Raw genomic sequence first — 57,671 nt, 5'->3', positions numbered from 1 at the left:
GCTAGGGCTAAGTGCAGGTTTTGCTCGCCATGATGTTTTGAGGTGAGCTCTAGTTGTTTACTCCAGCTGTAAACGAGTGCACAAATAAAGCAAAATATAACCACCAACGACACCGCTAATTTTTGATACAAAGATAGGTTCATAATAAGGTTCTTAAGTAAGTTGGCTTGGGTTTAGTTTGTAGCCAACGCCCCAAACGGTTTCGATAATAGGCGCTTGATGATGTAGCTCAAGTTTGGCGCGTAACCTATTTATATGTGAGTTAACGGTATGCTCGTACCCGCTGTGCTGATACCCCCATACTTTGTCGAGCAATTGCTGGCGGCTAAAAACATGGTTTGGGTGGCGAGCAAAATATACCAGTAAATCAAATTCAGTGGCGGTGAGGTTAAGTGCTTGCTCGTCTAAATAAACTTGATGTGAGCTAAATTCAATATTGAGTGAGCCTATATTTAGCGTTTGTTCGTTGCTCGGGCTGTCGCTTTCGTTATTTTGAATCGCTAGAAGTTGTGAGCGGTGGCGTAGTTGTGTTTTAACGCGGGCTTGTAATTCGCGAGCAAAAAAGGGTTTACAAATATAGTCATCTGCACCCATTTCAAGGCCAATTACACGGTCCATATCGCTACTGAGCGCGGTAAGTAAAATAACGGAAATGGTAGGGTAGTGCTCTTTAATTTTACGGCATAAACTCAAGCCATCCTTTTGTGGCAGGTTTATATCCAGTAATATAAGCCCGTAAGGTTGTTTTGCTATTTTTTTTAGTGCGAGCTCAGCGCTTACAACATGGTCAACATGCAAATTTAACGCAGCAAGTTGAGTTGTTATTAATTGCCCTATTTCTCTGTCGTCTTCTACTACCAGTATTTTTTCGTGCCGCATGGTTAACCTCGTAAAAAAGGGACATCCGTGTCGCCTCACATCCCCATTACAAGCTGTTTTACTGTGTACGAGTGATCACGATTTTTGATACTGGGTTATCAAACTTATGTTCAGCACCTAGTGCAGAGGTTGATAAGCCATCTTGATTAGACACAACACCTGGGTGCATTGTGATTATATCGGCAATATCGTCGCGTATTTCGTTAAACCCTTCGCCGCCAGCAGCGGGACCAGGCACAGTGTCAGCTGTTTCTGTATTTGCTTCCGTACCTGCATCGTAAACGGGCGTCGTTCGTGATATTGAACTGCCTACTTCCAATGTTGATACATCTACAGAACTAAGACCGGTAAAAGCGTCATTTGTATTCCCAAGCATGGCAGCAAAAGATAAATTAAGAACATCTTGTGCATCAACTAAAAGGGTTACAGAGGTTGTTTCGCCAGGGCCAATGCCGCCTTCAGCCGAGGCTGAAGCAAGTGCATTTTCATCGCTAAGGTACTCTTCATTAGCGCCGCTTTCTGCAATCATTTCTAAATCGACAGAAGCCGTCTCACCAAATTTCCATGGTGGGGTTTTATCAAATGCAATGACCGAGAGTGGTGATAGTGGTTGTCCAGCCGTTAAGTTACTAAAAGTGATAGTAAACTCATAAACAACAGGTTCGGGCTCTACAACAACCACAGGTTCTTGATCTTCAATAGAGTCGTTATTATCGTTATCGCCACATGCGGCTATTGAGCTGGCTAACAGTAAAATAAGCGCACTTTTTTTAAAATTAGAAAGAGATGACATAATTAACTCTCCTATTTAACCGTCACAGTTAATTTTGCAACGGGGTTTAACCATCTGTGTACAGTGTTATTCAAATCACTGTTTCCACCTTCTAGGTCATCATCGCCAAGGGCACCCGGGTGAATGTGCACCATCGTATTTGTATCGCCAGTTGTAATACCTGTACCGTTAGTGCCTGCTTGGCCGCCCGGCGCAGCAGGAATACCTAATACACCAGGTGCACCCGAGCCTTCTACTACAAGTTCGTTATTTGCTTCTGTACCTGCATCATAACCATTGAGGTAAACAGTAAAGGTGCCTGCTTCTGTTGGAACTTTCCAGCTATCTAGACCTACAAAGCCATCATTGGTTGGCAGTAACATAGCCGCTACAGATAGGTATTCGTTACCATCGGTAGTTGTGAGCTCTGCTGTTGCAGATGCCGCGGGTGCTAAAAGGCCTGCCGCTGGGTTTTCTGCAATATCGCTACTCGATGCTGACGCTTGAGTAACAAGTGCTGATATATCGCCGCCTTCAGCCATTGCTTGCAGTGCAGCAGAGGCTTCGGTTGCAACTTCAAAAAGTTGATCTTCGCTATCGTGTGCTGTTATTAGTACCGGTGTAAAATAAAGGCCTTTAGTAAGGTTAGTAATTTCTACTTCTAGCTCTGCTGCCAATGTTGATTGGCTAGCTACTGCTAAAAGGGTTGCAACTGTAAATGCTGAAGCTTTCATTATTATTTCCTGTAAGTGATGATTCAGGCTAAGTATTGAATAACCACCTCAAGAAACTCTCACAAAGTTATCACTTTTTTATCACAGCGGGTTAGGGCGTGTTATTTAACAATATAGCTGCCTCTATATAGACACCTGCTCAATAAAAAGGCAGTATGTATTAACTAATAAGGAGAGCGTAATGGAAGAAAATCAACAGCTTGAGCCGTTATCAAAAGACGAAAAAACATGGGCTATGCTTTGCCATTTAAGCGCTGTAGCCGGTTTTGTTATTCCGTTTGGCTCTGTACTTGGGCCATTAGTGGTATGGCTTATTAAAAAAGATGAAATGCCAATTGTCGATTTACACGGTAAAAAATCGCTTAATTTTCAAATTACTATGGCTATAGCTTACTTTGTATGTTTTTTACTGGTATTTGCCGTAATCGGCCTCGTTTTGCTGCCTTTAGTGGCTATTTTTTCTTTTATCATGGTGGTTTTAGCCAGTATTAAAGCCAACGAAGGGAAAGAGTTTAATTACCCACTGAGTCTAAATTTGATAAAATAAATGACGACCCTTTAATAAACCCAGCTGTATGCTGGGTTTTTACTTTAAGTACTTAATGCTTTATATCACCTTATTTTTTAGTGCGTTTGTGTCCGCTACTTTATTACCAAGTTCTTCAGAAGTAGTACTTGTTACCATGATAAGCCAAGCAAAAGCTAATCTGTGGCTGCTGTGGTTAGCCGCTACTTCAGGTAATGTGCTAGGAAGTTGTGTTAATTATTGGTTGGGAACTCATGTGCTGCGTTTTAAGCACAAAAAATGGTTTCCGGTATCGGCCAAGGGGCTTGAAAAAGCACAATCTCAATTTAAAAAATATGGGGTATATAGCTTACTGTTTGCTTGGCTGCCGATTGTGGGCGACCCACTAACGGTAATTGGCGGCATATTTAAAGTGCGTTTTAGTCTGTTTTTATTATTAGTGAGCATTGGCAAAGGCGCGCGGTATTTAGCCGTTATTGCCCTTGCCAGTGGTGCACAAGCGGTTTTGTAAAGTTACTTTGACCAATCAAGCGTGAGCGAAACTGAGTCGGCAAAGCGCAGTGCATGCGGTTTATCTACTCTGGCTTTTGCGTAATGCACGCTTGGATGTGTATGGCATACTGCAAGTATTTCGGCAACCAGCTTTTCAAGCAACAAAAAGTGCCCTTGCTCTACTAGGTTTATCACCTCTTTGGTGATCACTTTATAGTTAAGCGCTTGGTCCACTTCATCTGTTTTACAGGCGTCATCAGCAGGGTAGTGAATTTCTAAATTAATCACTACATCTTGCTTTTTTTCCCGTTCTTCTGGGTTAAAACCAATAAATGTACGTAAGCGTAAGTTGGTTACGTTAATAATTGCGTTGGCCATAATTAACCCTTAATAAGCTGTAAAAACTCGTTACGCGTTTTAGAGTCACTTCTAAAGTTACCTAGCATTACAGAGGTACGCATGCTTGAATTTTGCTTCTCTACACCGCGCATCATCATACACATGTGTTTAGCTTCAACAATAACGCCCACGCCTTTTGCGCCGGTTACTTCTTCAACGGCTTTAGCAATTTGATGAGTAAGTTGCTCTTGTATCTGAAAGCGACGAGCAAACATATCAACAATACGCGCAAACTTAGATAAACCTAGTACTTTGCCATCGGGAATGTAAGCAATATGGCAACGACCAATAAATGGCAATAAATGATGCTCACACATAGAGTAAAGCTCTATATCTTGTACAAGTACCATATCGTCAGCGTCTGAGCTAAATACCGCATTATTGGTAATTTCATCAAGCGTTTGACGATACCCTTTGGTTAAATACTCCATGGCTTTTGCTGCACGTTTTGGTGTATCGAGAAGACCTTCTCGGCCTGCATCTTCACCCACAGCGGTAATAATATTTTGGTAGCTTTGCTTTAAATCGTCATGCATAAATTTCTCAGTTTAATGTGTGTTCTACTTTAAATGGCGGCCGCCATCAACAGGCAAAGCGCGGCCTGTGATGTAGTGGCTGCGCAGTAATAAATCAATACTATTAATAATTTCTTGGCAACCTGGCTCTATACCCATAAGAGATTTTTTAAGGGTTTTAGCACGGTAAGCCTCGTCATCGTGCTGATTAAAAATAATCAACGATGGCGCAACCGAATTCACCTTTATGTTTGGTGCGTACTTAGCGCTAAACGACTTGGTTAAGTTATCAAGTGCAGCCTTACTTGCGGCATAGGCAATGTGCTTTGGGCTACCTGTTTCAACAACGTAATCGGTAAGATGAATAATGTCAGCCGGTGTGCAAGCATCAGCTTGGTATGCCATTAATAGCTTTGCACAGGCATTATTAATTAAATACGGTGTTTTGGCATGAATGCGCATCATGTTATCAAACAAACTCGAAAAGTCAGGGTTACTGGCTTCGCAGTCCCAGCTTGAGGCATTGTGCACAATGGCACGTAAAGAGTGAGTTTGCTGTTTGAGTGTTTCAATAAAGCTAGCTATACCGGCATCGCTGCTAAAATCGGCGTGTATACATAAGGCGCCTTGTTGTTCTAAGTCGTCGACTGCATCGTGGCGCGTACGATAGGTAATAATAATAGCTTGGCCTTGCGATAAAAAGTGCTTAGCAAGCGCAAGGCCAATACGTTGACCAGCGCCTGTTATTAAAATAGGAGATGTCATGTAATGCAGTTTTCTCTTTGGCAGGCGTTAAAATTAACTATAAATCAATTTTTTGTTTTACGTAACATTACGGCGAATAGATCAGCTAGTGCATATGCAGCACTAGCTGTTTAGCCGTTATAAATCATCGTAAATAGTCGGAATGGGTTGGCGCTTATGCTGAGTGCGAACATAAATATCAGTTAGCTTTTGCTCAACCTCTGCAGCCACCGGCTTGCCTTCTAAAAAGTCGTCAATTTGGTCATAGCTCAGTCCTAATGCTTCTTCATCGGTGAGGCCTGGGCGGTCACTTTCTAAATCAGCTGTTGGGGCTTTTGTTACTAATAGTTCAGGCGCACCTAAGGCAGTTGCAAGTGCGCGAACTTGACGTTTTGATAAGCCAAATAATGGGGCTAAATCGCATGCGCCATCACCAAATTTGGTGTAAAAACCAGTAATGTTTTCAGCGCTGTGATCGGTACCTACAACGAGGCCTTGGCAAAAACCAGCTATTTCGTATTGCGCTACCATGCGTTGGCGTGCTTTTACATTACCTTTTACAAAGTCAATTTTAGCTTGCTCAGGTAGCTCTTCACCACTGCCTACTACCGCCGCCATAGCTTGCTCGTGTAATGCATCGGCAGCAGGTTTTACGTTGACGGTCATGCGTTTACTTGGCTTGATAAAATCAACGGCCATTTGCGCTTCGTCTTCATCTGCTTGTACACCGTATGGCAAACGAACCGCAATAAATTGGTACTTATTAGTGTTTTGCTCTGCGTTTAGTTCATCTACGGCTAATTGACACAAGCGCCCGCAGGTCGATGAGTCAACACCGCCGCTAATTCCAAGCACTAGCGATACACTATGGGCTGCCACTAAACGTGCTTTTATAAAGTTAACTCGACGGGTAATCTCGGCGTTTACATCAATAGTTGGCTGAACTTTCATTTCAGCCATAATTTCGGCGCGCATGGCCAGCTCCTCGTTATTTAATAAGTTGTTTTTAAATAGGCTTACATTATCTGGTTTAGTGGTTATTAATTAAAGTCCTAAATGTGCTTTTATACGGCTAAGCTCGGCTTTTAATTCCTCAATTTCTGCAAGTAACTCGTTAATTTCATCGTTTTTAACTTCTGCGACTTCTGTAGCTGGCACTGGGCTTGGCGCTACTGCTGGGTCAGCAAAAAGGTGCATGTAGCGGCTTTCTCGTTTGCCAGGCTCGCGCTCAAGCTTTGTTACGTAGTCATCTTTTGCTAACGCGCTCAGGGCGGTTTCTACTTCGCTAACGTTTGTAAAGTCAGCTAGGCGAGCGCTGCGCGTTCTTAGCTCACCGGGTGTTTGTGCGCCGCGTAACAGCAGTAAACATATAATTGCCCGTTGCTGCGTGCTCAACTGTAAGCTGCTAAATTCTGTATTACAAAAACGGTGATCGTATTTATTAACTCGTCCCGAAAGCCCTTCGTCTAGCGTTACAAGGCGCTGACTTATAAGCTCATCAAGTGTTTGTTGCACCTCACTTTCGCTCAAGTTTACAACCGGGTCTCGATTTGATTTTTGGTTACACGCATTCGTCAGTGCGTTCAACGACAGTGGATAATGCTCGGGTGTAGTGCTTTGTTTTTCTAAAAGGCAGCCAATAACGCGCTGCTGATTTGCTGATAAATGCATGGCTTTTCTTTATTAGTAAACAGTATTTTTAGCTTACACCTTTATTGTGTACCAAGCCATTGTTGTAATTTAGGCTCTAGTGCTGCGGAATCTAAAGGTTTGGTTAAATAATCGTTCATTCCTGCATCAAGGCACTTCTCTTTGTCGCCCTGCATTGCGTTTGCCGTTAACGCAATGATTGTAATATGTTTATTATGCTTGCCCGCTTTTCCTTCGCGTATAGCTTGCGTGGCTTGGTAGCCATCCATCACGGGCATTTGGCAGTCCATTAAAACTAACTGGTATTTTTTGTCTTGGCTGCTGTTTAGCTTATCTAGTGCATCTTGGCCGTTTTGTGCAATATCAAAGGTAAGCCCAACTTGTTTTAACAACGCTGAGGCCACCACCTGATTTACTTTGTTATCTTCTACTAAAAGCACTTGCGCGTGCGCTGATATTTCTTTGGGCTTTTCGGTTAACTCATTTTGCAGTTGTGCTTGGCGCTGTTGTTGCTCAATGTATTTATCGTTAGTGAGTGAATCAAATAAATCTGACGGAGTAAGCGGTTTAAATATCAGGCAGTCTATATTTATGCCAATGTTGTTATGCTCTTGCGAATAACTCATCGGTGCCATAACAACCAGTTTGCTTTGCTTGGTGGTTACTCGGTTTTTTAATGTATTTATTTGTGGGTGCGCAGCTTGCTCAAAAAAATGATAATCGACTAGTAATGCATCTGGTTGGGTATCGCAGTTATCAAAATAATTAATGATGCCGCTATAGTCATTTAAAATATTAACGTGCGCGCCCCAAACGCGTAATTGTTTGGCGGCAATATTGGCGTTAAGTGTGCAGGCATCAATAATTAAAATATGTTTGTCATTAATTAAGTGGCTGGGTAAATCTTGTGCTTTAGTTAAACGGGGCTGTATTTTTATAGAAAACGAAAAAGTGCTGCCTTCATTTAGCATGCTGGTTACGCTTACTTCGCCTTCCATTAGTTCACAAAGCTGCTTAACAATAGCTAGGCCAAGGCCTGTGCCGCCAAACTGGCGGGTGGTTGAGGCATCGGCCTGAGTGAATGAGTCGAATAAAGTTTTTTGTTTTTCTGCGTCTATTCCTATGCCGGTATCAATAATAGAGCAATGTAAAAAACTGCCATCGGTGGTTTCATCTATCTGCGCGGTCACCAGAATTTGCCCATCAATAGTAAATTTAACGGCATTGCCAATCAGGTTATTTAAAATTTGACGCAACCTATTCGGATCGCTAATTATTTCGCTGATAGTAATTTGGGTGGCATCTAAAATGAGATTGGTATTATTTTGCTCCACTTTAAGCGCAAACGACTCAACAACTTCACCAAGTAATTTAGGTAAGTTAAATTGCACATTCTCTATATCGAGTTTGCCAGCTTCAATTTTAGAAAAGTCTAAAATGTCGTTAATTATATTTAACAGCGACTGAGCTGAAGATTGTGCAAGCTCAATATGATGCTCTTGCTGTTGGTTGAGCTGGGTGCGCTTGATAATATTTAGCATGCCCAGTACGCCGTTCATGGGGGTTCTTATTTCGTGGCTCATACTGGCTAAAAATTCACTTTTAGCCATTACTGCTTGCTCTGCAGCTTCTTTGGCGGTGACTAGCTGTTGCTCTGTTTCAATACGTTGCTGACTTGAATGCAAGCTGCCCACTAGGGCGGCTACAGCAATTAAAAAGCTTTCTTCGTTACGTGACCACGGGCGCATTGAAGCACATTGCTCAGCGCATACTATGCCAATGGAGCCACTTCCCGCCGGTATGATTGCGCACAGCATGGCATTAATATTGAGCGGCGCAAAGTAATGCGCTTTAAGGGGTTTTAGTAGAGGGTGATTTTGGGCATCACTGGTGCTAAACACAGCGTGTTTTTCTATGGCTTCAAAAAAATCAGGCGCCTCTTTTTTAAGCCATACCGCATTATTATTACCCATTCTGTTTTCAATATTATGGGCTGCTATAGGACTCAATGAGGTTTTTGAGCTATTAAAAAACCAAATACTGGCTTGCTCAATGTTTAAAGCATGGCAAATAGATTCAGTAATAACTTGTTTAGATTGGCTTAATTGGCCACTTAAAATAAGGTCGTTGGCAGTAAGCGACGCTAAAATTTCGTTATGTAGAGCAATTTTGCTGTTTTCAAGCTCAATGCGCTTACGGGTATCAATATTTTGCAATGAGCCAAATATTCTTACACAGCGCTCGTTTTTGCGCTCAGCTTCACCATGAATAAGCACCCACATTTCGCGTCCTTCAGAGTCAATAACTTCAAGTTCGGCTTCGTAACTTTTGCCTTCTTTAATTGCAGATTCAACCAGTTGAGTGATACGTTCTCTGCTTTCACCGGCTTTAAAGTAATTTAAGTTTATAGGCCAGGTCGGCTCTTTATTTAGCGGGAATTTAAAGATTTTTTTGGTCATATCTGACCAATACACTTGTTTGGTTTCTAGATTAAATGACCATGCCCCAATTTGTGCTAGGTCGCTCATTGCCTCCAGCATTTTTTCGTTTTGTTGCTGGCGGTTTAGCATTTTTAAAAAGAATAAGAACGCCCATATTAGTAATCCGAAAATAATTATAATGGCGATTCTCAGCGGCCATATAGTTGAAAGCGCTGGGCTCCAACCTTCTTTAGGGGCTACGTATAATTGCCAGCTTCCCCCTTGAAAATTAAGCGTAAAATCAAGCGGCTCTTGTGAGGTTATATTGTTATTACCATAAAAAAACTCGCCTTTTTTGCCTAAACCATGACGCCCTTGAATAGCAATGTTGTAGTTTTTTTCAAGCTCTTTTATGCCTGAGTTTTTGTATACTTTTTCAATGTCGAGCACTACCGATAATAACCCCCAAAAGCGGTTTTCGGGCGGAATATAAACAGGCACTCTGGCAATGAGGGCAATGTCGCCTTGCACTAGTTTAAGTGGCCCTGCCATAACAATAGTATTGGTATCACGGGCTCTAATGGCATCTAGGCGTTGGTTTTTGTTTTCTAAAAAGTTTAAGCCAATGGCTTTTTCGTTACCTTTTAGTGGGTAAGACATACGAATTATCATGTCGGGCGCACCACCAATATGGCGCAGCTCACTGGAGGTTTTAAACAAAGGCGCTGCAATTTGCTCAAACCGTGCTTGTTGTAACTCAGGTTCAGCTGATACAGCAACCGCTAATCCACGAACAAGCTGAATGTTTGATACCAAGGTGGCTTCGAGTTGTGCACGGTATGTACTTACTTGAGATAAAATTTGTAGGCGGTGGGCGTCTTTTGCGCGATTGTAGTTAATTCTATCTAATACAATGCTCACTAGTATTATTAGCGTAAGCGATAACCAAAAGGTCAGCTTATAGTTGCTGGTAGTGTTTTTTTTGTTGTTATTTTTTGGCGGCATTGGCTAAGTCATGCTGTTATTTTAGGCAATTTAACTATAGCTAATTTATTGTATAAATAAAAACGGCGCTGATAAATTAGCGCCGTTTTATTTTTATAATTAGTAGTTTAACTATTAAGCGTCGGTTACTTCACGTGCCCAATGGTTTTGCTTAGCGACATGTAACTTACGGTAACCATCAAGTAGTGCTGCATGCTTTTTAAAGCCTTCAAGCGATAAACCAGGGAAGGTTAAACCATTAAATAATTTACGGCCTTCTGCTATTTCAATAGCCAGCGTTACGTTATCGCTGCCAAACATTAAACCCAGTGCATCTTGGTAGTCGGCGTAGTCGCGCTCGTCATCGTATTTAATTTCAAGGATGGCTTTTAAACAACGGAAGTGGCGCATTGCATCTTCGTTTACTTGGCCTGTGTGTAGTATCCAGTCCACCCAATCAATGGCTTCTTCGTTGCCTGCGGCTAAACATAAGTGCGCTTTAAGCTCACCAATACGCAGTGTATGCCATGGTGTATCGGCATCGGTGGCAAGGCCAATAAATTCAGCAGCACGAATAATATCGCTGTGGCCTGCTTCTTCTAGGCTGTCGTAAATGTCCATCCACTGCTGCGCATCGTACTGATCAAGCGATAGGAATGCTTCACGGAATTTAGCGCCTTCGTTGTTGTTACGCCAAATTAGTTCATCTACTGGGTAAATGTCTGACATGCCTGGTACTAAAATACGACATGCATACACGTTTAAGTGTGTGTAATCCATAATGTAAATGTCGTGGCCCATGCTGTGAATTAAGTCAGTACAGAAGTTGTATTCTTGCTCTGTTGTACCGCTAAAGTCCCAATGAACAAAGTCAAAGTCAGCGTCAGCACGGAAAAAGTCATGCGAGATTAAACCGCTTGAGTCGATAAAGTGCAGCTCAATGTTTTCAGGCGTTGCAACTTCATCGTTATCAAAAGTAGCTGGTTGGAACACATCAAGTTGATCAAGGCGACGACCTTGTAGTAGCTCGGTAACGGTACGCTCAAGGGCAACTTCAAATGATGGGTGAGCACCAAATGAGGCAAACACAGAGCCATCAACAGGGTTAATAAGCGTTACGCTCATTACAGGGTATTTACCGCCTAGTGATGCATCGGCAATACGTAAATGAAAACCATGGCTGCGTAGCTCTTCACACGCCTCGTGAATTTTAGGGTATTGCTTTACAACCTTTTCAGGGACGATAGGTAAACAAATACCTTCTGCGATAATACGGTTTTTAATGGCGCGCTCAAATACTTCTGATAGCCCTTGTACACGTGCTTCAAACTTAGTATTACCTGCGCTCATGCCGTTAGAAACAAAAATATTACCAATTACATTTACCGGAATGTATACGTCTTGGTTATCGCGTTGGCGTGTGTATGGCAACGTACAAATGCCGCGCTCGTTATTACCTGAGTTAAAGTCAAAAAGGTGTGAGGCATTAAGCTCACGCTCTGGGTCAAAGTAATCCCAAAGGCTTTCGTCCATTATGCCCTCTGGCACTTCATTGCCTTCAACTTTAAACCATTTCTCATTCGGATAATGAGTAAAGTCGCTGTTTGCAAATTCTTCACCTAAGTAAAAGTCGGCAAAAAAGTAATTACAGCTTAATCGTTCAAAGTATTCACCTAACGCAGAGGCGATAGATGCTTTATCGGTTGCGCCTTTACCATTGGTAAACATAACACCGCAGTCGCTGTCTTTTATATGAACTGAATAACAGTTAGCCACAGGGTTAAGCCAAAGTGCTTCTTCAACATTGATGTTTAGCGCTTTTAGCTTGTTTTGCATGGTAGAGATAGACGATTCTAGGTCGCGGTCTTTACCTTTGATAAATGTTTTTTCAGTCATATGAGTCTCAACTAGATCTGCACAAAATGTGGAATGGCTATTATCGTGGATTTTGATGTTTATTTCACCCTTTGCGAGTAAGAACATTATTATTTAATAAAACTATGGTTATTATATGTGCAACAAATGGTGCAAAGGACAAATTAATGTTTAAAGTAATCAAATGGTTAGTATTACTCGTTGTGGTTTTAGGGTTCGCTGGTACAGCGCTTGTGTATGGCGTATTAAGTTTAAGTATGCCCACACTTGATGGTAAAGGCCAAAGTACAGCAATTAATAAGCCGGTTACTATTTCGCGTGATGCACTAGGGCAGGCGGTTATAAAGGCCGAAAACCGCAATAGCGCGGCATATGGGCTAGGCTATGCGCATGGGCAAGACCGTTTTTTTCAAATGGATTTATTAAGACGTAACGCCGCAGGTGAGCTTAGTGAGTTATTTGGTAAAGCGGCCCTTGGGCTTGATAAAAAAATGCGCTTTCATCAATTGCGAAAACGCAGCCGCGCTATATTACACACCTTACCCGAAAGCGATAAACAACTATTAAACAGCTACACCCAAGGTGTAAACGAAGGGCTGGCACAAGTTGGCTTTGCAAGCTTTGAGTATTTACTTACAGGCGGAGCGCAAAAACTATGGCAAAGTGAAGATAGCCTATTAGTTATATTTAGCATGTACCTTGATTTGCAAAGTGCCACCTTTGAGCGAGATGAAGCTCTCATACATATTGAGCAAGCATACGGACAACACATGGTTGATTTTTTAACACAACCTAGCCAATACCAAGCGGCGCTTGATGGCAGTAAGCTTGCCCCGTTTACAGGCACCATTCCTCAACTTCCAGAGCAAGTACAGCACACGGTTAAAAATATTCAGGCAAACCAAGAGCGCGGTAGCAATAACTGGGCAGTAACCGGTGCGCATACCCAAACGGGAGCAGCCATGCTCTCTGACGATATGCATTTATCTATGGCGGTGCCGGTTATTTGGTACAGGGCGCAGCTTAATTACACACAAAATGGCGAGCAAGCTCAGGTAACTGGCGTATCGCTACCCGGCGCCCCTGCTATTGTGGTGGGTACAAATAATAAAATTGCCTGGGGCTTTACTAACGGCTACATAGACACAGCCGATTGGGTTACTTTAAGTAAAGATAATAAAACATGGCAAGTCAATGAGCCTATCGCACTGCCTAATGGCGAGGTGGACAATTACTCATTAACCATGAGCGAATACGGCCCAGTAAAATATATAAATAAACAGCCTTATGCACTTAGCTGGGCTGCACACCAACTTTATGCTGTAAACATGGATCTGCTCAAACTTGAGCAAGCCACTAGCGTAGATGATGCGCTAGATGTGGCAAGCGATGTGGGTATTCCGGTACAAAATTTAATGGTGGTAGATAGCCAAGGCAGTGCTGCATGGCAACATATTGGGGCTATACCTGCGCGTAAAGCACCGAGTGAGCTAAGTGTTAATGCAAACGAATACTCACCCGCTTGGCAGCAAAATGAGCATCAGCGCCCTTATATTAAAAACCCGCAAAATGGACGATTATGGACAGGTAATTCCCGCGTGGTGTCGGCCACTGATAATGCACGCTTTGGTAATGGCGGGTACGCGCTAGGGGCACGTTCAAGCCAAATTCGTGATAGGTTATTTGAAAAACAAAGCTTTGCTGAGAGCGACTTTTACGCGCTACAGCTTGATAATCAAGCCCGCTTTTTAATGCCTTGGCATACATTGCTACTTAATCAGCTTAAAAAAGACAAAGCCAAAAACGCACAGTACATAAGTGCACTTGAAAACTGGCAGCAATGCGCATGTGCAAGCTCGGTAGGTTACACCTTAGTTAAACACTACCGCAGCACATTAATTAATACTGTATTTGCAAGCATGGAGAACAAACTTAATGAGCAAGACGCCACGCTTAGATATGTAAAACGCGATCTAGAACCAGCTATATGGCAGCTTATTAAAGATAGGCCGGGCTCATGGGTAAACCCTGAGTATAAAAATTGGGACGAGCAGTTATTAGGTGCATTCAGCCAAACAGTGACAGTACTTGGGGCTGAGTATGGGGATAACTTGCAAAATTGGCAGTGGGGTAAAGTTAATGCGCTTAATATTGAGCACCCGTTTGCTAAACAAATGCCCATACTGGCTAAGCTTTTAAATATGCCTATAGCGCCAGCTTTTGGCGATAGCTACATGCCCGCTGTACAGGGCAAAAGCTTTGGTGCATCGCAGCGCTTTATTGCCCAACCAGGGCATTTAGAAAACGCCATTATGGCAGTGCCCGGTGGGCAGTCGGGGCATCCGCTATCCGCGTTTTATCGTGCAGGCTTTAGTGACTACATTGAAGGTAAGCACACGCCTTTATTGCCACAAACGCTTATACATCAAATAGTGATAGAGCCAGCACGATGAACTAAATTACAGTTAATCACGTTCTATATAATCATTAATAAATCAACAGAGAACTAAAATGAAAAAAATACTACCCGCATTAATAACAGGCTTATTACTTAGCAGTGCAACACATGCAGATGAAAATCCGGTAACGGCAGAAAAACTAAGCGACAGTGTGTATGTACTGTTTGGCCAAGGCGGTAACATTGCCGCAAGTGTAGGGGAAGATGGCATTTACATTATTGATGACCAATTTGCCAAGCTTTCAAACGACATTAAAAAAACCATTAGCGATTTAAAACCCGGTAGTGCAGAGTTTGTAATTAATACGCATCATCATGGCGACCACACTGGCGGCAACGAAAACTTTGCCAAAGCCGGTGCGCATGTCATTGCGCACGACAACGTACATAAGCGATTAGAAGAAAAACACGGTGCAAACTCAGATTACCTGCCACGCATTAGTTTTGGGCACGATTTAAAACTGCATTTTAATAACGAACACGCCCATGTAGTGCACTACGCCCATGCACATACCGACGGTGATTCGGTGATATTTTTTAATAACGATAACATAGTGCATATGGGCGATATTTACTTTAACTTTGGCAGCTTGCCGTTTGTAGATGTAGATAGCGGCGGCAGTGTTGATGGAATACTAGCAGCCGTAAATGACGTTATTAAGCAAATAGATGAGCGCACCATAGTGATACCCGGGCATGGGCCGGTAAGTGACCGTTCAGGACTGGAAACGTATGCTAAGCTTGTTAAAAAAGCCAAAGATTTAATGCTAAAAGCAATGCAAAATAACGCAAGCTTAGAGCAAGTACTAAAAGCCGATCCGCTGGCTGCGCTTAATCTTAAGTACGCAGGCTGGTTGCCAAAAGAGAAAGTGACTACACTTTTTTATCGCAGCTTAAAGTAGTACGCGTAACGTAAAAAACATGATACAAAGCTGAGTGTACTTTAGCGTACATTCGGCTTTTATTTTATTATGCCCAAAGGAGTTGTGTATGTCGGCAGAAAAAACCCACCTAGAAATTTGTAACTTAACAAAAGAGCAGTATCCGCAAATTAAAACCTTAATGGATCAGGCTTATCCTGATTTAGGTGGCGCGTGGCCAAGCCATACTATTTTTAGATTGATAGATCAGTTCCCTGAAGGGCAAATAGGCATTGTAGATGATGGCGTGCTGGTGGGTTTAGCACTAAGCGTGCAAGTAGACTATGCGCGTTTTTCAAATCCTCACACTTACGAAGACATAGCCGATGGGCACGACCGTGTATTTAGTGACTCCGACGGCGATGCGCTATACGGTTTAGATGTAGCAATTAGCGAAACCCACCGAGGCATGCGCTTAGGGCGCAGATTATACGATGCCCGTAAGGAGTTGTGCCGCCAATATAACTTACGCGCTATTTTAGCCGGTGGCCGTATTCCGCGTTATTACAATCACAGCAGTGAAATGACGCCAATGGAATACATTGAAAAGGTTGACCAAAAAGAGCTTTACGACCCAATTTTAAGTTTTCAGCTTTCTAACGACTTTCAGGTAAAACGGTTACTTAAAAAGTACCTGCCGGAGGATCAAGAGTCTGTAGGTTACGCCACCTTGCTTGAGTGGAATAACATAATGTACGAGCCAACCGACACCGTACTCGAATCAACTAAATCGATAGTGCGTATAGGTGCGGTGCAATGGCAAATGCGCTGTGTAGAGTCGGTTGACGAAATGCTCAAGCAGGTAGAATACTTTGTAGATACGGTATCTGACTACAAAAGCGATTTTATATTATTTCCGGAATTTTTTAACGCGCCACTTATGGGCTTAGGCGATCAGAATAATCAAACCGAAGCAATCCGCTATTTAGCCGAATATACCGAAACATTTAAAAACGCGATGTCGCGTATGGCAATAGAGTATAACGCCAATATTATTACCGGCTCTATGCCACTTGCCGAAGACGATAAAATTTATAACGTAAGTTACTTATGCCACCGTAGCGGTAAAATAGACGAGCAGCGAAAAATACACATAACCCCGCATGAACAAAATGATTGGGTGATTCAAGGCGGCGACAAAATTGCCGTGTTTGACACCGATGCTGGGCGTGTAGGTATTCAAATTTGTTACGATGTTGAGTTCCCAGAACTTTCGCGCATATTAGCCAAGCAGGGGCTTGATATACTCTTTGTGCCGTTTTGGACCGATACTAAAAATAGTTATTTACGGGTTCGCCATTGTGCGCAAGCGCGCGCAATCGAAAACGAATGTTATGTGGTTATTGCAGGTTCAGTGGGTAACTTACCTGAGGTAGAAAGCCTAGACGTACAGTACTCGCAATCGGCAGTGTTGACCCCGTCTGACTTTTCTTTTCCGCACGATGCAACATTAAATGAAGCCACACCTAATACCGAAATGTTACTATTCAGCGACCTTGATATGGATAAGCTAAAAATTCTTCATAGCGAAGGTACGGTGCGCAATTTAAAAGATCGCCGCGAAGATTTATACGACGTAATTTTGAAAAAGAGAGATGTTTAATGGCATGGGTTTATTTAGTCATTGCCGGCTTGCTTGAAATAGGCTGGCCAATTGGTTTAAAAATTTCACAAAATCCCGACACACGCTGGCAGGGTATAGTAATGGCAATTGCATTTTTAACAGCCAGTGGTTTTATGTTGTGGCTTGCACAAAAGCAAATATCAATGGGGACGTCCTACGCCGTATGGACCGGAATAGGTGCTGCGGGTACGTTTTTAGTGGGTATATTACTTTACGGTGATGCAGCCACGTTTGGCCGTATTGCTGGTGTACTCATGATCATTTGCGGTGTGATAACGCTAAAAATTAGCTCTTAAAAAGAGCGCTTAATACTCGCTTTAAAAGTTATAAGCAGCTTATAGTAGCGCAGGTTTAAAAGCCTGCGCTTTTTTATGTTCTCAATTTGGCAGTATCACCAAAATAGCGGCAATGGCTATAAGTATTAAGCCCGCGGTATCTTGCTTTTTAAGTGGCTGTTTGAGCCAAAGTACAGCAATTAGCATGGTAAAAAATACCTCTACCTGACCAAGCGTTTTAACATACGCTACGTGCTGTAAACTCATCGCGCTAAACCAGCCAATAGAGCCTACACAGCTAAAAGTACTAATTGCGGCAGTGGTGCCTTTATATTGCCAAAGTTTGCCAACAGTGTGTGGCTCTTTTAGTAATAAATAGCCAAGTAATATAAGCGTTTGTAGGCTTATTACAAACAGTAAAACCCATGCAGCTGAGTGTGGAAACAATAACCCTGAATTTAAGCTCGCTTCACGCACCCACAGTGATGTAAGGGCAAAGCTGGTACCACAGGCAAGGCCAAGTAACGCTGTTTTGCCATCAAAGTGTTTTACGCTGGTTATACCGCTAAGTAAAAGCACCGCAATAGCACCTAAAAATACACCCAGCCAACCAAGAAGGCTAAGCGCAGAACCAAAAAACAATACCCCTAAAATAGCCGCTACTAACGCCTCACTTTTAGCAAGCCCTGCACCTATGGCGTAATTATTCATTTTAAACAGCTTTACCATTAAGCCGGTGGCGAGTATTTGCATAACACTTGCGCCAATAACAAACCCCCAAAAGGCATTATTAAAGGTAGGTATGGCGGTATCTTCATATTGATAAAGACCATACAAATACACTGCAGCAATGGGGCCGGCTAAAATAAAGCGCGAGAGGGTTACGCCAGCTACACTTGCATGTGCGCTTAATTTACTTTGTAGGGCATTTCGCCATGCTTGCATAAAGGCGGCTAAAAAAGTGAAAAAGATCCAGGTCATGGGGGTCGTCGGTAAAAAAATAAGGTCTATAAGTTAACAATCTTTAGTTATTAATGCGATGCATTAAGGGTGATAGTGAATATTCATCACCTGCGACATTATGCCGCACTGCTTTATAGGTAAACTTAGCTATAGTAAGTATGATGTTATTGTTTAGCCGCCTGCGTATGTCATAAAACGTGTTGGCGGCTTTTTTGTGTATGTGTGTTATATGTATTGGTTAAATAACTAGGTTTTAAAATAAGAGAATAAATTATGACAACATTAGTAGTATGCGCATTACTTGCTGTATTAATGCCTTATTTTGCAAAAATACCAGTGGCCATTGCGATGGCAAAGCTTGGCCAATACGACAATAAACACCCGCGCTCTCAACAAGCAAAATTAACGGGCTTTGGTGAGCGTGCGCTCGCTGCTCATCAAAATTGTTTTGAATCACTAGCAGTGTTTGCCGTTGCTATTGCGGTGGTACTGGGAACTAACTCGGTAAATGCAGTAACCGAAACCTTGGCGGTTACTCATATAGTTTCGCGCACTTTGTATTGCATTTTTTATTGGTTGAACTTAGATATTATACGTTCGCTTGTATGGTTTATTGGCTTAGGCACTGCCATTGCCATGATTGTAGTGAGTATTTAATTTTATTGTTAAAACCACAAAGCAAGCGGCCTAAAAGGGCGCTTGCTTTGTGCTCTTGCATCACTCATTAGCCTTAATGCGATACTTTAATTCGCTCTATTAAATCGGTATTAGCAACCTCGCTGTTTATGGCAAAATCGAGCTGTACAAGTACATCATTAAAGCCTGACTCAGAGATTTTATACTCCCACTTTGCCAGCGCTTCTTTAGCCGATTTATCAAAAACGTCTGACGGCTTAGATTGAATGACACTAATGTTTTTTGTTCTGCCATTGGCGGCTATATCGTACTTTAATACAACCGAGCCGCTAATGCCTTGCTTAGCGGCTTGGGCTGGGTAGACAGGTTCAATGCGTATTGTTGGTGAAATATGATCCTCTTTCGTTATTTCAGTTTGGGGCTGTTTTGCTATGGCTAAACCGCTAAGCATGCTTGTTGCTATTAGCAGTAAGCCACCTTTGGCAAGGCGAGAGTGATTGCCACTGTGCTTTATATTGGTAAGTCGTTGTAACATGGTTTTTTTATCTCCGTAGTGTGAATAAGCCATTAGGCCTGCGGGCGTTGCTGCCGCGCAGTTAACTAAGGCTTTGCTGTATAAAATGTGTTGGTGTGTGGTTTTATTGGCAAGTACCCGCTGATCACAAGTTAGCTCCTGCAAGCGTCTAAAGCTTGCGTAAGCCATCCACGCGAGAGGGTTAAACCACATTAAAATAGTAGTCAGTAACAGCAGGGCATTTATTAGGTTATCTTTGCGTTTTATGTGCACAGCCTCATGCTCTAAAATAAGTGCCAAAGTGGCTTTATCAAACTGGGTTTTGTAATTACTAGGCAGTATGAGCTTACTTTGCAAAATACCTACCACCATTGGCGATGCAATATGGTTACTGGTATAGGTTTTAATGTGTGAGGTTAGAGTGTGTTCGCTATTAATTAAATAATTGAGCTGCAGGTTTTTTATAAAGCGAATATGCACAACAAACGCTACGTTAAACAGCACTAGGCTAACCACTACATAAAGCACGGCCCAATTTAGGCCTAAGTTATTAATAAGGGGCTGGTTCGGCGTTATTAAATAATGGCTAATGGCGCTGTTTTGTAGTGGCTTAATGTTACTTGGTAAGTTTGCAACCAGTAACGATACGGGGATTAGGCATACTAATTTATACACAAAGCCTGGGCCAAGCAGCCTTAAACTAAAACGCTCACATATAATAAACCCGCCAAGCATTATGCTGAGTAATAATTGCTGCTCTAGTAACCAGTTAAACAGGGTTTGAATATCCATAGCCACTCCTTACTTTTGGTTTTTTTCCCAGTCATCAATGACCTTTTTTAGCTCGTTTATATCTTGCTGCGAAAGCTGCTCTGATTTAGCAAACCCGCTTACCAGCGGCGCTATACGGCCACTAAAAAAACGCTCAATAAAGTTTTTGCTTTCTTTTAATGTGTAGTCGGCGCGCTCCATGCAGGGGGTATAAATATATTGGCGGCCGTCTTTTTCAAAGGTCAGTGCGCCTTTTTTAACTAATCGACCCAGTAGGGTTTTAATGGTTTTTTCGTGCCATTGTTTGTCATCGCTTAAGCGCTCAATAATTTGGCTGGCGGTTGCTGGGTAATTAATCCAAAGCGCATCAAGCACGTCGAATTCTGCTTTTGATAACTCAATCATTTTATTGCCTACAAATGTAATCTTTAAGTTAAGACTACGCCTGTAATCTATTTTTGCAAGGTTATTTTTTAACTTTTTTGTGCGCTATTTAAACGAAGGTTAGGTTTTTGAAATATCTGTTTTATTAATTTGTATATAGTGGTTTTCAGGGAGGTTTAGTTTTGAAAGAGCAAGTTCGCTAAATTGTGCCCGATATAAATCAATTACTTTAAAGCCGCAGTACTGCGCCATTTTACGTATTTGTCTGTTAAGCCCTTGCTTTAAAATAATACTAAACTGGTTGTCAGCTATTTTTGTTACTTCACACGGTAAGGTTACTTGTTTATCTACGGGGATTCCTGCGGCCATTTTTTCGCAAAACGCATTATTAATAGGTTTATCTACCGTGACTAAATAACGTTTGGGCTGGTGGAAGTCAGGGTGAATAAGTTGATTACAAAAATCTCCGTCGTTGGTCAAAATAAGCAAGCCACGAGAGTCTTTATCTAATCGGCCAATGGGGTAAACCCGAGTGAGGGTAGGTAAATGGTGAATAAGGCTCGTAGGGTCATTTTCATTTAATTTGCAGTCAATACCTACAGGCTTGTGGTACGCAAAATAAACCAAATCGGCAGCCCCTTTTACTGCTTGGCCATTAACTATTACGTCGTCTTGCTCATTAACGTGATCAATATGATTAGCAGGGCGATTATTTACCGTTACTACCCCTTCATCAATTAAACGCGATGCCTGTTTTCGTGAGCACACACCAGCGTGAGCAATGTATTTAGCGAGTCGAATTTTATTGCTCATAAGCTTAAAAGGCAGTGATGTAATAATTTGATCGCGATTATAGCAAAGGTGCGTATCTATAAAGTTACTTTTTATTAAAAGGCGATTGTTATGGGTATGAAATTTTCTGAGTTAAAAAAGCACGAACCATTACAAAAAGTGGTCGCGCACTCCCTTGAAATGGCGCTCTATCAAGTGTCTGTCATTATAAATAACGTAGAGTATTACGTTACTGAAGAAAATGGCGAGTTTGTTAAAGCGCTCAGCCCGCTGCATATTCAAAAACGTTTTGAAAAAATAGCCTACGCCGAAATGGTACTGCGCCATACTAGCGCTTACGATGAAATGTGCGGCCAACCCGAAAAAACAAGCAGCAATTTGCTAGAAGTACCTTATGGAAAAAATAACCTTTTTTAATTAAGTTTGTTTGCTAGTATCTGCTTCTTTAAGGGCGGTACATGTATCAATTAAAAGCAGATAATACCGATGCGTTAAACTCAGCGCTTCGCACTAAAATAGTTGAATTTAACGCACAGCACTTTGATGCGCAAAGAGTGCCATTAGGCTATAAATTTGTTGATGAGCAAGGTGAGCTTGTTGCAGGTATTAGTGGGTGTGTGTTTGGAAATTGGCTGATGATTAGTTGGCTTTGGTGTAGCGATACCGCGCGGGGCAAGGGGTTAGCAGGCAAGCTTATAAATGCGCTTGAGCTTGCTGCTATTGAGCGCGGCGCTAATACCGCACAGCTCGATACGCTTGATTTTCAGGCCAAGCCTTTTTATGAAAAGCGCGGATACGTGGTTAAGTATCAGCTTAACAACTATCCGCGTTCTGGTACGCGTTACTTTATGGAAAAAACGCTTTAACTTTTGCTGTCTATTTTGCTTTTAGCGGCTCGCCTTCAAAGGTAACACCCAAAAATGGCGTTGCCTCTGGCGCTAACATAAACGTGCGAATGTTCATGTGATCATCGCCCTTAGGGTTTTGTAGTACGTCTTCGCGGTAAAACTTACCAAAGCAATCCAATGTATTTTGTTTACTTAAATCGTTTAATTTAGCAAACGCAAAAATTTTACATGAGCCGTTGTTCTCGCTTGCAGAGCTAAGTAAGCCGTGGTTATTAAATCCACACGCGGTAAAATCGTAATTAGCTTCTATTACCGCCATGGTATCGCTAAATTGTATGCTTTTAGGGTTGTCTGCAAGTTGCTGTAAAAAATCGTTTAGGGTCATGTTTTTTCCTTAAATTTAAATTATTTAGCACTCAACTCTAACTCATCTGTTTGTTGATTTATATTAAATTTAAATCTAGATAAAAAGTTCATTCCTAACAAACCTTGGCCGCGGGTGTTTTCAATACTGAGCACTTCAAAACCGTAAATAGTTTGCATCCCTACTTTAAACGACTCAATTTGGTAGCGTTTTACTCTAATTTGCCCATTCGCCGTGTTTACGGTTACATCGCCTAAATACAGGGGTCTGGGTGAAAGTTGGTTAAGCACGTCACTCGAAAGAGAAGTAATACTTGCGCCGGTATCTATCATTAGCTCTGTTTGGATTGAGCTATTTAGCTCGGTGCTAATTAAGTAATGTGCGCCGTAGGGGGTAAGCGCAATAAAGTCATCTTGCGATTGAGCTTTCTCTATCATTGCGTGTAAGGCAGTTACTTCGGCTTGTAGTGGGTGATTTGATGGCATGCGCTCAATAGTTGTTAAGGCGCTAATAAAGTCCTCTAGTTGATAATAAGCATGAGCGAGTGCGTATAAAAAATGGCTATTGTCGTTTTGATAGTCGAGCCAAATTTGAGTTTGTTCAATAATTGTTTGCCAATTTTGCTGCTCACTCAAACTATGCAGTTCGTTTGTCGTTAAATGCACAAGGCGCCTATCTACAGGGCCTTGTTGGTGCTTATTTAATAATGGGTAGAGCTCAAATAGCGCAATAATTGCGTTTTGCCGTTGCCCGCTTTTTACTAGGTAATCAACGTGTAAAGTGAGTAACTCGGTATTGTAAGGGTCTTTATTTAAAAGTGCATTTAACAATGACTGGCTAAGTGGTAGGTTTGTGTTTAGCCATTGCTTTAGTTGTGCTACCCACGAAGCGTATAAAGTATGTGCTTTTTTTGGAGCGTTTAGATTTAGTTGTTGATACGTATTTAGAGCATCATCAAATTTGTGTTGTGTAAATTGCTGTTGAGCTTGGCTGAGCAGGTTACTTTTTGGCGCTTTGATGCTCTTGCCGCTGTGGGTTTTTTGTGTGCCAACTACAGGCTGTTTTTGTGGCCACAATAAGTAAGCGTTTAGGCTAAGCGAGCCTATTAATAGCAAGGTAATTAGCTTGGTATAATGGCTCATTGCAACCTCTTCGTTCTATTTAGGCTATTTGATAAAGTGCGCTAAGGCATGAATATTCGCAATTTCAACATCGGCAAGGCCTTTGTAGTGATAAGCCGCGCCTTGGTCGTTTAACCAAACCGATTGGCAGCCTGCATTATTAGCGCCTTGTACGTCGGTATCTAGGCTATCGCCAATATGTAAAATTTCACTTTTAGCCACGTTTAAGTGCACGGCGGCTTTATCAAACAGTGTACCGTGGGGTTTGGCTTTACCGTGCATACCAGCTTGCAATACTAGCGCAAATTTATCGCGTAAGTTAAAGCGCTCAATTTCAACATTGCCATTGGTTATTGCAACCAGCGTAAAGTGCTGGGCTAAGTTATCTAGCAGCTTTAGTACGTCGTCGGTTACCACTATTTTACTGCGCGCATCGGCAAAGGCGTTATAGGCAGCATCGGCATGATGCTCTACCTCTTGCTCATTAAAATCTAGCTTTGAAAGGGCTAAGCGTAGCGTATGTTGGCGCCATTTAGTTACATTATCAGCAAGCTCTGGTAACTGTAATACAGCCTCGTTGCGGCATTGTTGCCAGTATTTTGGGCCTTGTTGTAAGTAGCTGGGTAGCGCGTTTAAATAATCTTGCTGGGCTTTAACCGCGGCTTTTATTATGGGGTGGTTGTTATACAGTGTGTCGTCTAAATCAAAGCTCATAACTGAAAAAGGGCGAGGAGCACGATTAAATCGGATCATAATTACATTCCTAATCGGTTTGTTTTTTAGCGCGCGGATGAGTGTTGTCGTACACTTTTGCTAAATGCTGAAAATCTAAATGCGTATATACTTGCGTAGCCGATAAACTACTGTGCCCTAATAATTCTTGCACAGCGCGTAAATCGCCAGATGATTCTAAAATATGAGAGGCAAACGAGTGGCGAAGTTTATGCGGGTGCACTTGTGAGCTAATGCCTTGTTTTATTCCCCACTCTTGCATGCGTAAGCGAACTTGGCGAACCGAAATACGATTTTTTTTACTGCTTAAAAACACCGCCATTTCGTCAGGCTTTGCAAATTGCCCCCGTATGTTGAGCCAGTTTTTTAACGCTGTGAGCGCTTTGCGACCCACGGGAATGAGGCGCTCTTTGTTACCTTTACCTTTGACTAATATTTCGCCGCTTGCGGTGTTTATATCGCGTAAGTTGGTGCCAACTAACTCGCTAATGCGCAGTCCAGATGAATACATAAGCTCCATCATAGCTTTGTCTCGTATGGCTAATGGGTCGTCATCGTTAATCTCTAGTAGGCTTGCCATCTGATCTACATCGAGATTTTTAGGCAAAGGCTTAGAAAATTTAGGCCCTTTAATGCCTTGTGCTGGATTATGATAATGCGCATGCTGAGCAATGTTTTTGGCTTTTAAAAATTTATACAAACTACGAATGCAGCTTAATTTTAAACTAATAGTGCGCCCACTTAATTGCTTTGAACGAAGCGCCATGCTGTAGCGGCGAATATGCTCGCCTTGTACGCCAAACCAGTCATCACATAATTTACTAAAATACAGGGCGGCAAAGTTTAGTTGGCTAACATACTGATTTACAGTGTGCTCTGAGTACTGTCTTTCGTACTTTAAATAGTCACTAAATAAATGAATGGGTGTACGCCAATGCTCACTTAATTGCTCAGTGTTAGGCGTCTCGTCGCTCATGCCAATTCCAACAGCCTAAGTTGCAATGCATGAACAAAATCAAGCACGAATAGATTATCTTGTGCGGGTTCAAAATGGTTTTCATCATGGCTGCCAAAGGCCAATATAGCGACGGGTTTTTCAGCGCAACCAATAAGATAAATAGCAGAAGACTGCGTGTTTTCGCAAAATAATAGCTCACGCTCTTGCTGATTAACGCGTCCTAAGTAGTGCCCAAATTGGCTAAGGCGGTGCTCAATAAGCCCATCTAAAGTGTTGTTGTATTTAACCAACCTACACTCGCTAATGTGTGGGCTGGTACAAATAATATTGCGCAAATTTGCGGCAAGCGTATTAAAGTCGTAGTTTGTCCACAGTTGGCGGTGGCATTGGCTAAACAAGCGATACACTAGCTCATTTTGCGTAGCGTGTTCGCTCATACTGTGTATTTGATTTTTTAACTGAGTATTGTGCTCGCGCAATTGGCGCTGTTGTATGTGCACAAGCGAGGTGGCGCCTTGCGTTTTGTGATGTAACTCAAGTTGTGCAAGCAGCTCTGGCTGCTCTATTAAAAAATCAGGGTGGCGCGCTAAATACTCAGCGACTTGCTCTTTTGTTAGCTCGCTCATAAGGCAACTTGCCCATCAAATACATGCTCGGCTGGGCCGGTCATGCGGACAGGGTGGCCTTCGCCGCTCCAACGTACTTGTAAAGTGCCGCCGGGTAAATCAACTTGTACCGTGGTGTTAAGTTTGCTTTGAATGTGGCCAATTACCATTGCTGCGCAGGCACCCGTGCCACACGCTAGGGTTTCACTAACGCCGCGCTCCCATACCCTAAGTTTAATATGATCTTGCGATACCACCTGCATAAAGCCAATATTGGCACGATTTGGAAAACGTTCGTGGTTTTCAAGCAGCGGACCAAGCACCTCAACTTGTGCGGTAGCTATATCGTCAACTTCTAACACGCAATGCGGATTACCCATAGACACAGCGCCACTAAATACAGTGTGCTCTTGGGCTCTTATTATATAAGTTAGTTCTCGCTTGCTGGCTTTAAGCGGGATTTTAGCAGGCTCAAAATTAGGATGGCCCATGTTTACCGTCACTTGCCCGTCTTTTTCTATGTATAGCGTGAGGTTGCCCGACTTAGTCGAGACACTAATTTTGTGCTTGTTAGTTAAGCCTTTCATGCGCACAAAGCGGGCAAAACAGCGTGCGCCATTTCCGCATTGTTCTACTTCATTGCCATCGGCATTAAATATACGGTAATGGAAGTCGAGATCAGGGGAGTAAGGGGCTTCAACCATAAGTAATTGGTCAAAGCCAATACCAAAGTGGCGATCAGCCAGTTTTTTGATTTGATCGCGAGACAAAAATACATTTTGTGTAATGTTATCAATTACAACAAAGTCGTTGCCTAAGCCGTGCATTTTGGAAAAATTAACTAACATAGCGCTCTAATTCGGGTTTGCTCTGCGCTAATCATGCCACAGAGCAGCGCCTTAACAAAAACGTTTATGGTAAAATTTTCTCACCTTGATAAAGGCTCTCGATGGTTTCGCGTTGGCGAATAAGGTGGTGTTGCTCACCATCTACCATTATTTCGGCCACGCGTGGGCGAGAGTTGTAGTTTGAACTCATTGTAAAACCATAGGCACCAGCACTTCGCTGCGCCAATAAGTCGCCTTGCTTAAGCGCTAGCTCGCGGTCTTTTCCTAAAAAGTCGCCGGTTTCGCACACTGGGCCCACAATATCAAAGTTATGTGTTGGAGTGTCGTCATCACGCACCGATACAGGAATGATTTTTTGCCATGCCTGATAAAGCGAAGGGCGAAGCATGTCGTTCATACCCGCATCGACAATGGCAAAAAATTTATCTTGGTTTTGCTTAATAAATTCAACCTGCGTAACTAAAATTCCAGCATTAGCGGCTATAGCGCGCCCTGGCTCAAAAATAAGTTCAAGGTGTTTGTAATTGGCTAAGCGCTCGGTAACTTGCGCAGCATATTCACTTGGGTGAGGTGGCTGTTCATCATTGTAAGGAACGCCTAACCCGCCGCCAATATCTAAATGAGTAAGCTCAATACCATTTGCTTTAAGCTCATCTATTAATGCCATTAGCTTATCAAGCGCTTCTAAAAAAGGTTTAACCTCAGTTAATTGCGAGCCTATGTGGCAATCTACACCAGTGACTTTTAGACCAGGTAAAGACGCCGCATGCTGATAAACGCTCACAGCCGTTTGAATATCGATACCAAATTTGTTTTCTTTTAAACCGGTAGAAATATACGGGTGTGTTTTGGCATCTATATCAGGGTTTACACGAATAGAAATAGGGGCTTCTAAATTTAACTCGCACGCTACCTCAGAAATACGCTCAAGCTCTGAGGCCGATTCAACGTTAAAACATTTAATACCTAACTTTAGTGCATAAGCAATTTCGTCGGCGGTTTTAGCCACACCTGAAAACACCACTTTACTGGCATCACCGCCGGCTTTTATTACACGCGCCAGCTCACCTTTAGACACTATGTCAAACCCTGAGCCTAAACGCGCTAATATATTTAATACTGCAATATTAGAATTAGCTTTAACTGCGTAGCACACCAAGCTTTTATGATTTTTAGTGGCATTTGCAAAGGCTAAATAATGGCGCTCAAAAGTAGCACGCGAGTACACATAACACGGCGTACCATAGTGCTGAGCAATTGTGGCAATACTGACATCTTCGGCAAATAATTGATTGTTTTGATAGTTAAAATAATCCATTTATTGCTCCTGCACTTGCTCTGTGTTGGTTTTTTTTACGGGCGTTGGCTGTGCCGTATTAGGGGGTGTGTTTTGCTCAGCCTGTTGTTCTGGTAAATACAAAGGCCCGCTTTGGCCGCAGCCAGCTAATGCACTTAGCAGTAAAGTACTTATATATAGTCGTTTTAATTGTAAGGTATGTGTCGCTTTCATTAGATTAATACGGTTGCTGGCTTTATAATCGCAGAGTAACAGAATATCTAAAAAATGCAGCTATTCGCGGATGATTTTATTCCTGTTACACTAGCTGTATATAAACCGTATCCAATATTAGGCAGCTCGCCTGCAAAGGAAAATTACAATGACTGAACACGAATATCACCAATTAGCCGAAGCTCTTATGTTCACAATTGAAGAGCAAGTTGATGATTGCGAAGCAGATTTAGACTACGAATCGGCAGAGGGTATTTTAGAAATAATTTTCCCTGATAAAAGTAAAATTGTAATTAACAAACAAGCGCCTTTGCATCAAGTGTGGGTTGCGACTAAATTTAATGGCCACCATTTTGAAATGCGTGACGGCCAGTGGATTGATAACCGCTCGGGCGCAGAGTTTTGGGAGTTTATGAACCAAGCGTCTACTCGCCAAGCTGGCCAAGAAATTAAGTGGCAATCAAGCTTATGAGTTTAGAGTTTGCACAATACCCAGCGCAAGGTGAGCACAAAGCCACTGTTATTTGGTTACATGGTTTAGGCGACTCTGGCGATGGCTTTGCTCCGGTTGCACCGCAACTTAACTTACCCAGTGAGCTTGGTATACGATTTATTTTTCCGCATGCGCCTATTCAACCGGTCACCATAAATGGTGGCATGGAAATGCGCTCGTGGTACGACATTAAATCTATAGAATTAGACAAACGTGCCGATGAACAAGGCGTGAGAGATTCAGCCGAAAAAGTGCAAGCCCTGATCAATCAAGAAATTGAAAATGGTATACCTGCCGATAAAATTATTTTGGCGGGCTTTTCGCAAGGGGGCGTGGTGTCTTTACATTTAGCGCCGCGATTTGAGCACAAACTTGCAGGTGTTATGGCGCTGTCTACTTATATGTGCGTGCCTGAAAAGCTAGCGCAAGAAGCAAAGCATACTGATTTAAATGTATTTATGGCTCATGGTAGCCAAGATAATGTAGTGCCGCATAGCGCGGGTAGAAGTGCGTTTGAAGTATTAACAGCACATAACATGGATGTAAGCTGGCAAGAATACCCTATGGCTCATCAGGTTTGCGCAGAAGAACTGCAAGCTATTCGCCAATGGTTAATTGCCCGTTTAAGCTAATTTGGAGCCGCTGAGGTCAATATGAGTCAAAAAATAGTTATTAAAGCAAATGTAAAACGCGAACCACAAAATAGTGTACCTAATGTAAGCTACGAGTGGCATTGGCGTCGTATTGCGAGTGTTTCTATGTTGGTAGCAATGACCTCTGCAGCGGTTGTGTATGGCTTAACTAGCTCGGTAAATGCCGAGCAGGGCGAGCAATCTAATGAGCAATCGCCGTATTCACCTTTAAGCGACAACACAGCAGATAATGTTGAGCCCACGGTGAGTATAAATGACGAGCAAACGCGCCCAAATGAGCTTATAAATGATATAGCAGATGTTGCGCCAGCGGTGCTTGAGGATGAAAGCGTTAATAATACTTCGTTAGCGCAAAGCAATAATGAGCAAACGGATATAGAACCAATTGCTAGCGTTCAAAGCAATCAAGTTTCTGTTATTGAGCAATCAGATACTGAACTCGCTGAGCCTATCGCTAATCAGCCGCTTACAAGCACGCAGTTAAGCGCATCACCCAATGAACAGTTCACAGATATTGAAAACGACGACGGCTCGCTAACTAGCAGTGAAGGTTTTTCATCTAATGCGCACATTGCCAGTGTTGCGTTAGGCGCACAAATTGATACAGGTAAAATTAGCCGTGCAGTGCTTACTCGCAAAGTAAGTAAGCGCGAGCCCACGAATGTATTTGCTGCAGATATCCGCTTAAATCAGTTTGAAGAGGCACTTTCGTTTTTTAGTGAGCTTAAAAACCTACAAGGCCAACAAGTAAAGCATGTATGGTCTTATGAGGGTGAAACTATGGCTGAGATTTCGCTTAATGTTACCTCGCCGCGCTACAGAACGTACTCAACCAAAAATATTATGAATACACAAACAGGCCATTGGCGTGTAGATGTTGTTGATGAGCAAGGTAATTTAATTGCTCAAAAAGAATTTAGAATTTTAGCTAATTAAGCTTGGCTATTAGCTGTAACTATTTGGATACCCCTATGACAGAAAAAACAAAGTTAGTACGCATTGCAACCCGTAAAAGTGCTTTAGCGCTTTGGCAGGCTGAATTTGTAAAAGCACAGCTTGAGCATTTTCATGCTGATGTGCGCGTAGAATTAGTCCCTATGTCTACTCAAGGGGATATTATTTTAGATACACCGCTTGCTAAAATTGGTGGTAAAGGCTTGTTTGTTAAAGAGCTTGAGCAGGCAATGTTAGATGGTCGCGCGGATATAGCAGTGCATTCAATGAAAGATGTACCCGTAGAATTTCCAGAAGGCTTAGCACTGCACACAATTTGTGAGCGTGAAGACCCGCGCGACGCGTTTGTATCAAATAACTTTGCCAATTTAAGCGAATTACCACAAGGCGCTGTAGTCGGTACTTCTAGCCTTCGTCGTCAGTGCCAAATTAGAGCTTTGCGCCCTGATTTAGTCATTAAAGACTTACGTGGTAATGTTAATACTCGTTTAGCTAAGCTAGATGATGGCCAGTACGATGCGATTATTTTAGCCGCAGCCGGACTGCTACGTTTAAAAATGGACGAGCGTATTGCTGATTATATCGAGCCTGAGGTATCTCTACCTGCTAACGGACAAGGTGCAGTCGGCATTGAATGTCGCATTGATGATGAAGTAACAAAAGCCTTATTGGCCCCACTTGAGCATACCCAAACACGCATTCGTGTAAATGCAGAGCGTGCTATGAATCGTCATTTAGAAGGTGGCTGCCAAGTACCAATTGGTGCCTACGCATTAGTTGATGGCGAGCAAGTGCATTTACGCGGCTTAGTGGGTGCGGTAGATGGTAGTGAAATTTTACATGACGAAGTAACCGGTCATATAAATGATGCAGAAGCTATCGGTGTGCAGCTTGCTAAAAAATTATTAGCGCAAGGCGCCGACAAAATATTAGCAGAAGTATATAGAGACGCATAAATGACACATATCCTGATAACTCGGCCCGAAGGAAAAGGCGCAGCCCTTGCTCAGCAACTTGAGCAAGCGGGTTATCAGGCGTCATTATTTCCTGTTTTAAAAATATCCTACCTTACGCCTTCTACTACCGAGCTAAGCCCGCTAATTAATGCCGATAAAATTATTTTTATCTCTCAAGATGCCGTTACTGCCCTTGCGCAATTAAAGCCAACAATAAATACCAAAGCGCAATTTTACGCAGTAGGGCAGCAAACTGCAGATACTATTTATGCGTTATTTGGCGTGCGAGCAGCAGTGCCTAAGCTACATGATTCTGAAGGGTTATTGGCGCTAAACTCGTTAGCTGAGGTTGATGGTAGCAATATTGTATTAGTAAAAGGCCAAGCGGGGCGCCCTGATATTGCCAAAACCTTAAAGGCGCGTGGGGCATTTTTAAATAACTGTGTGGTATACAAGCGCGAGCCAATAAGCGCTGAAAAAACCAACTGGACAGACCACTGGCAAAGCCTGAAAGTACAAGGTATAGTCATAACCAGTAATGCAGCAGTTGATGCAATATTTAATAACCTGACTGAACAACAGTTACAGTGGTTACAACAGTGCCGATTTTATGTTGCTAGCGAGCGTATAGCCGCTTATTTACAACAGCAACAGGTAAGCTCGGCTAATATACACATTGCCGCAGGGGCAAGCGATACCGCTATGTTTTCCTGCATAAAACAGCAAGGTAGCAAGATGAGCGAACAGTCAAAGCCAGTAACGGCAGATAATACACCAACCACTAAGGCAGCGGCCTCTGCACAAAAAAAAGAGGCAGCTAAAGCACACAGTAAACCACATAACGATAAGCAAAAAATAAGTAAATTAGCGGTATTAGCGCTGATCATTTCGCTTATTGTTGCCTGTGGTGTGGGGTATGAGTTTTACCAAAAACTCAATGCAGGTAAAGCCCAAAATGTAGCTGTTAATGAACTAAAAGAAGAAAACGCGTTATTGTCACAAGAGTTACAGGCGCTCAAGTCGGCGCAATCTAATCTTCAGCAAGCATTGTTCAATAGTGAGCAAAAAGTGGCAGCTGCGCTTAATGAAAGTGCAGAGAGTAACCAGCAACAATTAAAAGCAGCATTGCAACAAGCTCAGCAGCAAGGCGCTTCACTAAACCCGCAAGAAGTAACCAGCTTACAACGTATGGCTGAGTTTAAACTGTGGGCTGAAAAAGATTACCAAGGTGCCAGCGCTGTACTTAAACGCTTAGATGCCTTATTGAGTGAACACCCAGGTACTGTTGCAGTTCGTCAAGCAATAACACAAGACATTCAAACACTAGATAGCTTAAAACCTATCCCAACAGAAGCCATTTACTTAAAACTTAATAGTGTGTTATCAAACATAGATAAGCTTGCATTTAATGTCGTTAACATACCGCAAGAAGCAGCAGAAATTGAAAAAAATGCCTTGAGTGAAGATGTAAGCGATTGGCAGCAAAACCTAAGTAATAGCTGGAATAAGCTAGTTGATAGCTTTATTACTATTCGCCAGCACGAAGGGGTTGCTATAGAGCCACTGCTAACCGATCAGGAGCGCCACTTAATTAATCAACGTATTAAATTAAATGTGACGCAAGCTCAAGATGCATTAATGAGCAAACAAGCGAGCATTTATTTTAGTGCCATAAGTGAGGCAAAGCGTCTTGTTAATGAGTACTTTAAACAAGATGACGAGGCGACAAAAGTGGTTATAAATGCACTAACTAGCCTAGAAAAAGAGCCATTAAACTTTAACCCTGAAGTAAACTTACAAAGTACACAGCAGGTTAAGGAGTGGGCGCAATGATAGGGCTTATAGTATTAATTGTTGCGATTGTTTTAGTTTTAGCGATTACGCCATTTGTACTGGATGAAAAAGGCTATGTGCTGATCTCGTTTAACAACACCACGATTGAAGGCACGATTGTATCGTTTTGTATTATGGCGGTAATTAGTGCAACTATTTTGTTTTTAACTTACAAATTAGTGCGCTATTTATTGTCGATTTATCATAATACTAAACATGGTTTCTTTGCGCGTAGCGAAGAGCGAAAGCAAGCAGCTATAGAGCAAGCCTTATGGAGTGCAATAAACGATGATTACGAGCTTGTTGAGCAAACGTTATCAGGTAATAGTGTACCCAGTAAGTTTGAAGATATACGCTTAGCGCTATTAGCAAAAGCAGCGCTTGCTAATAACCAAACCGACAAAGCTCTAGAGCGTTTATTTGAAATTAGCCCAGAGCAGCAACTTAACGTTGCTAAACTTTGGATAGCCAGTGGCGATAGCAGTGCAATAGAATCGCAAATGCGTGCTAACAGCGATTCAAAAAAAGCGACACCACTTGAGCTTAAGCTATACGCCGAAATACTTGTACAGCAACAGCACTTTAGTGCACTTGAAGACTTTTTACCGCGTTTACTTCGTAAAAAAGTCCTTAACGATGCGCAGTGGACACAGCTGTTTAATGCCTATTTTAATGCACAAGCTAGCGATAAAATCACTGAAAAATATAAACAACTTCCTAAAAAGCTACAAGCTCATGCTAATACAGCTTACTTAATGCAAATGGCTAAAGTGGGCCAGTTAAGTGCGATTGAAAGTGACTTAATTAAAATGGTGAAGCACGACGAGCAACATGCTCAGCTGGCCAATATATTAAGTAACGCCACCTCGGCAGAGGCTGTAAAGCTTCAAAGTAGTATTCAAGAGCGCCTGAAAAAAGATGATGCAAACAACGCATTATTACTCTCGCTTGCGTGTTTAGCTAATGCTCAAGGCGATTATGAGTTAGCCGCAAAGGTTTTTGATAAAGCCTTGAATATCGAAAACAAAAAGCAATTTGCTCAGCAAGCAGCGCTTAGCTATAAAAATACCGCACAAGCCGATAAAGCACTCGTTTTGTATCAATAAAGGCTACACTTATACTTTTGCAGCTTTGATATTCGGGAGCATTGGGTTGAAACACTTTTTCATTGTCACTGTAAGTTTAGCGTGCGCTTACTTTTTTACCGGATATTTTAGTAATTTACTATTAGCGATAGATGGCTACGCAGTGGCTGTGTGGCCGCCTTCGGGAATTGCGCTTGCTGGCTTTTTAATTTGGGGCAGAAAGAGCTTACTAGGTATTGTTTTAGGGGCTTTTTTTACTAACCTCATTCATTTAGAAAGCGCCTCAGCGATATTTCAGTTAAGTGTATTTATGCATGCTGCGGCTGTTACCTTTGCTGCTACTTTACAAGCATGGGTAGGTAGCCAATTGGTCACTAAAGTGATTAAAGCACCACTCGATTTATCTTCTTTAAAACACTGTATTCAAAGCCTCGTTGTTGCCGGCCCATTGTGCTGTGTTATAGCTGCAGGTGTAGGCACCAGCTTATTAATTTTTAATGGCGTTATTGTGTCTCAAGCCGGTTGGGATACGTTTATAGCGTGGTGGATAGGCGACAGTATTGGAGTGCTTGTTTTTACTCCGCTTATGCTGGCGGCATTTAATTATTCACAGGTAAATTATCGCCTACAAGTTATACTGCCCTCACTGTTAATTTATATGGTTATAAGTATTAGCTTTTATGGCGCGGCCAGTGTAAAAAAAGAAAAAAACATTCAAAAAGAAGAGCTGAAAATATTAGCCACTCAAGATGCTATCAACAATAAAATTAACGAAATAACAGCACATCTCGCCTTACTGGCGACCTTTTTTTCTAGTAGTGACGATGTGAGCTTTACTGAATTTAAGCAGTTTACTTCTAAGCAGCTTAGTTACAGCGAAGAAATTTTAGCATTTGAGTGGGTGCCCTACTTACCAAGTGAAAACCTAGCTCAGTATATAGAGGCTAATAACAACACCGAGCTGGCTAAATATAGCTTAAAAGAAAGAGCAAAAGATGGCAGTTGGCAGGCCGCACCCCCACGAGATTTTTACTACCCCGTACAATACGCACATCCTTTGTCGGGAAATGAAGACGTAATTGGCTTTGATCTTGCCTCAAATGAGGTAAGGCGATCTGCATTAATAAAAGCAAAAGTGTTAAATGAGTTGGTGATCAGTGAGCCAATAAATTTAGTACAAAACGAAGCTGAGCGCGGCGTGTTGTTTTTTCATCCGGTGTTTGGCAACAATATTACCGAAGACGATTTTAAAGGTTTTGTGGTAGCCGTTGTTAGTTTAGAAAGACTATCTAACGCGGTGTTATTTGATCAAAACAACGGCGTTGCAGTGAGCTTTACAGACACCACAACAGAGAATAATGCACAGCCTATTTTTATTGCCGATCACCAGCAACTATTGCCGTTAAAAGACTATAAGTTATTGGTAGGTAAGCGGGTGTGGCAGGTGGAGCTGCATCAGCCAATGCAACGAGAGTCATGGTTAGTTTACTGGCTTGCACAAATAGCAGGCATGTTATTTGTTTGGCTGCTTATTACCTTTTTAATATCGGTAACGGGTACCAATATTCGTATACGTGAGCAGGTAGCAAAACAAACAAAAATTTTACGCTTAGAAAAGCAAAAGGCCGATGAAGCCAATGAAATAAAAAGCCAGTTTTTAGCAAATATGAGCCACGAAGTTCGCACGCCTATTAATGGTATTAAAGGGCTGCATTATTTAGCCCTACAGCAAAACGATTGGCAGCAAGCTCGCAGCTATATTGAGCAAGCAGATGGGGCACTGGGCGTACTGCTAAGAGTATTAAATGATGTGCTCGATTTTTCTAAAATGGAAGCAGGTAAACTTGATTTAATTCAAGAGCCAATTGATGTAGGCACACTCAGTGAAGAAGTGGCTAATTTGCTGCAGTTTGATATAGAAGCAAAGTCGCTAGAATTTATGCTTGATTACGATAAATCAAGTAACTTGGTTATCAACACCGACCCAATACGCTTAAAACAAGTTTTGCTAAACCTAATCAATAATGCCATTAAGTTTACGGCTAAAGGCAGCATCACACTCAAAGTGTGGCAATCTAAAAAAATGACTTACTTTAGCATTAACGATACCGGTATTGGTATTAGTAAAGAGGCGCAAAAACAGCTCTTTAAACCGTTTGCACAAGCAGATAGCTCTACCTCGCGTCAATATGGCGGCACGGGCTTGGGTTTAAGTATATGCAAAAAGCTTGTAGAGTTGATGGGTGGAGAAATTGATTTAATAAGCCACGAAGGGCACGGTTCTACGTTTACCTTTAGCCTGCCAATTTATTCGCCGCTACCAAAGGCTGAGCAAATAAAGCAACAATATGATGAGATAGATGTTAGTACGCTTTCTTTTGCAGATTATAAATTATTGCTTGTTGAAGATAACCCATTAAATCAGCACGTCGCGAGCGCTATTTTAAAAACCAAAGGGTGCGTTGCTGATATTGCTAATGATGGTTTTGAGGCGATTGAAAAGCTGACAGAGCATACCTACGACATTGTGCTTATGGATATACAAATGCCAAAAATGGATGGCCTTGAAGCCACGCGAGTTATTCGTAATGAACTTGGTTTGTTTGACCTACCTATTATTGGCTTATCTGCTAATGCCCACGATGACGATGTTAAAAAAGCAGTTGCCAGCGGTATGGATAATTATATTACTAAACCCATTGAAGCAAATACCTTATTTAAAACACTCTGGCATCACTTAGCTCATCAAAATAAGTGAATAAAAACCTAATTTTGTTCACTTTTTGAGTGAAAAGCAGACATATGACCGCTAATATTTACTTTAACTGCTCTACACTTGAAAAATAACTGTACCTGCGTATCATGCGCGCAATTTTAACCTAACCGAGTCGCTATTATGATAAATAAAAAATTACCTCTGCTAGATATTCATCGTCATTTAGATGGCAATGTACGTGCGCAAACCATACTAGAGCTTGGTCGACAGTTTAATATTACGCTACCTGCTGATAACGTAGAGGCGCTTATCCCTCATGTGCAAGTTATTGATCCTGAGCCTGATTTAATGGCATTTTTGCAAAAGCTCGACTGGGGTGTAACGGTACTGGGCGACTACGACGCCTGTAGACGCATTGCAGTTGAAAACATAGAAGATGCTCAAGCGCAGGGACTTGATTATGTAGAGCTTCGCTTTAGCCCGTATTATATGGCACAAAGCCAAGGTTTACACCCGCAAGGGGTGGTTGAGGCCGTGGTTGATGGTATTAAATCGGCTACTCAAGGCGCCAATATTAAAGCAAACTTAATTGGTATTATGTCGCGTACTTATGGTGTTAAAACCTGCCAGGAGGAGCTTGACGCATTACTTGCCTTTAAAAATGATTTAGTGGCGATTGATTTAGCCGGAGATGAAATTGGTTTTCCGGGAGAGCTTTTTGTCGAACAATTTAAGCAAGTAAGAGACGCTTACCTTGCCGCTACCATTCATGCCGGTGAAGCGCTGGGCGCAGCGAGTATTTGGCAAGCCATTAATGAGTTAGGTGCAAGCCGTATAGGTCATGGGGTAAAAGCAATTGAAGACCCTCAACTAATGGACTACCTGCGCGATAACCGCATTGGTATTGAGTCGTGCTTAACCAGTAATATTCAAACCAGTACCGTAAACGATTTAGCTAAACACCCCCTTAAACAGTTTTTAGATCACGGTATTTTAGCGTGTATTAATACCGACGATCCGGCTGTAGAGGGCATTGAAATTGAGCATGAATATTTAGTGGCTGCGCCAAAGGCGGGTTTAACACAAGCCGATATGCATAAGGCGCAAGCTAATGCCTTAGAGATTGCATTTTTAAGCGACAGCGATAAAAGCGCATTAACTGCGCTTGCTGCAGCACGTTAAACACGCTTAATACATAAAATGCCGCTTATTAGCGGCATTTTTTATGTTAGCTTACTTTTGTTTGGCAGCTCACGTAATTATCAAACAGTGCTTTTAATACATCGCTTCGGCCAATCAGCCCTATCACGGTATCACCCTCAACAACGGGGTAGTTTTTTGGCTTTCCTGTTTTCATTTGCTCTGCAAGCTCGATGATGTTGGTATCGGCATTAACGGTTACAACTTCGGTTTGCATAAGCTGCGAAACTTTTACAACGCCATCGCAAAAATAGCTGCTTCGCATTAATGGTTTTAACAGCTCTTGCTCAGATATAAAACCAACCAGCGATTTATTGTCATCAAATACTGGAGCACCTAATAAGTTAAACTTTTGCAGCTCACTAATGGCGGTGGTCATTTCGGTATTTGGGGTAATGTGTGGCAACTTACGTTGCATAAAATCTTTTACTTTTGTATTTAACATTTGGGTCTCTCCCGCTGATGTTCTATACAAAGTATGGTTTATAGATAGGAATTTAGGAAATTGTTTATACTGATTAAAGTAATAGGTTATACCAATTAATAGCTTAAATTTGATAGAAATAACAAAGGCGCCATGGGGCGCCTTTGTATTATAAATAAAAATTTATTTTATAAACGCAAATGCGTCAGCGAACATGTTTTCGCGAACGGCACCGTGAGCAATAAAGTCATCACGGACAATGCCAATCATGTCAAAGCGACCAGCCATATAAATGTCGTAAGGTTCTAACGACACAATATCTTGCATTACTGCTTTGTGTACAAACCCGGTGTGGCCTTGCCAATTAGCAGATGGGTTTTCTACAACAGGAATAAATTTAAAGTGCTCGTTACTCTCTGCCCATGCTTGCATTTCGCTGTGAGCATACAATGCAGACTCTTCTTTAACACCCCAGTAAAATAGTACCGGGCGGTCGCAGTTAATTTCAGCTAAGTGATCAGCCATTGATTTTGCATAAGAAAAACCAGTGCCGCCAGCCAATAAAATAATAGGGCGCTCGCATTGTAGACGTAGTTGCGATACACCAAGGCCGGCTTCTATGTCTACCGGTGTATTATTTTGATGCGCATTACGCAAATGCTCAAGCGATTGCATTGCGTATGAATCGGCTTTAGAGGCGCCAATATGAAGCTCTATTTCATCACATTGCGATGGACGACTTGCAATCGAAAATGCGCGCTTGTCTTTTTCGCCAAGTACAAGTTGCATGTATTGGCCAGCTTCAAACGTAACAGGTTGTTGAGGCTTTAAAATTACTTTATGAACAAATTCTGTAAGTGGGCTGATGGCAACAACTTCAGCTTTTAATGTTTGCATTTTTTACCTTTTAGCAGCGTTTACGCAGATATGCAGTTAAGTGGAGCAATATTAACATATCTGCGGGGTTATTTTATAGCCTGTTTATATTCACTTAGCGTGCTTAAAGTATATCGAGACTTTGCCAAATTTCGTCAACACGATCTTTTGTCGCTTTATCCATGACAATTGGCTCGCCCCATTCGCGGTCGGTTTCACCTGGCCACTTATTTGTTGCATCCATGCCCATTTTTGAGCCAAGCCCAGATACCGGCGATGCAAAATCGAGGTAATCTATTGGCGTGTTTTCAATTAATGTGGTGTCGCGCGCAGGGTCCATACGGGTAGTGATGGCCCAAATAACATCGTTCCAGTCACGGGCATTTACATCATCATCGCAAACAATAACAAACTTAGTGTACATAAACTGTCGTAAAAACGACCATACGCCCATCATTACGCGCTTAGCATGGCCTGGGTATTGTTTTTTCATGGTTACCACGGCCATACGGTAAGAGCAGCCTTCGGGTGGCAAGTAAAAGTCGACGATTTCTGGAAACTGCTTTTGCAATATAGGCACAAACACTTCGTTTAATGCCACACCTAAAATAGCTGGCTCATCAGGTGGACGGCCGGTAAATGTACTGTGGTAAATTGGGTTTTTGCGGTGTGTTAAATGGGTCACTGTCATCACAGGAAAGTCATCAACTTCATTGTAATAACCAGTGTGATCGCCATATGGCCCCTCGGGAGCCATTTCGCCAGGCATAATGTAGCCTTCAAGTACTATTTCGGCACTGGCAGGGACTTGTAAGTCATTTGAAATTGACTTAACCACTTCGGTTTTACTACCGCGCAGTAAGCCAGCAAAGGCATATTCGCTTAACGTGTCTGGCACAGGTGTCACCGCACCTAAAATAGTGGCAGGATCTGCTCCTAATGCAACCGAAACTGGGTAAGGCTCACCGGGGTTTTCTTTACACCATTCTTGAAAATCGAGTGCGCCACCGCGATGCGATAACCAACGCATAATTATTTTATTTTTACCTAATAGCTGCTGGCGGTAAATACCCAAATTTTGGCGCTTTTTATAAGGCCCTTTGGTAACGGTTAAACCCCAAGTAATAAGGGGAGCGGCATCTCCAGGCCAACAATGCTGTATTGGTAACTTAGTTAAATCTACCTCGTCACCTTCTAGAACAACTTGTTGGCACGGTGCTTTTTTAACTTCTTTAGCCGGCATATTGAGTACTTGTTTAAATACCGGAATTTGCCCTAGTGCTTCTTTAATCCCTTTTGGTGGCTCGGGCTCTTTTAAAAAAGCGAGTAGCTTGCCAACTTCACGCAGCTCGCTTACATCTTCTTGGCCCATGCCCATAGCAACGCGCTTAGGTGTACCAAATAAGTTTGCAAGCACAGGCATGCTGTGACCTTTTGGGTTTTCGAACAATAATGCGGGGCCTTTAGCACGTAATGTACGGTCGGCTATTTCGGTCATTTCAAGATACGGGTCGATTTCTTGAGTAATACGTTTAAGTTCGCCTTTTTTTTCAAGCAAATCGATAAAATCACGTAAATCTTTATATTTCATGGTAGGCCGCTACTAAGCAAAAAGTGAAAGTATTATACCCAACTAAACAACAAATGCATGTGCAGTTGTTAAGGGTGTGTTGAACTTTGATGGTTGAATTTGCAGCAGTGTGTTTGGCTTTTAGGCAAGGCAGAGCCTATGAAGTGTGGTTATTCCCCATAAATAGGCGATAACGCAGCATAAATGCCAAACATGCGCTGCCCTTAGGGTTCTGCCTAGGGGCGATAAACTCTTTGTTGCTTGGTTTTTACTTAGCCCACTAGGTTACAAACCTCGCGCCGCGACTTAATCGCCCCTAGATTGAATAAATTTCAATCCGCAAATTTCAACACACCCTAGTCAGTGATAGCGTAAAAACAGGCTATTTATTACGATGAGAAAAAAGAAAAAGTTTAAATCGCGAACGACAAAACTATAAGGCGTCGGCTTGTTGAAGTTGGCAGTGGTATTTATTACCTGAAACAATCAACATCGCTTCATCGGCTTTAGACCAAAATAGCACTCGCTCATTAATATACTTTACCCCTGATGCGCTCGGCTCTTTATTAAGCGTATATGTTTGCTCATTTAAAGTAAGTGTTGCCCCCGCTCCTTGGTGGGCTAATTCTACTACGCGCTCGTTGCATAAGTAGTGGGTACTTTTAGACTCATTACTACAGGCTGATAAAACCAGCATGCTTGTAAAAATAACCACCAATGCTTTCATTTATATCCCCTAAGTAAGTTTGCCATTGATAAAAATCAGTGTGTTTAATCAGCATAACAAAGCAAAATTAACCGTTGGTGAAAATTACGGATTACGCTATGTTGATAGCATTATTTTTTAGCTAGGAAGCAACATGGCAGGCATTAACCTTTTAACATTACTTGATGATATAACCACCTTACTTGATGACATTGCCACAATGAGTAAAGTCGCCACTAAAAAAACAGCCGGTGTACTTGGTGACGACTTAGCACTTAATGCTCAGCAAGTTACAGGGGTTACAGCCGACCGCGAATTACCCGTAGTTTGGGCTGTGGCAAAGGGCTCATTTTTAAATAAAGCCATTTTGGTGCCTGGTGCATTGCTCATAAGTGTATGGCTGCCTTGGTTAATAACCCCGCTGCTAATAATTGGTGGCTTATTTTTATGTTTTGAAGGCGCTGAGAAAGTATTTGCTCGGTTTTTACCTCACCCCGAAAAAGAGGTTGATGAGTCGCAGCAATTAGACCCAGCTGAGTATGAAAAGCAAAAAGTAAAAGGAGCCATACGCACCGACTTTATTCTCTCAGCCGAAATTATAGTGATCACCTTAGGAACGGTTGCAGGTGCCACACTTGTAAATCAGGCGCTTGTACTGTGTGTTATAGCCGTATTAATGACCATAGGTGTATACGGCCTTGTAGCCGGTATTGTAAAGCTTGATGACGCAGGGTTGTATTTGCTTAATCAATCAAAGGTGTCGGCTAATAAATTTAAAGAGATGCTTGGTAAGGGGTTATTAGCTGCAGCGCCAAGGCTTATGCAATTTTTAGCCTTTGCCGGCACGGTGGCCATGTTTTTAGTCGGTGGCGGCATTTTATCCCACGGTATTGAGCTACTACATCATTGGCAATTAGAAGTAATAACCATAGGTAAGTCGTTATTAAATGGCACCGGCGAAACATTAGCCCCCCTTATATTTGACGGATTATTAGGAGTAGTAGCGGGGCTATGCATTGTTATTCTGCATTTAGTTTATACAAAAATATTTAATAAATAGCTGCTGTGTGAATTTTTAGGCTGCGCTTTGTTTTATATTTTCATCAAAGCGCAGCCTAATCATTATTTTAAATACAGCCTTAGGTTATTTACATTGGCTGTTTTCACAAAGCTGTTCTAGCTCATATTTCGCTTTGCTATTACCTTGCGCTACTGCCTGCTCATACCAATGTTTTGCTGTTTGTAAATTTTGAGTCACGCCTTGTCCATCTCGGTACATTTGCGCAAGATTGAGCTGCCCCCATTGCGAGCCGGCATTTGCGGCTAGAGTAAAACTCTCAAGCGCATCGCTATACTGTCCGTTTTTAAAATACGTAATGCCCTGTTGGTTATTTTTGTCGAGCTTTAAGCCTTTATATAGCGGTTTTGGTTTTGGTGGAAACATTACAAAACCACCATATAAACTATTTGCTGAGGGGCGCAGTACGTCGTAAATCACCCCGTCGCTGTAAAGTCTTTTTACTTCGCTACGAGGCAAAGTAATTTTGTCATCTGAGAAGTAACCTGTTTGTACCAATAAGCTGGTACGCATTGCAGTAGTAATGCCTTTGTTGCGCTTATAGCTGTAGTTACTTACTTGAAACGTAATAAACTGCTCGTCAAAACTTAAAACTTGCGCAACTTTTAAGTTGGTGAGTGTCCATGGCTCATGAGTAAATTTATCAGCGTGTACTAAATACGTATCGTAGGCTTTAGGGTTAGTTAAGTAGCTTTGCTTTTGCGCTTGCGCAGCAGCGTGTTGTTGGTAAAAAAATAACCCCACCCATAATGCTAAAAGTACCCCTATAAAGTATTTAGGTAGAGTGAAAATTTCAAACGTCGGTAACTGCTTTAATTTTACAGGCGCATTATGGCCGCATTGATAGCATTCGTATTTATAGTTTAGTGCTAAAGGTAGAACCGGAATAACCGTAAAGCGTAAAAAACGACTTTGGTTTATTAAATGATAGGCGCGGCTATGGCAGTTAGGGCAGCACTGTGTTTGTGCAAAATGAGGGAACGACTGACTCGTATTGAAAAGCAACATGCCCGCACACTCCTTGTTTTATTTAATTTATATAAAGGTAAAACAAGGAGTGCGTTTATCAAAGCGACAAACTGTAAGTAAGTATGTCAGTTATTAGTTAGCCTGCGCTTTCGGTTGAATTGTTGTTTTGGCATCTGCTGCCATTAACGCAAATACAGCATACGCAGCGGTATTTTGGCGCAGTTTAGCAGGCGTTACTTTATCGAGTGTGTCATCAGCTGTGTGATGGTAATCAAAGTAATCAGTGCCATCTTGAGCTAACTCAAATATAGGTGCCGACACCGCTTTTTTAAATGGGATTAAATCAGGCCCGCCGTTAGCCTGGTTTTTACCAATGTACTCAATGTTTAACGCAGCCAGCTCTTTTGCTATGGCACGTACTACTGGCAGAGAAGCCGCATTAACATTCGACTCAAAACCATATACTACATCGGCGCCAAAGTCCGACTCAGCAGCTGCAACTATATTGTGTAAGTCACTTTTGTGTTGTGCAAAGTAAGCTTTTGCACCCCAAAGTCCAAGCTCTTCTGCTGCAAACAGTACAACACGAATACTGCGCTTAGGGCGTTTAACATCGCTAATGTGTTTAGCCGCAGCCATTGTTAGCGCAACACCTGCACCATCATCTAATGCGCCAGTGCCTAAATCCCATGAGTCTAGGTGGCCGCCAATTAACACATATTGTTCTGGGTTTTCGGTGCCATTAAATTGGCCTATAACGTTATAGCTTGTGCCTTCTCCTAGGCTTTGTGTTTGTACATTTATATTAACCGTTACCTTTTTGTTTAAAGCCACTAAGCGCGCTATTTGATCCGCATCCGGGTTGGCAATAGTTACGTTAGGTATTTTTTTAACCCCTTCTTTATAATAACTACCACCAGTGTGAGCAAAGCGATGGTGAGCTGTGCTCACTGAGCGCATCATGTAAGCAACCGCGCCTTTTTTTGCAGCCTCAATTGCGCCTGTGGCACGTGCTTTTACTGCGGGGCCGTATCCGTTGCCGTCTATGTCGCGGTTCATGCGGTAATTAATATAGGCAATTTTACCTTCTAAGCTATTTGCTGGTGCTGCAATTAGCTCATCCAATGTTTCAAACAACACAACCGGTGCACTAATGCCATCATCAGGTGTGCTTACACTATTACCCAGCGCAGTTAAATGCAAAGGTTGCTCACTTGGGGTGAGTATTTTTCCGCTTTCGCTATAACGGCGCCATTTTGGAAATGTTGCTTCTTCAAGCCATACTTTATCAAAACCAAGTTCGTTAAATTTTGCTTTAGCCCATGCTACTGCTTTTTTATCGTTTTCAGTGCCGGGTAAGCGAGGGCCAACTTCTGTTGTGAGTGACTCGAGTAGCTCGTAGCTTAAATGGCTTTTAAGTGCAGCAGTGCGCACATCATCAACCTGTTGTAATTGCATTGTGGTGAATTCTGCATTGTTTGCGCTAACGCTGAGGCTGCTAGTCATTAGTAGCGCTGTAATAATTTTTTTCATATAGAGTAAGCCTTTTTATAATTAAGTGTATTAGAGCACTTTTTAAAGGCTTTAAAAAATAGATGAGATGAATGCAGTGGTGTTTTTAATAGGCAGTAAAAAGCCCGCACAATTATTATTGTGCGGGCTTTATAAGTATAAGTTTTATAAATTAAAAGCTAAATTGAGCTGCTAGGCGTACATTTGTGCCTTCGCCCACGGTAACGTTGTTTAAGCCACCGCCGCCTAAGTAGTTTTCGTCTAATAGGTTTTCAATGTTTAAACGAAGGTTTACATCGGTTTTACTTACTTTAAGTTTGTAAGTTGCACCTACATCTACTCGTGTGTAAGCATCTTTTACTACTGTGTTTGCACTATCGGCAAAGCGCTCACCTTCATAAAATGCACCGGCATTAAATGCAATGGTGTCGTTTAACTCATAGCGAGTCCAAAGTGATGCAGACCATTTAGGAGCATCAGTGGGGCGTTTACCTTGTAGGTCTTCGTCACGCTCAAAATTTGCATCTAAGTACATAGTTGATGCCATAACAAATAAGCGATCGGTAGCTGCACCTTGCGCGCTTAGCTCAAGCCCTTTATGGCGTTGCTCGCCTACTTGGTTTGTTTCAGAGGTAAATTCGCCGACTGGCACTTCAAGTGCTTCGGTTACTAAGGTGCCTTTTTTGCTAATATCAAATACAGCACCGCTTAACATTAGGCGGTCATCAAATAGTTGCCATTTAACACCAATCTCTTTTTGCTCAGAGGTAACAGCATCAAGCTTCATACCGTTGTTGATGTCAGTTTCGCTTACTAATGTATCGCTACCTTGTGGCTCAAAACCTTCTGAGTAGCTAGCATAAATAGTCGCAGAAGGGTTAGGGTGATAAAGCACACCTACTTTTGGTACGAACGACTCGTTATCTGCGCCTTCTCTATTTTGCTCATCGTAACGGCCACCTAATGATACTTGCCACTGTGGCGAGAAAGTAATTAAGTCTTGAACGTAAATACCGTAGTAGTCGTATTCAGTTTCGCTAATAGTATCATCTGATTTATAGCTTACTGTTGGGCGGCTTGGCTCGTTTTGGCCAGCGGCAAAATCAAAATACTCTGCTGATGTACGGCGTTGTCCGTAATAGTAATCTAGCGAGTTTGCACCAATTAAAAACTGATGTTGTAAACTACCGGTTTTAAATTCGCCAACAAAATCAATAAATGCGGTTTTAAACTGCCAATCGTCAAAACGGTCGTAAGGGCGTGACTCATAGCTATCGCCTTCTACGAATGTGCTTGGCTTACGAGGTGCAGACTCAAAACGCTGGCGCTCAAATGTTTGCTCGTTGTAACCAAGCTTAACTTGCCAGTGATCGTTTAAGTACACTTCAAAATCTACGCCTAAGTTTTCTACTGTTATGTCGGTAAATGCCCAAGACATATCGCGAATAGTTTTGTCATCGCCAATCACATTGGCGTTGTCATCTATCCAAGCACCTGTATCAAGGCCTGCTTCGTCGTCTGTGCGGTCGTAATGTACACGTACTAATGCGTTGTCGCTTAAATCGTAATCAACAATTACAGCACCTAAAAAACGATCGCGTTCACGGTTTTCGCCGTTTTGGTATTCGCGCCAATAATCAACATCTTGTTTTACTAAAATACCGCGTGCGCGTAAATCTTCAGCGTCGGTAAGTGCACCAGCCGCGTCTAGCATAAAGCGGGTAGAGCCATGTTGGTCTACATCTGCGCTGGCGTTAAATAATGTAGTTGCCGTAGGCTTTTTTGTCACCATGTTAATCAAGCCGCCTGGGCCTGATTGTCCGTATAAAATACTTGATGGGCCTTTAATAACTTCTACTTGTTGTAGAATTTCAATCGGTTGCTGGTAGTGAGACCAATGTTGGTGCCCGTCACGTAAGTAGCCTGTTGAAGAGCTAAGTTCAAAGCCGCGTAAGTTAAATACTTCACGGTTACGTTGCTGAGAGCCGGCAGTTAAGCTTGCATCGTTAGTAAGCACTTCGCCAAGTGTGGTTGCTAATTGCTCGCTAATTATTGTATCGCTAATAACAGTGACTGATTGCGCTGTTTCTAACAATGACGCTGATGTTCTCATTGCTCCGTTGGCGTTGTCGACTTTGTAGTCGTTGAAATAGCTGCCTTTAACTTCAATTCGCTCTAGGTCAGTAGGGGCGGCAAAGGCGCTTGTGCTAATGGCACCAACAAGTGCTACGTACAGTGAGTTTAGTTTCATCAATTACATCCAGTGTTAGGGTGTTAAAATTTTTCGAGGATCTTAATGAAAACTAGTATCATTTGCAACTTTTTTATTAACAAGGATTAACGCATCGTAAAATAATGCACATCGGGTATTAATGGTTGCCTAACCTGAATTCTGCTATTATAGAGCCATATTTTGGGGCTAAGCCCTGTGTTGTTTTTATTATTTTGGAATTTATTGTGACTTCTACTGCATTTTCATCTTTGGCTTTACCTGCTGGTTTAGTTGATAATTTATCAACACTTGGCTACTCGCAAATGACGCCTGTACAAGCGCAAAGCCTGCCACCTGTACTTGAAGGTAAAGACATTATTGCACAGGCAAAAACCGGTTCAGGTAAAACTGCTGCTTTTAGTTTAGGTGTGTTAGCTAAATTAAATGTAAAACGTTTTCGTATTCAATCGCTTGTACTTTGTCCAACGCGCGAGCTGGCTGAGCAAGTGGCGGTAGAAATGCGTAAACTTGCCCGCGGTATTCACAATATTAAAATTTTAACCTTGTGTGGCGGGGTTTCTATTGGCCCACAAATAGGCTCGCTTGAGCATGGCGCGCACATTATTGTGGGTACACCTGGGCGAGTAGACGATCATATTCGTAAAGGTACACTGCGTTTAGACGACGTTGAAACGCTGGTACTTGATGAGGCAGATCAAATGCTCGATATGGGTTTTCAAGATACCCTTGATGCCATTATTGAGCGCATACCGCAAAATCGTCAAACGTTGTTATTTAGTGCAACCTTTCCGCGTGCAATTGAAGCGATTGCAAAGCGCGTATTAAAAAATCCAGAGATGATAAAAGTAGAAGAAGAGCAAGAAAAAAGCACAATAAAGCAATACTTTTACAAAATGGATAACAACAAACAGCGTTACTCAACACTTAAATTATTACTGCTTAAATTTACACCGCAAAGCTGTGTTGTTTTTTGTAATACCAAGGTAGAAACACAACAAGTTTGTGATGATTTAGCAAGTGAAGGCTTTAGCGCAGTGGCGTTGCACGGTGATTTAGAGCAGCGTGATCGCGAGCGTACGTTAATTCATTTTGCTAATAAGAGCGCCTCAATATTAGTTGCTACCGATGTTGCCGCGCGTGGCTTAGATATTGACGACATGGATATGGTAATAAATTACCACTTAGCACACGACCCACAAACCCATGTGCACCGTGTAGGGCGTACAGGCCGAGCGGGTAAAAAAGGCATTGCGTGCTCTATTTACGGTGAGGCTGAGCAGTTTAAAGTGGCGCAAATAGGCGACCATTACGAACGAGACTTTTTGCCAGAGCCAATGCCAGCTTTTAGTTTATTAGAAAAGCCGCCTTACAAGCCTGAAATGGTTACCCTAATGATCGACTCGGGCAAAAAGCAAAAAGTGCGCGCTGGTGATATTTTAGGTGCACTTACTGGCAAAGATGGTGTTGCAGGACGCCAAGTAGGTAAAATAAATGTACTCGATAACGTTGCCTTTGTAGCCGTTGAGCGCAATGCATCAAAACCTGCGCTACGTAAATTAACCGAGGGCAATATTAAAGGACGTAAAATTCGTGCCCGTCGCCTTACCCGTTAATTACCTGTTTTGAGCAGCTAGCTTTAGCTGCTCATACTCGGCTCTTATTTGTCTAAATTGACATGCACTCCCAGTTTGCTTATCGGGATGATGTTTTAATGCCAATTGCCGCCAGCGCTTTTGTAGCATACCCAGGCTAAAGTTTGGCGGTAGTTGCCAAGCCTTAAGTAATGGCTCAATTTGCTCAACTGGTTGCTTAATTAGTGGGTTAAATTGCTGCCAAAAACTATCTAATAATGCCTCTATGTCTTTGGCACTGGTGTCGTAGTTTTCCCAGTTTAAATAGTAACTTTTTAAATGGGATTGCGTTGCTACATTGCTACTTGGCTCTGTAAGTTCAATATGTAATGACGATATAATTAAGTGCTTGGGTAATAGCTGTGTTTGCAGCTCAAATAAAGCATTCATAATTAAAAAATTCTTTTTAAATAAATTTTGCTCAGGGTTTGCATCTAAAGGTGGTAACACCCCTTGTTGAGCGAGCGTTGCAGCTAAGGTATGAACTTTCCAAACACGCTGAGTTAAAAGTAGCTCAAAAATCTCATCAATCAGGGGGTTAAGCATTGTTTGCACTCGTTTTGTTGTGTATCTTCAATAAAGATTACACTGACTAAAGCTAAAGTTTGAAGGAATAATATTATGCAAGGCAAATTGAAGTGCCTTTTATTTGTTTTATGTTGTGTGTTCATACTGCCAAGCTTTGCTCAAAATAGTGTATCTTTATTTGATGAATTTAAAAAAGAGCAGCAGTGGGACGTAAAACTCACGCTCGGTAATGCGCTGCTTGAAGCAAAAAATATCACAGAATCCCAAAAGGTCAGTGTGTATTCTGAACTTGCCGATTTAGCCTTCTCCTCAGATGATTTTGAAAATGCCCTGCTGTATTTTAAAAAATTAGAACAGCACACTTCCTTAAACTACCTACCAGATATGCACTTTAGAGCCATTAAAATGCAAGGCGTTGTGTTTTATTTTCAGGGATATTTTCAGCAAGCTATTGTTGAATATAGCCGCGCCATGGTGATTGTTGAAAAAAACAATAAGCAAATAGAGCTTGCAAACCTGCTAAGTAATATTGGTTTAGCGTACTTCGAAATGAATAATATGGAGCTGACGCTCGAATATTATTTAAAAGCAAAAGAGATTTATGAGAAAAAGGGCAGTGCTCAAGACCAAGCTGATATTTTGCTAAATATAGCAGGGGTGTACATTAGGTTATCACGTTACGAAAGCGCCATTTTATTTTATAAAGAAGTACTTAAAGTTTATCAAAAATTAGCTGATACCAGCGGCATAGCGCAAGTTAACAATAATTTAGGGGTTGCTTACTACGAAAGTTCGCAATTTGATTTAGCGCTGCATTATTACCAAATGGCACTGCGCTATTATATTTCTACCAATGATTATAATAAGTTATCTACCCAATATACTAATTTAGCAAACATCAATTTAATTCTTAATAACGTGGATGTTGCCTACGAGCAAGCTAAATTGGGGGTGCAAAATGCCCTTAAAATTGCTAATCACAGCTTAGAGCTTAACGCCTTACATGCACTGGCTAAAATACAATTTGTGAGAGGCGAGCTTGCTGATTCGCAAAAAAGCCTAGATAAAGCAACCGATTTGGCCACACAATATAATAGTGTGCGTATAAAGCGCGATGCTTTTGGTACACGCTCGCTCCTAGAGGCAAGCAAAGGCAACTACGCTGAGGCATTAACTCTGCACGAAAAGTTTGTAGCAGAGCAGCGCGGTATAAATAGCGAAACAATTACCAGCGCCTTAGCTGTATTACAAAATCAATTTAAAGCTACTCAGTTAAATCAAGAAATTCAAAAGCTGAAGCAAGAACGAAAAGTACAAAAGTTAAAAATGAGCCAACGTTCGCAGCTTACGGTTTTTATTTTTGTTTTATTATTTTTAGTGATTGTAACGGGCACCGCGCTTTATCGTCGGGGCGCCGAAAAGCGTGCTAAGCAGTTATTAAAAGAACAAGTTGCGCAGCGTACAGCAGAGCTACAAGCTATTGCCCAAGAGCTACGAGAAGCAAATGATGTTAAAAGCCAGTTTTTGGCAAATATTAGCCATGAAATTAGAACCCCGCTCACCGCTATTTTAGGCCAAACAGATGATTTAATTAATGGTTTGTACGAGCCTGAAAACCTACAAGATGAATTAAAAATAATTCAACGACATAGCGATCACTTAAAAAGTTTAATTAATGACGTACTCGATTTAAGTAAAATAGAAGCAAACAGATTAGAGCTTAATATTTCGTGCTTTGACATAGTGCAGCTAGTTAGCGATGTACATGCCATGTTTATTACGCAGGCTAAGGCGAAGCATTTACAAATTCGTTTTGATAACCATGTAGGCAATGCGTTTTATACCAAGCTCGATTTAATGCGGGTGAAGCAAATACTCATTAATTTATGTGCTAATGCTGTTAAGTTTACGCAGGCGGGGCAGGTAGTTGTGTCTTTAAACAAAACCGAGCAAGGGCTTGTTTTTATAGTTAAAGACACCGGTATTGGCATGAACTCATCACAGCTAAAACAAATATTTGAATGCTTTAGCCAAGCCGATAACAGTATTAGTCGCCGCTTTGGCGGCACCGGGTTAGGGCTTAGTTTGTCTCAACAGTTAGCCTCTATGATGGGCGGCTACATTAGCGTACAAAGTGAGTTTAAACGCGGAAGTCAGTTTTCGCTGTTTTTACCCTGTATAGAAGTTGAAAAAGAGCTAGATGAGTACGAACATGTAAGCGCCGCTGAACAGGTTAAGCAGTTAACCGGGCGTGTAGTACTGGCTGAGGATCATCCCGACAATCGCAGACTCATAAGTCGTTATTTACGTTCTATGGGGCTTGAAGTTATTGCGGTAGAAAATGGCGAGCAAGCGGTTGAGAAGTGCCTACAAATATACCCAGACCTCGTGCTGCTTGATATACAAATGCCTATTATGGACGGGCGTGCTGCGTTTTCGTTGTTGCAACAGTGCGGCTTTCAAGCGCCTATTTTTGCTTTAACGGCCAATGCAATGAGCCATGAAGTTGATGATTATCTTGCCCTAGGGTTTACAGGGTATTTAGGTAAGCCATTAGATAAAAACGCGTTTTATAACACACTTGCCCAGCATTTAGGTGAAGCAAAACAAGAGGCAGCCTATATAGCTAAGATAGACATGAGCGACTTAGTAACAAGTTTTAAGCAAAGCTTCACGTTTGAAAGCGAAACCATAAGTCAGCACCATAATAGTAATGACCTAGAGGCACTACAAAAAGACAGCCATCGTATTTTAGGTGCTGCGCAAATGTTTGCGTTAGACGATATTGCCAAGGCCGCTAAAAATCTCGATATGGCTTTACTCAATAAACAAAGCCAAAGTAAAGAGCACATTCAAAAGCTTGTAGATGAATTACAGCGTGTACTTAAAAAATATAACGAGAGTTAATTATACCAATCGTGTTAGGTTATTAGACATTTATAGCGACAGATAAATAAAGTGGTCATAAGGCATAAGTTTTGACACCTAGTTGTTCTACATAAGAAATTTATAACGCCATTAACGCTTTATTTAGTATGCTAGAAAGGCTAAATATCTAAGCCGATTGGTATTTCGTTTAAACATAAAAAAAGCGCCCTAGGCGCTTTTTTTATATAACGAAAACGCGCCTATTGGCGTTTCATCGAATCGAAGAATTCATCGTTCGTTTTGCTCATAGAAAGCTTATCAATTAAGAATTCCATTGCATCAATCTCTGACATTTCATGAACAATCTTACGTAAAATCCACAGCTTTTGTAGCTCATCTGGCTTAGTAAGCAGTTCTTCACGACGCGTACCAGAGCGGTTAAAGTCGATGGCAGGGAATACACGCTTTTCAGCAATCTTACGATTTAAGTGTAGTTCCATGTTACCGGTACCTTTAAACTCTTCGTAGATAACTTCATCCATTTTAGAGCCCGTGTCGATAAGTGCTGTGGCTATAATTGTTAAGCTACCGCCTTCTTCAACATTACGTGCAGCACCAAAGAAGCGCTTAGGCTTGTGCAGTGCGTTAGCATCAACACCACCGGTAAGTACTTTACCTGATGAAGGAATAACAGTGTTGTAAGCACGCGCTAAACGGGTGATTGAATCAAGCAAGATAACCACATCTTTTTTGTGCTCAACTAAACGTTTTGCTTTTTCAATAACCATTTCTGCAACTTGTACGTGGCGAGAAGCTGGCTCATCAAACGTTGATGCAATAACTTCACCTTTAACGAGGCGTTGCATCTCGGTTACTTCCTCCGGACGCTCATCAATAAGTAAAACCATTAATGTAACATCTGGGTGATTGTGAGTAATTGATTGTGCAATGTTTTGCAGTAGCATTGTTTTACCTGCTTTAGGCGGTGCTACTAACAAACCACGTTGGCCGCGGCCAATTGGAGATGCTAAATCAAGTACACGAGCGGTAATGTCTTCTTTACTACCGTTACCGCGTTCCATACGAAAACGTTCGTTTGCATGTAGTGGGGTAAGGTTTTCAAAAAGAATTTTAGTGCGAGAGTTTTCAGGTTTATCGAAGTTAACTTCATTTACTTTTAATAAAGCAAAGTAGCGTTCGCCATCTTTAGGTGGACGAATAAGCCCTGAAATAGAATCGCCAGTACGCATGCTGAAACGGCGAATTTGGCTTGGAGATACATAAATATCATCTGGGCCAGCTAAGTAAGATGCTTCTGATGATCTTAAAAAACCAAAACCATCTTGTAAAATCTCTAGTACACCGCCACCGAAGATATTCTCTCCGCCTTTGGCGTGTGCTTTAAGAATAGCAAAAATGATATCTTGCTTTCTTAAGCGGGCTACGTTTTCGAGCCCCATGGACTCAGCTAAGTTTACAAGTTCTTTTATAGACTTGTCTTTTAATTCGCGTAAATGCATATTGGTGGGTTCTTTATTACAATTGTCATACTCAAAATCGCTTTGATAGTTGAGTGAGGTTTGTTGAATATAACTAAGGATTAGTTGGCTTTATAAACTAGCAGTTCACTGGCATAGCGTCCAGTCTTTATACAAAATAAACACAAAAAAAGGGCAAAAACGCCCTTTTTTTTAATTTTTACTTAGATATTGTTTTCTAAGAACTCAATAAGTTGAGTTTTAGAAAGCGCACCAACTTTCGTTGCAGCTACTTGGCCGTCTTTAAAAAGAAGCAGAGTAGGAATACCACGAATACCAAATTTAGGCGGTGTACCCGCGTTTTGGTCGATGTTTAATTTAGCAACTGTTACACGGCTTTCGTATTCATCAGCTACTTCATTAAGGATAGGGGCGATCATTTTACAAGGTCCGCACCACTCAGCCCAAAAATCTACTAGTACAGGCTTGTCTGATTGTAATACGTCAGCTTCAAAGCTATCGTCAGTAATTTGGATTATTTTCTCGCTCATTGCGCTCTCCGATTTAGTTAGGCGAAATATTTAGTGCGTATTTAAACACTCTTGTTTCTTATTGCAAGTTTAAACGTTATGCTTAAACGCTATGACTAAGACACATTTGACCGATAAAAAGTTTTCAGACTTTGCTATCGCACCGGAAGTGGTTGCCGGTTTAACCGAAAGTGGGTTTGAATATTGCACACCCATTCAAGCAAAATGCCTACCTTTTATTTGTGACGGACGCGATATCGCGGGCCAAGCACAAACAGGTACGGGCAAAACGTTGGCGTTTTTAACTGCCACGTGCCATCGGTTATTACAATCTAGCAAAGCACCTAGTAAACATCCAAGAGCCCTGATCATGGCCCCGACTCGGGAGCTTGCGATTCAGATACACAAAGATGCTAAAATTTTAGCGCCGCACTGTAATCTTAACTTAGGTTTAGTATATGGTGGCGAAGATTACGAAAAACAACGTGCACAATTAGAAAAAGGCGTTGATATTTTAATTGGTACTACAGGTCGACTAATCGATTTGTACAAGCAAGGCTGTTACACCCTTAATGAAATTGAGGTAGTTGTGCTTGATGAAGCCGATCGTATGTTCGATTTAGGCTTTATAAAAGACATTCGTTACATGTTCCGCCGTATGCCAGATACAGCAGATAGATTAAACCTATTATTTTCTGCCACGCTTTCTTATCGCGTGCAAGAACTTGCCTTTGAACATATGACCAACCCTGAGCACGTTCAAATCGAGCCAGACGTTAAAACAGGTAAGCGAATTAAAGAAGAGCTATTTCATCCTTCTCAAGAAGATAAAATTAAGCTGCTATTAACTTTAATTGAGGAAGAATGGCCAGAGAAAGCCATTGTGTTTGCCAATACGAAGCACAGCTGTGAAACAGTGTATGCCTGGTTAAAAGCCGATGGCCACCGAGTAGGTATGCTCACTGGCGATGTAAACCAGAAAAAACGCCAATCTATATTAGCGCAATTCACCAAAGGCGAATTAGACTTTTTAGTGGCAACCGATGTGGCAGCACGTGGGCTACATATCCCTGAGGTAAGTCATGTATTTAACTTTGACCTGCCAGATGATTGTGAAGATTACGTTCACCGTATAGGCCGTACAGGTCGTGCGGGCGCATCAGGTCATGCAATTAGCTTTGCATGTGAGCAGTACGCTTATAACCTGCATGAAATAGAAGAGTATATAGAGCACAGCATTCCTTTATCACATTATGATAAAACCGCATTGCTAGATGATTTAACAAAGCCTACTATTCAAAGAAAGCGCAACTATTCTACAGGCCCACGTAATCGTAGTAATAATAACGGACGTCGCCCAAATAATAGTTACCAAAAAGGACGGTCGTAACTCGGCCGTTACTGTACGTAGTAGTAACTAGAGGTTTTTGAACGGTGGGGCAATTTAAACCGCAAAAAAATGTGTATGCAGTCATTGATTTAGGCTCAAATAGCTTTCATATGCTAATTGCTAAATCAATTGCTGGCGGCCTACAAACTATAGGCCGCGTTAAACGCAAAGTAAGATTAGCCGCAGGGCTTGATAAAGATAACGTATTAAGCACTGAGGCAATGCAGCGAGGCTGGGAGTGCCTTGCACTTTTTGCTGAGCGCCTACAAGACATTCCAAAACAAAATATAACCATAGTAGCAACGGCCACATTACGTCTTGCGACGAATGCCGATGTTTTCAAAGCACAAGCAGAAAAAATCTTAGGCCACACTATTAATGTAATAAGTGGTGAGCTAGAAGCACGCACTATTTATAAAGGCGTAGCACACACTTCATCATGCACTGGCAAGCAGCTAGTTATTGATATTGGTGGTGCAAGTACCGAAGTCGTTATAGGTAAGGGCTTTGAGGCACTACACTATAAAAGCTTAAATATGGGGTGTGTTACTTATTTAGAACGCTATTTTAAAGATTGCCAATTAAGTGAAGCAAACTTTAACGCTGCCATCAAAGCTGCCTACGAAGTTATTGATGAAATTGCCCCTGAGTATAAACAAGCAGGTTGGCAAATTGCATCGGGTGCTTCTGGCACAGTGCAAGCCATTCAAGAAATAATGGTTGCGCAACACTTAGATGAACTACTCACCCTAGAAAAGCTAAATAAAATAAAAGAGCAATCAATAACGTTTAGCACTATCGCTGCACTAGACTTACCTGGTCTAAGCGAAGAGCGTAGATTAGTTTTTGTATCTGGTCTAGCTATCTTAATTGCGCTATTTGAATCGCTTGAAATTGAAAAAATGGGATTAGCTGGCGGTGCACTACGCGAAGGTGTGCTTTACAGTATGGTGCCCGAGCTTCATAACAACGACATTCGTAAACGCACTGTTGATGGGTTTATGGACCGTTACCATGTTGATCAAAAGCAAGCTAATCGGGTATCGAGCTTAGTTATTCAACTGGCAGAACAAGTAGGTGAAAGCTGGCCGCTTGTTAGTGAAAATGCGTTGCCGCTTTTAAAAGCCGCAGCACAACTACACGAAATTGGTTTATTAATAGAGTACAAGCAATATCACAAGCACACAGCCTACATTATAGAAAACACCGATATGCCGGGTTTTTCACAATCTGAACATAAAGTGATTGCAGCTGTTGCTAATGCACATCGCTCCGATATTCAAAAAGGCAGCTTCGACGTTCTTGGTGCACATAGTACACTTACCCAATACTTAGTTAGGTTATTAAGAATTGCCGTAATATTATCGATGCGCCGACAAGACGACGTACTTCCTAAAATAGAGTTATCTGTAGAAAAAGACACCTTAGACTTAAAGTTTGCCAATAACTGGTTAAAAGAACACCCTCTTATGGCTAGTGAGCTACAACAAGAGTCTAAATTGCAAAGTAAACTCGGTTGGAAACTCATCGTAAACTAATATAAAAGGCCCGTAAGGGCCTTTTTAGTGTTTAAAGTAACCACTTTGCTTCAATTTCACGCGAACAGTCATTTATTTCAAGTTTTCTTCAAAAAAGGGTTGATCTGTTTTCGGATCTCCCTATAATGCGACCCCAC

Annotated in this window: 55 protein-coding genes (1 of these 55 running past the window's edge); 22 read left to right on the top strand and 33 right to left on the bottom strand. The window is 41.8% G+C overall.

All coding sequences use genetic code 11. The annotated features are described in order from the left end of the window. The 4 genes in view from MTF64_RS17190 to MTF64_RS17175 are tightly spaced (at most 58 nt apart) and all read right to left on the bottom strand, a layout consistent with a single transcriptional unit that may run on beyond the window. On the bottom strand, positions 1–143 hold the beginning of the coding sequence (locus tag MTF64_RS17190) for a HAMP domain-containing sensor histidine kinase (RefSeq protein WP_248452110.1). Its footprint begins 1,342 nt before the window's first position; the window shows 143 of its 1,485 coding nt (coding positions 1–143); its start codon is at positions 141–143; its stop codon lies off the left edge, out of view. 10 nt (positions 144–153) lie between these two features. Continuing rightward, positions 154–879: a response regulator transcription factor gene (locus MTF64_RS17185; protein WP_248452108.1), complete on the bottom strand. Its 726-nt coding sequence runs from the start codon at positions 877–879 to the stop codon at positions 154–156. A gap of 58 nt (positions 880–937) precedes the next feature. Further along, the gene (locus tag MTF64_RS17180; RefSeq protein ID WP_248452106.1) at positions 938–1,672 is read right to left on the bottom strand and encodes a spondin domain-containing protein; all 735 of its coding nucleotides are present in this window, start codon (positions 1,670–1,672) and stop codon (positions 938–940) included. An 11-nt stretch (positions 1,673–1,683) separates the two neighbouring features. Next, a complete protein-coding gene (locus MTF64_RS17175) occupies positions 1,684–2,385 on the bottom strand; it encodes a spondin domain-containing protein (RefSeq protein WP_248452105.1) in 702 nt (233 codons plus the stop codon). A gap of 181 nt (positions 2,386–2,566) precedes the next feature. On the opposite strand from MTF64_RS17175, the gene MTF64_RS17170 reads away from it, so the two are divergent. Both MTF64_RS17170 and MTF64_RS17165 read left to right on the top strand, forming a co-directional pair. Next, positions 2,567–2,932, top strand: coding sequence for a DUF4870 domain-containing protein (locus MTF64_RS17170; RefSeq protein WP_248452104.1), 366 nt, complete (start codon positions 2,567–2,569; stop codon positions 2,930–2,932). A gap of 55 nt (positions 2,933–2,987) precedes the next feature. After that, entirely contained in the window at positions 2,988–3,422 is a 435-nt protein-coding gene (locus MTF64_RS17165; RefSeq protein ID WP_024032092.1) for a YqaA family protein, read from the top strand. A 2-nt stretch (positions 3,423–3,424) separates the two neighbouring features. On the opposite strand, the gene folX is transcribed toward MTF64_RS17165, so the two are convergent. The 7 genes from folX to ycaO form a co-directional block, all read right to left on the bottom strand. Then, positions 3,425–3,781, bottom strand: a complete 357-nt coding sequence (folX, locus tag MTF64_RS17160) for a dihydroneopterin triphosphate 2'-epimerase (protein WP_024032091.1) — start codon at positions 3,779–3,781, stop codon at positions 3,425–3,427. Between the two features lie 2 nt (positions 3,782–3,783). Further along, complete coding sequence (gene folE, locus MTF64_RS17155; protein WP_004589001.1) at positions 3,784–4,338, bottom strand: GTP cyclohydrolase I FolE; 555 nt, start codon at positions 4,336–4,338, stop codon at positions 3,784–3,786. 24 nt (positions 4,339–4,362) lie between these two features. Beyond that, positions 4,363–5,082 carry a dihydromonapterin reductase gene (folM, locus tag MTF64_RS17150; RefSeq protein ID WP_248452103.1) on the bottom strand — a complete coding sequence of 240 codons (720 nt, stop codon included), beginning with the start codon at positions 5,080–5,082 and terminating at the stop codon, positions 4,363–4,365. A 117-nt stretch (positions 5,083–5,199) separates the two neighbouring features. Beyond that, the gene (gene nadE, locus MTF64_RS17145; protein ID WP_055255384.1) at positions 5,200–6,036 is read right to left on the bottom strand and encodes an ammonia-dependent NAD(+) synthetase; all 837 of its coding nucleotides are present in this window, start codon (positions 6,034–6,036) and stop codon (positions 5,200–5,202) included. Positions 6,037–6,105: 69 nt separating this feature from the next. Beyond that, positions 6,106–6,732 carry a DUF480 domain-containing protein gene (locus MTF64_RS17140; protein ID WP_121636792.1) on the bottom strand — a complete coding sequence of 209 codons (627 nt, stop codon included), beginning with the start codon at positions 6,730–6,732 and terminating at the stop codon, positions 6,106–6,108. 41 nt (positions 6,733–6,773) lie between these two features. Continuing rightward, the gene (locus tag MTF64_RS17135) at positions 6,774–10,136 is read right to left on the bottom strand and encodes an ATP-binding protein (RefSeq protein WP_248452102.1); all 3,363 of its coding nucleotides are present in this window, start codon (positions 10,134–10,136) and stop codon (positions 6,774–6,776) included. Between the two features lie 114 nt (positions 10,137–10,250). Then, the gene (gene ycaO / locus MTF64_RS17130) at positions 10,251–12,011 is read right to left on the bottom strand and encodes a 30S ribosomal protein S12 methylthiotransferase accessory factor YcaO (protein WP_248452101.1); all 1,761 of its coding nucleotides are present in this window, start codon (positions 12,009–12,011) and stop codon (positions 10,251–10,253) included. A 146-nt stretch (positions 12,012–12,157) separates the two neighbouring features. Between ycaO and MTF64_RS17125 the strand changes: the two genes are divergently transcribed. The 4 genes from MTF64_RS17125 to MTF64_RS17110 all read left to right on the top strand — a co-directional run bounded on the left by MTF64_RS17125 (position 12,158) and on the right by MTF64_RS17110 (position 17,288). Beyond that, positions 12,158–14,443: a penicillin acylase family protein gene (locus tag MTF64_RS17125; protein WP_248452100.1), complete on the top strand. Its 2,286-nt coding sequence runs from the start codon at positions 12,158–12,160 to the stop codon at positions 14,441–14,443. Positions 14,444–14,501: 58 nt separating this feature from the next. Further along, positions 14,502–15,350: an MBL fold metallo-hydrolase gene (locus MTF64_RS17120; protein WP_064384541.1), complete on the top strand. Its 849-nt coding sequence runs from the start codon at positions 14,502–14,504 to the stop codon at positions 15,348–15,350. Between the two features lie 88 nt (positions 15,351–15,438). Then, on the top strand, positions 15,439–16,971 hold the full coding sequence (locus tag MTF64_RS17115) for a bifunctional GNAT family N-acetyltransferase/carbon-nitrogen hydrolase family protein (RefSeq protein ID WP_029773759.1): 1,533 nt from the start codon (positions 15,439–15,441) through the stop codon (positions 16,969–16,971). Beyond that, positions 16,971–17,288, top strand: a complete 318-nt coding sequence (locus tag MTF64_RS17110) for a multidrug efflux SMR transporter (protein WP_004588993.1) — start codon at positions 16,971–16,973, stop codon at positions 17,286–17,288. Before MTF64_RS17115 ends, MTF64_RS17110 begins: the two co-directional genes overlap by 1 nt. An 81-nt stretch (positions 17,289–17,369) precedes the next feature. Here the strand turns inward: MTF64_RS17110 and MTF64_RS17105 are convergent, their stop codons facing one another. Then, a complete protein-coding gene (locus tag MTF64_RS17105; protein WP_248452099.1) occupies positions 17,370–18,248 on the bottom strand; it encodes a DMT family transporter in 879 nt (292 codons plus the stop codon). Positions 18,249–18,503: 255 nt separating this feature from the next. Here MTF64_RS17105 and MTF64_RS17100 point away from each other — a divergent pair, with 255 nt between their 5' ends. After that, positions 18,504–18,887, top strand: a complete 384-nt coding sequence (locus MTF64_RS17100; RefSeq protein ID WP_248452098.1) for an MAPEG family protein — start codon at positions 18,504–18,506, stop codon at positions 18,885–18,887. A gap of 73 nt (positions 18,888–18,960) precedes the next feature. Here MTF64_RS17100 and MTF64_RS17095 read toward each other — a convergent pair whose 3' ends face one another. The 3 genes from MTF64_RS17095 to MTF64_RS17085 all read right to left on the bottom strand — a co-directional run bounded on the left by MTF64_RS17095 (position 18,961) and on the right by MTF64_RS17085 (position 21,348). After that, a complete protein-coding gene (locus tag MTF64_RS17095) occupies positions 18,961–20,172 on the bottom strand; it encodes a M56 family metallopeptidase (protein WP_248452097.1) in 1,212 nt (403 codons plus the stop codon). Between the two features lie 9 nt (positions 20,173–20,181). After that, complete coding sequence (locus tag MTF64_RS17090) at positions 20,182–20,556, bottom strand: BlaI/MecI/CopY family transcriptional regulator (protein WP_004588989.1); 375 nt, start codon at positions 20,554–20,556, stop codon at positions 20,182–20,184. A gap of 99 nt (positions 20,557–20,655) precedes the next feature. Next, the gene (locus MTF64_RS17085; protein WP_248452096.1) at positions 20,656–21,348 is read right to left on the bottom strand and encodes a pseudouridine synthase; all 693 of its coding nucleotides are present in this window, start codon (positions 21,346–21,348) and stop codon (positions 20,656–20,658) included. 90 nt (positions 21,349–21,438) lie between these two features. Between MTF64_RS17085 and MTF64_RS17080 the strand changes: the two genes are divergently transcribed. Together MTF64_RS17080 and MTF64_RS17075 are read left to right on the top strand one after the other, a co-directional pair. Further along, a complete protein-coding gene (locus MTF64_RS17080) occupies positions 21,439–21,744 on the top strand; it encodes a DUF6482 family protein (RefSeq protein WP_004588987.1) in 306 nt (101 codons plus the stop codon). Positions 21,745–21,785: 41 nt separating this feature from the next. After that, entirely contained in the window at positions 21,786–22,193 is a 408-nt protein-coding gene (locus tag MTF64_RS17075) for a GNAT family N-acetyltransferase (protein ID WP_248452095.1), read from the top strand. Positions 22,194–22,203: 10 nt separating this feature from the next. On the opposite strand, the gene MTF64_RS17070 is transcribed toward MTF64_RS17075, so the two are convergent. From MTF64_RS17070 to MTF64_RS17035, 8 genes are all read right to left on the bottom strand, one after another. Then, positions 22,204–22,560 carry a HopJ type III effector protein gene (locus MTF64_RS17070; RefSeq protein ID WP_248452094.1) on the bottom strand — a complete coding sequence of 119 codons (357 nt, stop codon included), beginning with the start codon at positions 22,558–22,560 and terminating at the stop codon, positions 22,204–22,206. A 20-nt stretch (positions 22,561–22,580) separates the two neighbouring features. Further along, complete coding sequence (locus MTF64_RS17065; RefSeq protein ID WP_248452093.1) at positions 22,581–23,681, bottom strand: retropepsin-like aspartic protease; 1,101 nt, start codon at positions 23,679–23,681, stop codon at positions 22,581–22,583. Between the two features lie 24 nt (positions 23,682–23,705). Beyond that, positions 23,706–24,413 (bottom strand): HAD-IA family hydrolase, encoded by a 708-nt coding sequence (locus MTF64_RS17060; protein WP_248452092.1) that lies wholly within the window; start codon positions 24,411–24,413, stop codon positions 23,706–23,708. Between the two features lie 10 nt (positions 24,414–24,423). Further along, on the bottom strand, positions 24,424–25,368 hold the full coding sequence (locus MTF64_RS17055) for a tyrosine recombinase XerC (RefSeq protein ID WP_029773749.1): 945 nt from the start codon (positions 25,366–25,368) through the stop codon (positions 24,424–24,426). Then, the gene (locus tag MTF64_RS17050) at positions 25,365–25,976 is read right to left on the bottom strand and encodes a DUF484 family protein (RefSeq protein ID WP_024032071.1); all 612 of its coding nucleotides are present in this window, start codon (positions 25,974–25,976) and stop codon (positions 25,365–25,367) included. Before MTF64_RS17050 ends, MTF64_RS17055 begins: the two co-directional genes overlap by 4 nt. Beyond that, on the bottom strand, positions 25,973–26,803 hold the full coding sequence (gene dapF / locus MTF64_RS17045; protein WP_004588980.1) for a diaminopimelate epimerase: 831 nt from the start codon (positions 26,801–26,803) through the stop codon (positions 25,973–25,975). The genes MTF64_RS17050 and dapF overlap by 4 nt, the downstream gene beginning before the upstream one ends. A gap of 64 nt (positions 26,804–26,867) precedes the next feature. Further along, positions 26,868–28,121, bottom strand: coding sequence for a diaminopimelate decarboxylase (gene lysA, locus MTF64_RS17040; RefSeq protein ID WP_029773748.1), 1,254 nt, complete (start codon positions 28,119–28,121; stop codon positions 26,868–26,870). Beyond that, on the bottom strand, positions 28,122–28,313 hold the full coding sequence (locus MTF64_RS17035) for a lipoprotein (protein WP_004588978.1): 192 nt from the start codon (positions 28,311–28,313) through the stop codon (positions 28,122–28,124). 148 nt (positions 28,314–28,461) lie between these two features. On the opposite strand from MTF64_RS17035, the gene cyaY reads away from it, so the two are divergent. The 8 genes from cyaY to add all read left to right on the top strand — a co-directional run bounded on the left by cyaY (position 28,462) and on the right by add (position 38,185). Continuing rightward, entirely contained in the window at positions 28,462–28,785 is a 324-nt protein-coding gene (gene cyaY, locus MTF64_RS17030) for an iron donor protein CyaY (protein ID WP_004588977.1), read from the top strand. Continuing rightward, positions 28,782–29,438 carry an alpha/beta fold hydrolase gene (locus tag MTF64_RS17025; protein ID WP_024032069.1) on the top strand — a complete coding sequence of 219 codons (657 nt, stop codon included), beginning with the start codon at positions 28,782–28,784 and terminating at the stop codon, positions 29,436–29,438. Before cyaY ends, MTF64_RS17025 begins: the two co-directional genes overlap by 4 nt. A 21-nt stretch (positions 29,439–29,459) precedes the next feature. After that, positions 29,460–30,395, top strand: a complete 936-nt coding sequence (locus MTF64_RS17020) for a DUF2914 domain-containing protein (protein WP_248452090.1) — start codon at positions 29,460–29,462, stop codon at positions 30,393–30,395. Positions 30,396–30,430: 35 nt separating this feature from the next. After that, on the top strand, positions 30,431–31,369 hold the full coding sequence (hemC, locus tag MTF64_RS17015; RefSeq protein WP_029773745.1) for a hydroxymethylbilane synthase: 939 nt from the start codon (positions 30,431–30,433) through the stop codon (positions 31,367–31,369). Further along, positions 31,370–33,202, top strand: a complete 1,833-nt coding sequence (locus tag MTF64_RS17010; RefSeq protein ID WP_248452089.1) for a uroporphyrinogen-III synthase — start codon at positions 31,370–31,372, stop codon at positions 33,200–33,202. Next, complete coding sequence (locus tag MTF64_RS17005; protein ID WP_024032065.1) at positions 33,199–34,308, top strand: heme biosynthesis HemY N-terminal domain-containing protein; 1,110 nt, start codon at positions 33,199–33,201, stop codon at positions 34,306–34,308. The genes MTF64_RS17010 and MTF64_RS17005 overlap by 4 nt, the downstream gene beginning before the upstream one ends. Positions 34,309–34,354: 46 nt before the next feature. Beyond that, positions 34,355–37,045 carry a CHASE domain-containing protein gene (locus MTF64_RS17000; protein WP_248452088.1) on the top strand — a complete coding sequence of 897 codons (2,691 nt, stop codon included), beginning with the start codon at positions 34,355–34,357 and terminating at the stop codon, positions 37,043–37,045. A 138-nt stretch (positions 37,046–37,183) separates the two neighbouring features. Further along, positions 37,184–38,185, top strand: coding sequence for an adenosine deaminase (add, locus tag MTF64_RS16995; RefSeq protein ID WP_248452086.1), 1,002 nt, complete (start codon positions 37,184–37,186; stop codon positions 38,183–38,185). Between the two features lie 46 nt (positions 38,186–38,231). Here add and MTF64_RS16990 read toward each other — a convergent pair whose 3' ends face one another. The 4 genes from MTF64_RS16990 to MTF64_RS16975 form a co-directional block, all read right to left on the bottom strand. Further along, the gene (locus MTF64_RS16990) at positions 38,232–38,648 is read right to left on the bottom strand and encodes a CBS domain-containing protein (protein ID WP_004588969.1); all 417 of its coding nucleotides are present in this window, start codon (positions 38,646–38,648) and stop codon (positions 38,232–38,234) included. A 162-nt stretch (positions 38,649–38,810) separates the two neighbouring features. Continuing rightward, complete coding sequence (fre, locus tag MTF64_RS16985) at positions 38,811–39,524, bottom strand: NAD(P)H-flavin reductase (RefSeq protein WP_248452085.1); 714 nt, start codon at positions 39,522–39,524, stop codon at positions 38,811–38,813. A 103-nt stretch (positions 39,525–39,627) separates the two neighbouring features. After that, on the bottom strand, positions 39,628–41,094 hold the full coding sequence (ubiD, locus tag MTF64_RS16980) for a 4-hydroxy-3-polyprenylbenzoate decarboxylase (protein WP_024032061.1): 1,467 nt from the start codon (positions 41,092–41,094) through the stop codon (positions 39,628–39,630). Between the two features lie 412 nt (positions 41,095–41,506). Next, positions 41,507–41,800, bottom strand: coding sequence for an MliC family protein (locus MTF64_RS16975; protein ID WP_024032060.1), 294 nt, complete (start codon positions 41,798–41,800; stop codon positions 41,507–41,509). Between the two features lie 133 nt (positions 41,801–41,933). On the opposite strand from MTF64_RS16975, the gene MTF64_RS16970 reads away from it, so the two are divergent. Next, a complete protein-coding gene (locus MTF64_RS16970; RefSeq protein WP_248452084.1) occupies positions 41,934–42,839 on the top strand; it encodes a DUF808 domain-containing protein in 906 nt (301 codons plus the stop codon). Positions 42,840–42,923: 84 nt separating this feature from the next. Here the strand turns inward: MTF64_RS16970 and MTF64_RS16965 are convergent, their stop codons facing one another. The 3 genes from MTF64_RS16965 to MTF64_RS16955 all read right to left on the bottom strand — a co-directional run bounded on the left by MTF64_RS16965 (position 42,924) and on the right by MTF64_RS16955 (position 47,589). Continuing rightward, the gene (locus tag MTF64_RS16965) at positions 42,924–43,865 is read right to left on the bottom strand and encodes a tetratricopeptide repeat protein (RefSeq protein ID WP_248452083.1); all 942 of its coding nucleotides are present in this window, start codon (positions 43,863–43,865) and stop codon (positions 42,924–42,926) included. A gap of 93 nt (positions 43,866–43,958) precedes the next feature. Next, complete coding sequence (locus MTF64_RS16960; RefSeq protein WP_248452081.1) at positions 43,959–45,359, bottom strand: M20/M25/M40 family metallo-hydrolase; 1,401 nt, start codon at positions 45,357–45,359, stop codon at positions 43,959–43,961. A gap of 151 nt (positions 45,360–45,510) precedes the next feature. Beyond that, positions 45,511–47,589 (bottom strand): TonB-dependent receptor, encoded by a 2,079-nt coding sequence (locus tag MTF64_RS16955; protein ID WP_096738906.1) that lies wholly within the window; start codon positions 47,587–47,589, stop codon positions 45,511–45,513. A gap of 206 nt (positions 47,590–47,795) precedes the next feature. Between MTF64_RS16955 and dbpA the strand changes: the two genes are divergently transcribed. Beyond that, positions 47,796–49,184: an ATP-dependent RNA helicase DbpA gene (dbpA, locus tag MTF64_RS16950; protein ID WP_096740357.1), complete on the top strand. Its 1,389-nt coding sequence runs from the start codon at positions 47,796–47,798 to the stop codon at positions 49,182–49,184. Here dbpA and MTF64_RS16945 read toward each other — a convergent pair whose 3' ends face one another. Next, positions 49,185–49,748, bottom strand: a complete 564-nt coding sequence (locus MTF64_RS16945; RefSeq protein ID WP_248452080.1) for a DNA-J related domain-containing protein — start codon at positions 49,746–49,748, stop codon at positions 49,185–49,187. A gap of 75 nt (positions 49,749–49,823) precedes the next feature. On the opposite strand from MTF64_RS16945, the gene MTF64_RS16940 reads away from it, so the two are divergent. Continuing rightward, the gene (locus MTF64_RS16940; RefSeq protein WP_248452078.1) at positions 49,824–52,637 is read left to right on the top strand and encodes a tetratricopeptide repeat protein; all 2,814 of its coding nucleotides are present in this window, start codon (positions 49,824–49,826) and stop codon (positions 52,635–52,637) included. Between the two features lie 221 nt (positions 52,638–52,858). Here MTF64_RS16940 and rho read toward each other — a convergent pair whose 3' ends face one another. Continuing rightward, positions 52,859–54,118: a transcription termination factor Rho gene (gene rho, locus MTF64_RS16935; RefSeq protein ID WP_004588958.1), complete on the bottom strand. Its 1,260-nt coding sequence runs from the start codon at positions 54,116–54,118 to the stop codon at positions 52,859–52,861. A 182-nt stretch (positions 54,119–54,300) separates the two neighbouring features. After that, positions 54,301–54,627, bottom strand: a complete 327-nt coding sequence (gene trxA / locus MTF64_RS16930) for a thioredoxin TrxA (RefSeq protein WP_004588957.1) — start codon at positions 54,625–54,627, stop codon at positions 54,301–54,303. A gap of 91 nt (positions 54,628–54,718) precedes the next feature. Between trxA and rhlB the strand changes: the two genes are divergently transcribed. Both rhlB and gppA read left to right on the top strand, forming a co-directional pair. Then, a complete protein-coding gene (gene rhlB, locus MTF64_RS16925; protein ID WP_024032051.1) occupies positions 54,719–55,996 on the top strand; it encodes an ATP-dependent RNA helicase RhlB in 1,278 nt (425 codons plus the stop codon). 44 nt (positions 55,997–56,040) lie between these two features. Next, positions 56,041–57,534 carry a guanosine-5'-triphosphate,3'-diphosphate diphosphatase gene (gene gppA / locus MTF64_RS16920; protein WP_248452077.1) on the top strand — a complete coding sequence of 498 codons (1,494 nt, stop codon included), beginning with the start codon at positions 56,041–56,043 and terminating at the stop codon, positions 57,532–57,534. Positions 57,535–57,671 lie beyond the last annotated feature (137 nt).

The sequence above is a fragment of the Pseudoalteromonas sp. 2CM41L genome, assembly GCF_023161905.1.
Lineage (GTDB): Bacteria > Pseudomonadota > Gammaproteobacteria > Enterobacterales > Alteromonadaceae > Pseudoalteromonas > Pseudoalteromonas atlantica.
The sequence above is the reverse complement of the archived record's forward strand: the minus strand, read 5'-3'. Positions and strand labels throughout refer to the sequence as shown.

Excerpts from the sequence above, each read along its gene's own strand:
- MTF64_RS17185 (WP_248452108.1), bottom strand. The coding sequence starts at position 879 with ATGCGGCACGAAAAAATACTGGTAGTAGAAGACGACAGAGAAATAGGG.
- MTF64_RS17180 (WP_248452106.1), bottom strand. The coding sequence starts at position 1,672 with ATGTCATCTCTTTCTAATTTTAAAAAAAGTGCGCTTATTTTACTGTTA.
- MTF64_RS17175 (WP_248452105.1), bottom strand. The coding sequence starts at position 2,385 with ATGAAAGCTTCAGCATTTACAGTTGCAACCCTTTTAGCAGTAGCTAGC.
- MTF64_RS17170 (WP_248452104.1), top strand. The coding sequence starts at position 2,567 with ATGGAAGAAAATCAACAGCTTGAGCCGTTATCAAAAGACGAAAAAACA.
- MTF64_RS17165 (WP_024032092.1), top strand. The coding sequence starts at position 2,988 with ATGCTTTATATCACCTTATTTTTTAGTGCGTTTGTGTCCGCTACTTTA.
- folX (WP_024032091.1), bottom strand. The coding sequence starts at position 3,781 with ATGGCCAACGCAATTATTAACGTAACCAACTTACGCTTACGTACATTT.
- folE (WP_004589001.1), bottom strand. The coding sequence starts at position 4,338 with ATGCATGACGATTTAAAGCAAAGCTACCAAAATATTATTACCGCTGTG.
- folM (WP_248452103.1), bottom strand. The coding sequence starts at position 5,082 with ATGACATCTCCTATTTTAATAACAGGCGCTGGTCAACGTATTGGCCTT.
- nadE (WP_055255384.1), bottom strand. The coding sequence starts at position 6,036 with ATGCGCGCCGAAATTATGGCTGAAATGAAAGTTCAGCCAACTATTGAT.
- MTF64_RS17140 (WP_121636792.1), bottom strand. The coding sequence starts at position 6,732 with ATGCATTTATCAGCAAATCAGCAGCGCGTTATTGGCTGCCTTTTAGAA.
- MTF64_RS17135 (WP_248452102.1), bottom strand. The coding sequence starts at position 10,136 with ATGCCGCCAAAAAATAACAACAAAAAAAACACTACCAGCAACTATAAG.
- ycaO (WP_248452101.1), bottom strand. The coding sequence starts at position 12,011 with ATGACTGAAAAAACATTTATCAAAGGTAAAGACCGCGACCTAGAATCG.
- MTF64_RS17125 (WP_248452100.1), top strand. The coding sequence starts at position 12,158 with ATGTTTAAAGTAATCAAATGGTTAGTATTACTCGTTGTGGTTTTAGGG.
- MTF64_RS17120 (WP_064384541.1), top strand. The coding sequence starts at position 14,502 with ATGAAAAAAATACTACCCGCATTAATAACAGGCTTATTACTTAGCAGT.
- MTF64_RS17115 (WP_029773759.1), top strand. The coding sequence starts at position 15,439 with ATGTCGGCAGAAAAAACCCACCTAGAAATTTGTAACTTAACAAAAGAG.
- MTF64_RS17110 (WP_004588993.1), top strand. The coding sequence starts at position 16,971 with ATGGCATGGGTTTATTTAGTCATTGCCGGCTTGCTTGAAATAGGCTGG.
- MTF64_RS17105 (WP_248452099.1), bottom strand. The coding sequence starts at position 18,248 with ATGACCTGGATCTTTTTCACTTTTTTAGCCGCCTTTATGCAAGCATGG.
- MTF64_RS17100 (WP_248452098.1), top strand. The coding sequence starts at position 18,504 with ATGACAACATTAGTAGTATGCGCATTACTTGCTGTATTAATGCCTTAT.
- MTF64_RS17095 (WP_248452097.1), bottom strand. The coding sequence starts at position 20,172 with ATGGATATTCAAACCCTGTTTAACTGGTTACTAGAGCAGCAATTATTA.
- MTF64_RS17090 (WP_004588989.1), bottom strand. The coding sequence starts at position 20,556 with ATGATTGAGTTATCAAAAGCAGAATTCGACGTGCTTGATGCGCTTTGG.
- MTF64_RS17085 (WP_248452096.1), bottom strand. The coding sequence starts at position 21,348 with ATGAGCAATAAAATTCGACTCGCTAAATACATTGCTCACGCTGGTGTG.
- MTF64_RS17080 (WP_004588987.1), top strand. The coding sequence starts at position 21,439 with ATGGGTATGAAATTTTCTGAGTTAAAAAAGCACGAACCATTACAAAAA.
- MTF64_RS17075 (WP_248452095.1), top strand. The coding sequence starts at position 21,786 with ATGTATCAATTAAAAGCAGATAATACCGATGCGTTAAACTCAGCGCTT.
- MTF64_RS17070 (WP_248452094.1), bottom strand. The coding sequence starts at position 22,560 with ATGACCCTAAACGATTTTTTACAGCAACTTGCAGACAACCCTAAAAGC.
- MTF64_RS17065 (WP_248452093.1), bottom strand. The coding sequence starts at position 23,681 with ATGAGCCATTATACCAAGCTAATTACCTTGCTATTAATAGGCTCGCTT.
- MTF64_RS17060 (WP_248452092.1), bottom strand. The coding sequence starts at position 24,413 with ATGATCCGATTTAATCGTGCTCCTCGCCCTTTTTCAGTTATGAGCTTT.
- MTF64_RS17055 (WP_029773749.1), bottom strand. The coding sequence starts at position 25,368 with ATGAGCGACGAGACGCCTAACACTGAGCAATTAAGTGAGCATTGGCGT.
- MTF64_RS17050 (WP_024032071.1), bottom strand. The coding sequence starts at position 25,976 with ATGAGCGAGCTAACAAAAGAGCAAGTCGCTGAGTATTTAGCGCGCCAC.
- dapF (WP_004588980.1), bottom strand. The coding sequence starts at position 26,803 with ATGTTAGTTAATTTTTCCAAAATGCACGGCTTAGGCAACGACTTTGTT.
- lysA (WP_029773748.1), bottom strand. The coding sequence starts at position 28,121 with ATGGATTATTTTAACTATCAAAACAATCAATTATTTGCCGAAGATGTC.
- MTF64_RS17035 (WP_004588978.1), bottom strand. The coding sequence starts at position 28,313 with ATGAAAGCGACACATACCTTACAATTAAAACGACTATATATAAGTACT.
- cyaY (WP_004588977.1), top strand. The coding sequence starts at position 28,462 with ATGACTGAACACGAATATCACCAATTAGCCGAAGCTCTTATGTTCACA.
- MTF64_RS17025 (WP_024032069.1), top strand. The coding sequence starts at position 28,782 with ATGAGTTTAGAGTTTGCACAATACCCAGCGCAAGGTGAGCACAAAGCC.
- MTF64_RS17020 (WP_248452090.1), top strand. The coding sequence starts at position 29,460 with ATGAGTCAAAAAATAGTTATTAAAGCAAATGTAAAACGCGAACCACAA.
- hemC (WP_029773745.1), top strand. The coding sequence starts at position 30,431 with ATGACAGAAAAAACAAAGTTAGTACGCATTGCAACCCGTAAAAGTGCT.
- MTF64_RS17010 (WP_248452089.1), top strand. The coding sequence starts at position 31,370 with ATGACACATATCCTGATAACTCGGCCCGAAGGAAAAGGCGCAGCCCTT.
- MTF64_RS17005 (WP_024032065.1), top strand. The coding sequence starts at position 33,199 with ATGATAGGGCTTATAGTATTAATTGTTGCGATTGTTTTAGTTTTAGCG.
- add (WP_248452086.1), top strand. The coding sequence starts at position 37,184 with ATGATAAATAAAAAATTACCTCTGCTAGATATTCATCGTCATTTAGAT.
- MTF64_RS16990 (WP_004588969.1), bottom strand. The coding sequence starts at position 38,648 with ATGTTAAATACAAAAGTAAAAGATTTTATGCAACGTAAGTTGCCACAC.
- fre (WP_248452085.1), bottom strand. The coding sequence starts at position 39,524 with ATGCAAACATTAAAAGCTGAAGTTGTTGCCATCAGCCCACTTACAGAA.
- ubiD (WP_024032061.1), bottom strand. The coding sequence starts at position 41,094 with ATGAAATATAAAGATTTACGTGATTTTATCGATTTGCTTGAAAAAAAA.
- MTF64_RS16975 (WP_024032060.1), bottom strand. The coding sequence starts at position 41,800 with ATGAAAGCATTGGTGGTTATTTTTACAAGCATGCTGGTTTTATCAGCC.
- MTF64_RS16970 (WP_248452084.1), top strand. The coding sequence starts at position 41,934 with ATGGCAGGCATTAACCTTTTAACATTACTTGATGATATAACCACCTTA.
- MTF64_RS16965 (WP_248452083.1), bottom strand. The coding sequence starts at position 43,865 with ATGTTGCTTTTCAATACGAGTCAGTCGTTCCCTCATTTTGCACAAACA.
- MTF64_RS16960 (WP_248452081.1), bottom strand. The coding sequence starts at position 45,359 with ATGAAAAAAATTATTACAGCGCTACTAATGACTAGCAGCCTCAGCGTT.
- MTF64_RS16955 (WP_096738906.1), bottom strand. The coding sequence starts at position 47,589 with ATGAAACTAAACTCACTGTACGTAGCACTTGTTGGTGCCATTAGCACA.
- MTF64_RS16945 (WP_248452080.1), bottom strand. The coding sequence starts at position 49,748 with ATGCTTAACCCCCTGATTGATGAGATTTTTGAGCTACTTTTAACTCAG.
- MTF64_RS16940 (WP_248452078.1), top strand. The coding sequence starts at position 49,824 with ATGCAAGGCAAATTGAAGTGCCTTTTATTTGTTTTATGTTGTGTGTTC.
- rho (WP_004588958.1), bottom strand. The coding sequence starts at position 54,118 with ATGCATTTACGCGAATTAAAAGACAAGTCTATAAAAGAACTTGTAAAC.
- trxA (WP_004588957.1), bottom strand. The coding sequence starts at position 54,627 with ATGAGCGAGAAAATAATCCAAATTACTGACGATAGCTTTGAAGCTGAC.
- rhlB (WP_024032051.1), top strand. The coding sequence starts at position 54,719 with ATGACTAAGACACATTTGACCGATAAAAAGTTTTCAGACTTTGCTATC.